This window comes from Polaromonas sp. OV174, from assembly GCF_900112285.1.
GTDB lineage: Bacteria > Pseudomonadota > Gammaproteobacteria > Burkholderiales > Burkholderiaceae_C > Polaromonas.
In genome coordinates, this window is the sequence record NZ_FOKZ01000006.1 from 108498 (window position 1) to 165428 (window position 56931).

Here is a 56931-nt window from a genome sequence, read left to right on the forward strand (position 1 = left end):
CAAGGCCAAGTCCATCGCGCAGGCCAACGGCTCGGTACGTACCGGCGCCATGGTCAAAAACATCGTCATCAAGCGCGAGCCTCAGGCGCCAAGCGGCACCACCCAGTACAACCTGGGCGTGCGTCATGGCCGGGATCTGACCAAAAAGCAAAAGACCGGCGGCAAGCACCTGGCCGTCACCGGCGGCGGCCGTATCTCGGTCCGCTACCACGACGATCCTTACTACTGGAAGTGGGTTGAGCAGGGGCACAAGATCGTGCCGCGCAAAGCGGGTGAAACGGGCGCAACAGGCCAGACGGTCATTACCTACACCCGCAAAGGCCGCAGCGGCAAGATGGTGACGTACACGCGCAAGCGCGGCACAGACTCTCTGCGCGCACGCCGCCAGGGCGTGACGGGCAGTGTGCCCGCCAAGCCCTTTATCGGTCCAGCAGCAGAGCAAGGCAGGGAGCAGGCTATCACCGCCATGGGCGAGCGCCTGCAAAAAGAACTCGACAAGGCAGCCCAAGCATGAGCACCGTACACGAAACCGTGACCGCCGCGCTCTCGGCCGTCTTCCCGAATGCCTGGGCTGTCGAGCTGCCGCCCATCCCGGTCTGGCCTGCTGCCGTGTTTGACATCGACAGTGCGCCGGAAGAGGCCTGGTGCAGCGGCGGCGGCTACACCCAGCACGACGTCAACCTGATCGTCTTGGCGCGCACCATTGAGGAGCTCGATGTGCTGCTGCCCATGTCCGCTGGCGGCACCCTTCGCCCGGCCCTGGAAGGCCTGGACTCTTACCAGTATGAGGATGCTTGCGGCGATGCGGACTATGAGCCCGATCCCGCCGTTTATGCCCGTTTCCTGACCGTGCGCCTGCGCACCCCCCGTTACTAACCACCTGGAGCCACTTGATGACCAAACGCACCGCAACACCAGCGGCGGCGGGCGCAGCCGCGTCCGCCCCTGCAGCCACCGTGCAGACGTCTGCACACCAGCCAACACCGCCGCACCCACGCGATGCGCACACCGGCGAGGGCGGACGCTACGTGCGCGATCCCGCCACCGGCATCCGCACCCGCGTGCCCGATGCGGTGGCGCCGGCAGCAGCTGTCGACCCCCTTGCCGCCGAAGCCGAAAGCGGCAGCACCACCCTCCCGTAACCCTGCAATCCCGATAACTTCGAAAGGTCCACCATGGCCAAATCCATGAAGAAAATGCTGCTGCTGGCGAAAATTGAAGCCATCAGCGGCACCGACAGCGCCCCCACGCCCGTCCTGAATGCCATCCTGTGTCGGGCCTTCATGCCCGAGCCCATCACGGCCGAGCAGGTCGGCCGCGAACTGATCCGGCCCTACAAGGGCAACAGCGGCAAGCTGACGGTCGGCGAGCACCGCAAGTTCACCTTTGAAGTCGAGCTGGCCGGCAGCGGCGCCGCCGGCACCGCACCGGCCTGGGGTCTGCTGCTTGAGGCCTGCGGCTTTGCCGAGACCGTGACGGCGGCCACCGACGTCACCTACGACCCGGTCAGTGAAGGCGAGCCCACGTTGACCCTGTATGGCTACCTGGACAAAACCAAATTCATGGTCACCGGCGCCAAGGGCAATGTCAGTTTCGAGACCAATGCCAAGGGCATCCCGGTCATGAAGTTCGAATTCATAGGCGCCTACAGCACCCCCACCGAAGAGGCAGTTATGCCCGTGGGTGTCGACTACAGCGCCTTCACCCAGCCCAAGACCGTGGGCAAGGCCAATACGCCCACCTTCACCTTCCATGGCTTGTCGGCCTGCACGTCGGCCTTCAGCGTGGCCTGGGGCAACAGCATGAGCTGGCGCGAGATGATCAACTGCGCCGGCGCTCACAGCCCGGACCGCCAGCCCACCGGCAATGTCACGATGGAACTCCCCAGCGTCACCACCAAGAACTGGGCCGAGGTCGTGCGCGAGGGCACCGTGGGCGCCTGCCAGCTGGTGCATGGCACCACGGCGGGCAACATCATCGAGCTCAACCTGCCCCAGATCCAGTGCGGTCCCTTCACCCTGCAAGACGACCAGGGCGTGGCCATGATGTCCATGCCCTTCGATCTGCTGCCCTTGCTGGGCGACGACGAGCTGCGCATCGTCGTTCGCTAGTTCCGATACCCCTTTTTGTCCTCCTGAGCCACCCCTGCGGTGGTTTTTTTATTGCCCATTACCTTTTTAAAACACCATGTTCAATCTCGCCCCCACCCAGACCTTCAAAGAAACCGTCACCGTTAGCGTCAAGCAGGAAAACGGCAGCTGGAAGGAAGAATCCTTCACCGCCGTCTTTGACCGTGCGTCCGAAGATGATCGCGAAGAGTTGCTGGCCCTCAAGCATGTGGAGCTGGTGCGCCGCAAGCTGGTCGGTTGGCAGATGAAAGACGCGCAAGGCCAGGACGTGCCTTTCACCCCTGAAAACCTCGAAGGGCTCCTGAAGCTCACCGGGGCCGTGCGCGAAACCGTCATGTCCTTCTGGCGCGCCAACACGGGTTCACGCGAAAAAAACTGATAGAGGCGGCGCGCTGGTGGGCTGGTGTGCGCGATGACGCGCCCGGCGCCTTCGATGTCGACGAAAGCGTCATCGAGGGTATGCAGGCCTGGGGCGCGCCGCCTGAAGAGCTGGCCAAGGCGCGCGAGCAGATGGCGAAAGCCGAGCCGGTGGCGGACGCCGAAACCTTTGGCGTCTATGCCGAAAACATCCCCGTGGTCAATGCCTTTTTCAGCCTGCGCACCCAGTGGCAATACGCCGGCATGGCCGGCCAGCGCATGGGCTTTAACTATGCCGGCGTGATCAGTTGGCTGGCTTTGAATTTTCGACCGCGCCGCCGCCGCGCGCTCATGGCCGACCTGCAGCTGATGGAGTCCGCCGTACTGGCGGCAGACCACGAGCAAAGAAAAAAAGAGGAATAACCCATGGCAGCACTCGGATCACTGGTCGTCAAGCTCGGGCTTGAGTACGCCCAATTCACCGGCGGCCTCGACAAGTCCGAGCAGGCCGCGCTCGCGGCAGGAAAGCGCATCCAGGACACCATGGATGGCCTGGGCCGCAAGATCGCCACCACGGTCGGCGCCATCGCCGGCGGATTGGCTGCGGGCTTCACCATTTCGGCCTTCAAGAGCCTGATCCACGACACGATCGAAAGCGCCGCCAAGCTCAACGACCTTGCCATCCAGACCGGCGTCACGGTCGAGGCCTTGTCGGGGTTGGCAAGCATTGGGAAATACAGCGAGCAAAGCGCAGATGCCATCTCCAGCGCTATGAGTAAGCTGGCCAAAAACATGGCGGGTGCCAGTGAGGAGAGTAAAGGCACCGGCAAAGCCCTGGAAACTCTAGGCATCGACTTCGATAAGTTCAAGAAGATGTCGCCGGATCAGCAGATGCAGACTGTGGCCAAGGCCATGGATGGTTTTGCCGATGGCTCCGGAAAAGCTGCCGTCGCTATGGCGCTCTATGGCAAAGAGGGGTTCAAGATGCTGCCCTTCTTTAAGGACTTGGCGACAGCAGGCGAATTGCAGGCCAAGGTTACGGCCGAGCAGTCAGCTATGGCTGATGATTTTTCTGACAACCTGATGCGGCTGGAGGTAAGCGGCAATGCCTGGAAGAAGAAATTGGCCCTGGACATGCTGCCTACCATGGCGGATTTTGTCGAGGTCCTGTTGGAGGCATCAAAAAAAGGCAGTGATCTTGATGGCGTGCAGAAGACCCTGGCTGGTGATCATGGCGTAGAGGATTGGGCCGACCATGCTGCAATGGGCCTGGCTCGGCTTATCGACGTCGCAAAAATTCTGCCGTCCTTGTTGTCTGCCTTGGCGGGTAGCTTTAAGGTTGTTTGGGCTGATGTCGAGACGGCTGACAAGGCGGCAACGCTTCTGAATCCAGTCGCCTTATCTGTCGCGGTGGCGAGTGGTAAGAATCCCTTCGCTGAATTCAAGGCGCAGCTAAAAGACCGGAACAAGACACTTGCAGACGCAAATGCCGGTTACGAAAAGCTGATGGCCATAGAGGGAAATGCTACTGAAAAGGCGATGGCTGCCCGCATTGCAGGACGCAAGGCGGAAAGAGACTTTGCGGTAAACGCTGACGCCAAAGACTTACGCGCGCGCGCTGAGGCTGCCAGTACGGGGAAGCCTAATCTCGATTTCACCAATATCCTCGACAAGGACAAAAAAAGCGCCGACGGCGCCGCCGACGCCATTGGTGCACTGATCGAGCGGTTGCGTGGCCTCGACAAGCTGCAGGCTGCGCAAACGAAAGAGTCCACCGCAGACCTGCAGTCCCGGCGCAAGCGCGGGCTGCTCGGCGAGATCGACGCCATCGAGCAGGTTGCCGCCGCTGAGATTGCGTCCCTGACCGTCAGCAAGGGCCTGTTGCAGGACGAGCTGGCGGTCTATGCGACCAAGAAAGCCGGCCTGAAGGATGTGGCCGCCACAAAAGCCAAGATTGCCGAGCAGGAAGAAAAGATAGGCGCGCGTGAAAAGCAGCTCAACCGCGACCTGTCCGAGCGTTATGCAGAAGTCAATGCCGAGGCCGACAAGCGCATCGACGCCCGTATCCGCGACACCACTGCGCTTGAGCAGCAGCTGCGCGACATGGAGTTCGAAGCCTCCACCATCGGCAAGACTGCTGAGCAGGTGCGCGTGCTCGACATGGCGCGCACCGAGGAGATGGCCACGGCCAAGGAGCGCCTGGCTGTCACCCTGCGTGCCCGTGACGGCAACAATGCCGAATCCGATCAGCTGGAGCGCCAGGCCGCACTGCTGCGCCAGATCGCAGGGCAAAAGGGCGCCAATGCCATCGCGCAGGAAGCCGCCGCCGGCTGGAAGCAATTCACCGACTCCCTCTATAACGGCCTGACCGACTCCCTGTATCGCGGGTTTGAGTCCGGCAAGGGCTTTTTCAAGTCATTTTTGGACGGCATCAAGAACACCCTCAAAACAACCACGCTCAAGCTGGGTGTGCAGCTGGTGGCGGGCGTCGCGACTGCCGCCTTGGGCTTGCCGGGGCTCGCCAACGCGTCCGGCGGTGCAAGCAGCATCGCCAATCTCAGCAACCTCTCCAGCCTGACCAGCGCATTCGGTGCCGGCATGACGGCGGGCGCATCCACCTCATCGCTGATGGCCGCCAATGCCGCTCAGTTCGCGGGCGGTGATGGCCTGGGGACGCTGATCGCCGCTAACGCGCAATGGGCGGGCGTGGCTACCGGGTCAGCCTCGGCGGCGCAGGCCGCGATTGCGGCCAACCTGGCGGCAGAGGCTGGCGCTGGCGTGGCGCTGGCTTCCGGCACCACGGCTGCCGCTGGTGCGGGTGCTGCCGGCATCCTGTCCACCATCGGCACGGCCATGCCCTATATCGGCGCCGCGCTGGTGGCGGCTCAGATGTTTGGTTTGTTTGACAGCGGCAAGCCCGCCTCCAAAAACACCGGCGAGAGCACGATCAACTATGACGCGGCTGGCAACCAGGTCGGCCGCAGCGGCCGCTTTGGTGAGTCCGCATCTGCCGATACCGCTGTGGCCGGCCTGCAGGCATCCTACGCCTCGCTTGCTGCATCCCTGGGCATTGGCCGCACGGCCGCAGCCTTCGGTGCAGGCGGCAACAGTGACGGCGAAACCGCCCACTTCGGATTTTCCAGCGCAGTGGGTGGCCGCACCTACAGCACCGCCGACAACACCGTTTACTCGAAAGAGGCCTACAGCCTGGAAGCTAGCCGCGCCGTGCTGTCCGCGCTGCAAGGCTCCGAGCTGCCCAAGCATCTCGCGGGCGTCTTCGACGGCATCACGGCATCAAGCGCCACGCAAGACCAGATCACCGCCGCGCTGAACGGTGCCCAGGCGCTCAAGGTCTTTCACGACCAGTTGCTGCAATTGCCCTTTGCCCAACTGGCCGATCTGAGTTTTACCGCCACGCAAGGCCTGATCGCGGCGGCCGGCGGACTGGACAAGCTGGGTGCCAATCTGACCAGCTATTACGACAACTTTTACAGCGAGGCCGAAAAAACCGCAAACACCTCGCGCCAGATCACCGAGGCCCTGGCCGCTGTCAATGTCGCCATGCCCAAGACCAGCGAAGCCTTCCGCGCGCAAATGGACGCGGCGATTGCGCTGGGTGACGCGGGTGCGCCCGTGGTGTCCGCGCTGCTGTCGGTCAATGGGGCCTTTGCCACCATGGCCAACAGTGCCGAGGCGGCACGCAAGGCCACTGAGGACGCCAGCAAAGCGGCTACGGAAGCCGCCCACAAGGCGGTGGTGGACGCGGCCAATGCCGCCGTCGACACCGCCTACAGCACCCTGGAGCGGGCCGTCAACGCCCAGAAAAAGATCATCGATGTCGGCCGTCAGGTCGCCCAGGAACAGGTCAGCAGCCTCAAATCCATCTTTGACAACCTCAAGAGCAACGTCAAAGACCTGTATGGCGCGGTGGATAGCACGCGCCTCCAGGCCGCCGACCAGGCCAACGCCTTCATCACGCAGGCTCTTTCGGCCGCGCAAAGCACTGGCCGCATGCCCGACGCCGCCGCACTGGCCGAGGCCATCAGCGGCGCGCGCGCCGGCCTGGACCCCAATCAGTACGCCTCGCAGTTTGAGTTTGAGCGCGACCAGCTGGTGCTGGCCGGCAAGCTGAGCCAGCTGCAGACCATAGGCGGCAAACAGCTGAGCAGCGCCGAGCTGGCGCTGAAGGCCGCCGAAGACCAGCTCAAGGCGCTGGACGGTGTGCTGGAAACCGCCAAGCTGCAGATCGACGCCCTGCACGGCATCGACACCAGCGTGCTCAGCGTCGCCGACGCGGTGCAGCGACTCGCCGACGCCATCCTGGGCGCCAAGACAGCGGCTGCCGGCGTGGGTCTGGGCGGCACGGGTGCGGGCAGCGGCTACACCGCCAGCATCAGCCAGGACCAGCTCAAGGGCTACAGCAGCGCGCAGCAAGACGGCAGCAACTACCAGTCCTTTATCGACAAGTACACGCTGACCGATGCGTATGCGGCCGGCGACTACGCCAAGGTGCAGGACCTGATCAACAAAGCCGGCCTGAGCGACATGGGCCTGAAAAACCTGGTCGGCCTGAGTGATGCCGATCTGGCAATGCTGCAGGGCCAGGGCATCCACGGTGTCGCAGCCGGTCAGGCTAACGCTGGCTGGGACTTCATGGTCGGCGCCAGCGGCCCCGTCACCGGCGGCAACCAGGCCGCGCTCGCTGCCGAGTTGGCGGCGCAAGGTCAGGCTGCGCTGGCCGCCGGCAACGAAGCGGGTATTTATGCCGAGGCCCTTGACCGTGGCCTGAGTTCTGCTGACCTTGACAAGCTGTTGGGCCTGGAGTCTGGCGCTTCTGCCGGCTGGGCGGCGGCCAACGGCCTGCCAGCGTTTGCCGGTGGTGGCGATCACATGGGCGGGCTGCGCATCGTCGGCGAAAACGGCCCCGAGCTGGAGTCCACCGGCCCGTCGCGCATCTTCAATGCCAGCCAGACGCGCTCCATCCTTTCTGGCTCTGGCAGTGGCGGCAACACCGCCCGCTTGGAGTCGCTGGTGGAGACCCTGACCGAACAAAACAAACAGCTGCAGGGCCGGCTCGAAGCCATCGAGCGCAATACGGCAGGCCTGCCGCAACTGGTGGAGCAATTCGACGACGTCAGCGAAGGCGGAAACGCCGTGCGCAGAGGGGTGCTGGTCGCATGAATATTCTTCTTCCAACGCTGGTCACGCCCGCCATGTTCGGCGCCGGCACCACCATTCCCGCCGTCGATGCAGCGGCCGGCGAGGTGGAGTGGGTATTGGGCGGCAGCTATGTCGTCGGCGCGCGGCGCGTGTGGGAAGGCTGGATTTACGAGTGCACCAAGGATGCGCCCGCCAGCACGCTGGTGCCCGGCACGGGCGCGGCTGCGGCGACCTGGTTGCGCGAACGGCCCAGCAACCGCATGGCCCCGTTTGATGAGTACCTCTACACCAAGGCCGAGGCCGTGGGTGAGTTGACCTACGTGCTGCAGCCGGGGTTTGTGACGGGCCTGGCGATCTACGCCGCCGAGGCCGACCGGCTGCAACTATGGGTAAAGGACGAGCCAGACGGCGTGGACCTGATCGACCCGATCGACCAGGATCTGTGGAGCCAAGCCTATGGCGAGTTTGAATACCTGTTTGGCGACCTGCAGCGCGCCACAAAGCACACGCTGCAAGGCCTGCCCATGCGCCCCAACGCGGAGATCACGATCAAGCTTTCGCGCAACAATCCCGCCGAAAAAGTGGCCGTCGGCTACATCCAGCCGGGCCAGTGGCGCACGCTGCTGTCGCCGCTCAGCAGCACGGAGGGCGGCACCGAGTATGGCGCCGACGTGGCGCCCAAAAGCTACAGCTACTACAAGCGCAACAACGATGGCACCTACGCCCGCATTGCCGGCAGGCGCGCCACCAACATCAGCGCGTCGGTGCAGATCGGCGCCGCGCAAGCGCCCGCCGCCAAAAGCCTGCTGGATCGCATCCTGGATATACCCGTGCCCATCGAGGCCAGCAGCCTGCCGCGCTACTCGCACATCTCCACCGTGGGCTTTGTCACCGGATCGGTGACGGCCGAAAACTGGGCCACGGCCCGTGTCAACCTGAAGATCGAAGGAAACGTATGACAGACATCGTCGCACCGCCAGAGGCGCCAGTGGTGCCGCCTTACCCAGCACTGGGCAGCCCTAATTTCAACGCCGAGGCCTACGCCTACGGCTCGTCCATGCCCGCCGTAACGCAGCGTCAGCAGGAGATCGGGCAGGCGGCCTATACCAACGCCGTAGCCTCCAAGGAGCAGGCCTTGGCTGGGCAGGCCACGCACGAGCAGGCCGTGTTCGATGTCACCAATATCAAAAACGCCGCAGTCGCTGAAACCACAGCGATCAAAAACGCCGCAGTCAACGAAACCACGGGCATCAAGGATCAGGCCAAGGGCTTCCGCGACGAGGCCGCCCTGAGCGCCCAGGCCGCGCAAAGCGCCGCCGATTTTGTGGGCCGCTGGGCCGATCTCGCCGGCCCCTTGGCCCCGCCCGCCACCGCCTGGCATGGCGGCAAATTCTGGGTGCTGCTCGATGCGCTGGCCGATGTGGCCGCCGCAGAGCCTGGCGTGTCTGCCGCCTGGAGCGTGGTCGGCAGCGAGGTGCCGCACATTGCCTACGATGACCGCGCCACGCTGCGGACTGCGCAGACTGCGGTTGGCGACCAGGCCATAGTGGCCGGCCTGGGCCTGTTTGTCCTGACGGCCGCCAGCGACGAGCCCGACGACGACGAAACCTGTTTTGCCCATGCCGCCGGCAAATGGCTGCTGGAATCCGCTCACCCCGACCTGCTGGCTGCGTGGGAGCTGCCCGACGACGACGCGCGCGACGAGCTGGGCAGCATCTTGCGCGCCACGGCAGCCTGCCCGCTCACCACCATTGCCGCGACATCCAGCGCGGCATTCATGGCCAGCGTTGCAGGCGCCACGGTGGGCTGCGCCGTGCTAGCCAGCCCATTGGCTGCGCTCGACGCCAGGCTGGCCGTCACAGCCCGCGTGACGACCCCGGGCGCCGTCACCATCACCCTCAACAACCCATCCGCCGCCGCAACCACTGCCGGCGGCGTTCCTGCCAACTGGCAGATCACTGTTTTCAAGGAGTTTTGACATGCCTCTCTTACGCGCTGTGCGCTTATTCAACGCCCTGGAGGCTGGAACGCTCACGGGCGCCCAGCTCCAGGCCTTGCTCGTGGCCGATCCGGCCCGCGTGTCGGAGTTGTCCGTCATGTTCGGCATGCGCGGCCAGGCGCGCCGCATGACGGCCTCGCCCACGTCATTTGGTGCCTTGCTGGGCGGCACCAGCGCCCTGAATGCGCTGGTGACAAACACCGTCTTTGTGCGCGAGGTGGAGGCCAATCCCCTGGCCAAAGGTCTGTTGCTGGCGAACCCGACGGCCACAGCAAAGCTGGCCGCCGCCCGCGCCGGGCTTGATCCGGCGGCCCATGCGACCACGGCATCCGTGTTGGCTGCCGTCTTTGCCGCACCATCGGCCGCCGCCGTGGCTGGGGCCATCTCTATTGAGTCTGTGTTTTTTGAATTGCTGCGCAGCGCGCCACAGATGGCCGCCGTGGACGCCAGCGCATCACTGCGCTCCTCGGTGTATGGCGCCCCGCTGGCGGGTGGGTATTTCGGCGTGATCAACACAGTGGGTGCAGACAAGTACGCGGTGGTGCAGGCGCCCAAAGAGGCGGGGGAGCATGCAGGCGTTTTGTGGAAAACCTCGCAAGACGACTCGGCCAACACCGCTAACAACGATGACGGCCTGGTCAATGCCAATGCCCAGAACAACGCGGCGCATCCGCTGTTCCAGTGGGCGCGTGGACTGGGAATCGGTGGCTACACGGACTGGGCGCCGCCGGCCTATAACGTCATCCAGGCCATCGCGGCAAAACTCCGCTCCGGGGTCGCCGATAGCACTCCATTCAAGGCTGGGGGCGCGCAGGCCTACGAGGCCGTCCCATACTGGTCGGCAACCCAGCACCCGAGCACCACGACCACCGCGTGGTATGTCGATTTCTCCGATGGCTCTGTCGCCAGCACCTACAAGAACGGCAGCTATCGGGCTCGGGCTGTCCGCAGGATCAAACTTTAATTTTTAATCTTTAACCCTGCCCGGCACAGCCGGGCAGGGCGACGGAATTTGCCATGTCCAACCACTTGCCCATCTACAAGAGCACCTATGAGCTGCTTCGCGTCACAGCGGAAATAACGCGGTCGATGCCAAAGGACTACAAATCTTCACTCGGCACCCAAATCAAGACCGAGTGCGTGGGACTTGTAACCTGGATCTACCGCGCCAATGCCGCACAAGACAAGCGGCAGCTCATAGGCGCTCTTTTGGAGCGGCTGCAAGTGGTGCAGTTACTGTTGCAACTGAGCGCAGACCTGCGCCTGATCAGCATCCCCCAACACGCGCGCACCATCGCTCTGACTGACGCCATCGGGCGCCAGGCGGGCGGGTGGCGCAAAGCACACCGCGCTCCCGTTGTGTGATGGTCAAGGCCACCACACCCATGAGTTTGATCTGGTCTCGCCCCTGGGCCACAAGCCCACGGCCATGCGTACCCACCGTAACCACTGCCCAGCCGGGCGGCAGGACGGGCGCAGTTTCCGCAGGGAGCAATCCGCGCGGCGACGTAGATAGCGAGAACCTCCCCAGCACCCGAGCAACACGACCAACGCGTGGTATGTCAATTTCTCCGATGGCTCTGTCACCAACAACAACAAGAACAACAGCTATCGGGCTCGGGCTGTCCGCAAATCAAACCGAATGCGATGTCACCGTGGAGGATTTGCTGCAGGCGTGGCATGACTGCCGTAAAAGAAAGAGCAACAGCGCCAGCGCCATAGCGTTTGGCGCGCACCTGGCGCGCAACATCATGCAGCTGCACGCTGAGCTGCATGACGGCACCTACGCGCCAGGCCGCAGCATCTGCTTTGTCGTCCTCAAGCCCAAGCCACGCGAGGTGTGGGCGGCAGACTTTCGCGATCGCGTTGTGCATCACCTGCTCTACAACCGCGTGGCCGAGCGCTTCGTGCGAGCTTTCAGCACCGATTCGTGCGCCTGCCTGCCTGGGCGCGGCACCCTTTACGGCGCCAGGCGGCTGGAGTCCAAGATCCGGCGCGTTACAGAAAATTGGACCGTGCCCGCGCACTACCTGAAATGCGACTTTGCCAATTTCTTCGTCAGCATCGACCGCAGCATCCTGCGCGCCCAGCTGGCCGCAAAAATCCACGAGCCCTGGTGGCTCTGGCTCGCCGATGTCGTGTTGTTCCACGATCCGCGTGCCGACGTCGAAGTGCGATCTTCGCCCGAGCTGATGGCCCGCGTGCCGCCGTACAAAAGTCTGTTCAATCAGCGCGCGGGCTTTGGGCTGCCCATTGGCAATCTGAGCAGTCAGTTCTTCGCCAACATTTATCTGGATGCGCTTGACCAGTTTGCGCAGCACGAGATCAGGTCCATGGGCTACGTGCGCTACGTGGACGACTTCATTTTGCTGGAGCGCGATCCGGCCCGGCTGGTGGCCGCACTGGCGCGCATCGAGGCCTTTGCACAAGAGCGCCTTGGGCTACGGCTCAACCCAACGAAAACCATCCTGCAGCCGGTGGATCGCGGTGTTGATTTTGTCGGGCACATCGTGCGCCCGCATCACACACGCACCCGCAAGCGCCTGTTGGGCAACGCGCTGCGCTCCCTGGAGCGTGAGCCTGACGCCGCGCAGCGCCGCAGCGTGGCCAACAGCTACCTGGGCTTGATGCGCCAGGGTAAGGATTTTCACCGCCGCGCGCAGCTGGTCAAGGCCTGCAGACTGCTCGGGCATTCCCATGAATCACACGCAGAAAGGGTATTTTTGAAATGAAACTGATCATCCAAGGCGGCCGCATTGCGGCCACGGCAACCGACGCTTACGCCGGACCAGGCGAATACATTGCAGCGCCTGACGATTTCGACGTCACACGACTGAGCGAGTATGTTTATGCCGAAGGCGTGTTGACGCTGGCTGTGGCGACCCGATTGACGCGGCTGGCGTTCCGTGGCCGCTTTACCCAGACGGAAAAGGTCGGGCTAGAAATGGCCGCCCTTGACGACCCGACGGCGCCGCTTCTCCAGCGCCAGCAAGCGGCAGCGCTGCGGGCGAGTCTGGCCGATATGGCTGCAGCCACTTACATTGACCTGAGTCGCGCTGATACCCGTGCAGGCGTCGAGCAGCTTGAGGCTGGCGGGCTGCTGGCTCCGGGCCGCGCGCTGGAGATTCTGGATGCGCCCGTGCAGCCCGAGGAGCGACCGCTGTGAAGGTCGCGTTTTACAAAGGGCGCAAGCGCCTGTTTAACCGGCTGACGGCCTGGTGGCTGCGTGGCGACTACTCGCATGTCGAAATCATCCTGGGCACCGATGCGGCAGGCCTGGCCATTTGCGCCAGCAGTTCGATGATGGACGGCGGCGTGCGCATCAAACACATGCGACTGGACCCGGCTCACTGGGATGTGATCGAGGTCGGCGGCGATGCAGCGGCTGCCTGGGCTTGGTTGGCTGAGCGTGAAGGCCAGGGTTACGACTACCTGGGCCTGTTGGGTTTTGTCGCCCGCGTGCTGGGCCACGACAAAGGCCGCTGGGTCTGCAGTGAGGCCGTGGCCGCGATGTTGGGCATGCCTGATGCCTGGCGTTTCGACCCCTGCTCGCTCTATGCGGCGCTGTCGCGGCCTTGCGGTCATGGCGAGGAGGTGGCGCATGCCTGAGCCCACGTCCACTACCGGCGCAGCTGGCGCGGCCCTGGTGGCCATCTCCTCATCCTTGGTTGGCGCCAAGTACGGCGCCATCGCCACTGTGGCTTTTGCGGCATTTGTCGGCACCTTGATTTCGCTGGGCGAGGTGGCCACCACCGGCCGCCTCGATGCGCTCAAGTATGTGGGTCGCTACGTCTTGATGGCGGTAGTGATCGCCGGCACGCTCAGCGCGCTGGTCGAGATTTACTGGAGCATTCCAGCGATGGAAGTCCTGGCGCTGGTGGCCTTCCTGATCGGCTGGATCGGCAGCCGCTGGCAGGGCGTGCTGGGGGCCGCCCTGAGTGGCTTGTCGGCACTGGCCGGGCGCAAGGGGGCCGGCCCATGATTGCCAAGCTGTTGCTTGTGCTGTTTCAGGTGCATGCACTGGCGCTGCTGATGTCGTGCTTTTGCCGGCTCGCCAAGACCTCCAAGGCCAATACGCTGCCCTCGGTGCGCTGGGTATTCACCGGGCTGTCCATCGTCTCGGCCTGGTGCGCGGCCGCGCCCTGGCTGTTCGCGTACCGGCCGGATCTGATTTCCACCGCCCTGGTGTGTGCCATCACCTACACCCAGATCGTCACCAGCCACCACTGGCGCCGAGGGGTGCCGCATCAATTTTTGAAGGAATCCAAGGAATGAAACTCACGCCCCATTTCACCCTGGCCGAACTGACGGCCAGCAGCAAGGCCAGTCAGCTGGGCCTGGACAACATGCCAGCCGAGGAGATCGTGCCACGCCTGGTGCGCACTGCCGAGATGCTGGAGCGCATCCGGTCCACCCTCAATGCCCCCATCGTCGTCACGAGCGGCTACCGTGGTCAGGCGCTCAATCGGGCCGTGGGCGGCGTCACCAGTTCAGACCACACCCAGGGACATGCCGCCGACATCGTGGCGCCAGGCTACGGCTCGCCCTACCAGATCGCCAAGCTGCTGGCGCCGCTGGTGGCCACGCTGGGTATCGGCCAGCTGATCTTGGAGGGCGTGAAGGGTAAGCAGTGGGTGCACGTCAGCACCCGCGTGCCTGACAAGACCGTCAACCGTGTCATCACCATTACCGACGCCGGCGCGCAGCTGGGCATTCAGGAGTTGGCATGAGCTGGCCCCTGCAGCTGGTGCTGGCCCTGGCCATCTTCGCCGCCGGCGGCGCGGCCGGCATCAAGTATCACGTCGGCGTGGATGCCCAGCGCGAGCTGGCTGCAAAGGACTTGCGCGAAAGCGATGCCAGGCAGCAGCGCCAATTCAATGACACGGCCGCCGGCAAGCACGCCACGGCCGTGGCCACCATCTCAAACCAACTCGGAAACGCCCGTGAAAAAATTGCCCAACTGTCTGGCCGCTCTTGCCTTGATGCTGGCACTGTCGGCATGCTCAACGCCATCGGTCGTGAGTCAATGCGAGCCGCTGCCCGCGAACCTGCGGGTACGGCCCAAGCAGCTGCCACTGATCGGGATGTCAGCACAGCCATTGCCACCTGTCGAGCTGGGTACGGGGAAATTGAAAGCCAACTGAATCAGATACTGGACATCGAGGACAGGCGGCATCCGCCGGCGCCATGACTCATGTGCAGGCGCCCGCCATGCTCTCGGCCGCAACCCACTCGCCCTTGGCGTTGATCCGCAGCACGCGCGCCGTTCCCCCCTTGGCGACCAGCATCATGTCCATCATGCCGGGTGGCGTCTCGCTGGGCCGCACACCCTTGTGGTAAATCACGATGCGCTCAAACGTGTCGGCGACCAGCTGGCGCGTCTGTAGTCGCGAATCGGTATCCTGCGCCTCGACACCCTCACTCAGCTTGCGCCAGATCTCGTCCGCACCCGTCAGGTGGGTGCGGGCGCTGGCGGCCAGGTCGCGCTCGGCCGCGACGATCTCGGCCTGTTGTATTTGCTGCTCAGCCTCCAGTTCGCGGGCGCGCTTGGCGAATGTTGCCGGCACGCTGCCCGCGCTGGCCAGCATGGCGTCGGTCAGCCGCTCCAGCTTTTCCGTCAGGTCGGCGACCCGCTCCCGTGCCGTCGCCAGGCGGGCACGGGGCGCGGCCGCACGGTCGGCGCCATAAAGTGCCTGCAGGTTGACGATGTCAGAGCAATAAGACATCAGCGCCCGCTCGATGGGCGCGACCGACGTGGAGCCAGCGACCGGGCAGCCGTCGCCGTAGGCTTTACTGGTGCAGTGCAGACGTCTGTGCCCATCCTGGATGCGGCCGCCGGGCAGGCGGTTGCGTGTGCCAATGTTTTGGCCGCAAAGCGCGCGGCCGCAGTAGCCGCACAGCGTAATTCGCATGCCGGTGATGATGTGTGGCACTGGCCCCTTGGCAGTCCGGCGGCCACGGCCGCCAGCCACCGCCTGCAGCTCGGACCACTCGGCCGGTGTGAGCAGGGCAGGGTAGTAGCCGGGGAGGTTGTATTGCTCGCCGGCCAGCAATAGCTCTTTTTCGCCTATCAGGGCGCGCTGGTGGATCAGGCGGTAGATCTGCAGCGCCTGGGGGCCGCGCCCGGTCAGCGACAGGCCACGAGTGTGCAACTCACGCACAATGCTGCTGGCACCATGGCCGCGCCGGTACAGATCCAGGCCGGCATGCACCGCTTCTACTCGGCTCGGCACAATTTGCCATTTGCCGTCCACCAGCTCCAGCCAGGCCGGGTCTTTGCCATTGCGGATCAGCCCGGTGTAGGTGCCCGCCATCCAGCCCTCGCACTGCCGGCGAATGCTGGCCAGCACCCGCTTGCTCTTGGTGTCGCTCTCTTCGTGGGCTCGAATCATCACCAGCAGCGAATAGACCAGGTCCATGGGATTGGCCTTAAGGTGCTCGCGGCTGTAGGTCTTTCCGTCGCTGGCCGTGACGACGGTGATGCCTGCATTTACAATCTGGGCTAGTTGCGCTTGGGCCTGGATGGGCTCGGCGCGGGAGAGTCGATCCAGTCCCTCGACGATCAAGACCGACCCAACTGGTACGCGGCCGGCATCAACCGCCGCCAAAAAGACTCCCAGGGCGCCCGATTTGATGTGCTGCTGATGATAGGCCGAGAGGCCCTCGTCCTTTAGGGAGAGCGAGTCGTCAAGCTGCAGGCCGTGCTCCTCTGCCCAGCGCGCCGCATACGCGCGCTGCCGCTCGCCGCTATGACCAGCTGCTTGGCGCGGATCAGAAAACCGCATATAGCTATAAACCAGACCACCCATAACGAACCCCTTATGACCACACAATTAGACCGCGCCCCACGTATAGGTATGGTATCGCTAGGTTGCCCCAAAGCGCTTACCGATTCCGAGTTGATCCTGACGCAACTCAACGCCGAGGGCTACCAGACCTCCAAAACCTTTGAGGGCGCGGATCTGGTGATCGTCAATACCTGCGGCTTTATCGATGATGCCGTCAAGGAAAGCCTGGACACGATTGGCGAGGCGCTGGCAGAAAATGGCCGGGTCATCGTGACCGGCTGTTTGGGCGCCAAGGCGGGTGAGGGCGGCGGCAACCTAGTGCGGCAGATGCACCCTAGCGTGCTGGCGGTGACTGGCCCGCATGCCACGCAGGAGGTGATGGATGCCGTTCATCTGAATTTGCCCAAGCCGCATGACCCCTTTGTGGATCTGGTGCCCAATTCCTTTGGCGTGGCCGGCATCAAGCTGACGCCCAGGCATTACGCCTATCTGAAAATCAGCGAAGGCTGCAACCATCGCTGTACCTTTTGCATCATCCCGTCGATGCGGGGTGATTTGGTGTCGCGTCCGATTGGCGATGTGCTCGGTGAGGCCAAGGCCTTGTTTGAGGGTGGCGTCAAAGAGTTGCTGGTGATCAGTCAGGACACGTCGGCCTATGGCGTCGATGTTAAATACCGCACCGGCTTCTGGGATGGCAAGCCGGTCAAGACGCGCATGTTGGAGCTGGTTCAGGCGCTGGGCGAGATTGCCGAGCCTTACGGCGCCTGGGTGCGTTTGCACTATGTCTATCCCTACCCAAGTGTGGACGAAATACTTCCTCTGATGGCCACGGGCAAGGTGCTGCCGTATCTGGATGTGCCTTTGCAGCACAGTCACCCGGATGTGCTCAAGCGCATGAAACGCCCGGCCAGTGGCGAGAAAAATCTGGAGCGCATTGCACGCTGGCGCGAGATTTGTCCCGAGATCGTGATCCGCAGTACCTTTATTGCCGGTTTCCCGGGCGAAACTGAGGCCGAATTCGAGCATTTGCTGGACTTCATGCGCGAAGCCAAAATTGACCGTGCTGGTTGTTTTGCCTATAGCGCCGTGGAAGGCGCCACGGCCAACGACATTCCCGGCATGCTGCCTCTGGAGTTGCGTGAAGAGCGACGTGCGCGGTTTATGGCGGTTGCCGAAGCCGTTTCAAGCCAGAAGCTGCAACAGCGCGTGGGCGCCACCATGCAGGTGTTGGTGGACTCGGCACCAGCCTTGGGGCGCAAGGGCGGCACCGGCCGTTCTTATGCCGATGCGCCCGAGATTGATGGCGTGGTCAAACTGCTGCCGCCTGAGAAGATCAGCAAAACGCTGAAGGTCGGCGAATTTACCCGGGCCCGCATTGTTGGTGTCCAGGGTCATGATTTGGTGGCGCTACCCATATAGAACTTGCTTGGTGCTGAAAAGGCTTCGGCAGCCCTGTACTGGTGACGGGGTAGTGCGAAGCTTTTTTGCGGCCATGTCAGCGTCGCCTTTCGCAAGTTTGGGCTGAAAACAAAAAAGGCCTCTGTTTTCACAGAGGCCTTTTATTTTCTGGTGCCCGGGAGAGAACTCGAATCTCCACATTTTGCAATACACGGACCTGAACCGTGCGCGTCTACCAATTCCGCCACCCGGGCATGCGCGTAGTTTACCACTGTGCGAGGGGGGTGATTCCGGTTCGGATGGATTTTTGCCTGACATCGGGCACAAAAAATTGTGCGTCCAATCTGGCGATGTGTTGATCCCGAGAATTTTTCGACAGCTCGGTTGCGATGATGATGCGTTGACGAATGGTTCTACATTCGTAGATCGGAAAATAAAAAAGGCCCCTGTTTTCACAGAGGCCTTTTATTTTTTTGGTGCCCGGGAGAGAACTCGAATCTCCACATCTTGCGATACACGGACCTGAACCGTGCGCGTCTACCAATTCCGCCACCCGGGCATGTATGCAGTTTACCATTAGCGGAGCGCCTTTTCAGGGAGGTCTGCTCTAATTTCCATATTTCTTGCAGAATTTCAATGCGACGTGATGGCATTCGCTGATTCTTCGGTGACTTCGCCTGGTGATTCCGGCCTGCATGAAGGATCGCGTCAAGGAGCGACACATGGTTTTCATGGATCGCGGCTAATATCTGTTCCAGTATGCTCCTGCAAAACTGCATCCCGGCGGGCCAATCCCCTATATTCAAGTCCGTGCATCAACAACGTGTTGTTGTTCCCGGCATCTGACGAAAAGAGACCTCTTATCAAAACAACTCATCAAACCTCAGGCACCTCGTCCGGACTACTCGCCGAATTCGAGGGCACCGTTTCAGGCCATCGCGATGGCCATGGTTTTGTGTTGCGCGACGACGGCGAGGCTGACATCTACCTGCCGCCCAACGAAATGCGTGCCGTGCTGCACAAGGACCGCGTCAAGGCGCGCATCGTGCGGCATGACCGCAAAAACCGACCCGAAGGCCGCGTCACCGAAATCATCGAGCGCTCATCCAACCCCATCATTGGCCGCTTGCTGCAGGAAAGTGGCGTCTGGCTGGTCGCCCCCGAAGACAAGCGCTACGGCCAGGATGTGCTGATTCCCAAGGGCGGTATTGGCGCGGCCAAGCCCGGGCAGATTGTGGTGGTTCAACTGACCGAGCCGCCGGCCCTGTTTGGCCAGCCCGTGGGCCGAGTCAAGGAAGTGCTGGGCGAGATGGATGACCCGGGCATGGAAATTGAAATCGCCGTGCGCAAATATGGCGTGCCGCATGAGTTCAGCGAAGCTGCCCTGGCCCTGGCCCGCACTTTGCCAGACGCAGTACGTCCGGCTGACAAAAAGCAACGCGTAGACCTGACCGATGTCCCCCTGGTCACGATTGACGGCGAAGACGCCCGCGATTTCGATGATGCCGTCTATTGCGAGCCCGCCAAGGTGGGGCGCGGCAAGGGCTGGCGCCTGCTGGTCGCCATTGCCGATGTCAGTCATTACGTGGAAACCGGTAGCGCCATCGATATTGATGCCTACGACCGGGCCACCAGCGTGTATTTTCCGCGCCGCGTGATCCCCATGCTGCCGGAAAAACTCTCCAACGGCCTGTGCTCGCTCAACCCCAATGTAGAGCGTCTGTGCATGGTCTGCGACATGCTGGTCAACGCCAAGGGTGAGGTTCATGCCTACCAGTTTTACCCGGCCGTGATGCTCAGCCAAGCCCGTTTTACCTATACCGAGGTGGCCGCCATTTTGGCCAACACACGTGGCCCGGAGGCCGCGCAGCGCAAGGCGCTGGTGCCGAATTTGCTGGACTTGCATGATGTTTACCAGGCCTTGCTCAAGGGCCGGGGCGTCCGCGGTGCCGTTGATTTCGAAACCACCGAAACCCAGATCGTCTGTGACGAAGTGGGACGCATTGAGAAAATCGTGCCGCGTACCCGCAACGTGGCGCACCGCCTGATCGAAGAAGCCATGCTGGCCGCCAATGTCTGTTCGGCCGACTTCATTGCGCAGAGCAAGCATGTGGGTCTGTTTCGCGTGCACGAGGGCCCGACGCCCGAAAAAAATGAGATGCTGCGCAATTACCTCAAGGCGATAGGCTTGGGGATGACCATTAGCGACGAGCCAACGCCGGGTGAGTTCCAGCAGATTGCCATGGCCACCAAGGACAGGCCGGATGCGCAGCAAATTCATTCGATGCTGCTGCGCTCCATGCAACAGGCGATTTACACGCCCATGAATAACGGCCATTTTGGCCTGGCCTACGAGGCCTACACCCACTTCACCAGTCCCATCCGCCGTTATCCCGACTTGCTGGTGCATCGCGTCATCAAGGCGATCCTGAACAAGAAAAAATATCAGTTGCCTGTCCTGCCCACGCCGGGCGAGGCCGAGGCCAAGCTGTCCAAGCGGCTGGCTGCCCGAGTAAAGAGTCCGGATGAGAAGCCCCAAAAGGCGACGCCAGATCAACTGGCCTGGCAGGCAGCCGGCCTGCACTGCAGCGCCAACGAGCGCCGGGCCGATGAAGCCAGTCGCGATGTGGAAGCCTGGCTCAAGTGCAAATACATGCACGAACATTTGGGCGAGGAGTTTGGCGGCGTGGTAACGGCTGCCACCGGCTTCGGCATCTTTGTGACGCTGGACGCCATGTATGTGGAGGGCCTGGTGCACATCACCGAGCTTGGGGGTGAATATTTCCGTTTTGACGAAGCGCGTCAGGAACTGCGCGGCGAGCGCAGCGGCCTTCGCTATGCCATTGGCACGCGGGTCCGGGTGCAGGTCAGCCGGGTTGACCTGGATGGCCGGAAAATTGACTTTCGTCTGGTGCACGAGGGCGAGGACAAGGCGGCCGGCGTGCTGAGCCGTGCCAAAAGGGACAAGGCCGGTGGCTCTGCCGTTGAATTGCCAGTCCACGAGGGCCGCGCCGCGCGTCGTGCCGAAGGCAAGGGGGCGGGCAAGCACGCCAAGTCGCATGCCGGCAGCCGTGCTGTCGGTGTTGACAATGCTGCTAAATCGCTGGCTCGGCCCGCTAAGGCCGCGGCCAAGAAATCAGCCGGCAAACCCGATCGCAAGCCAGGCAAAAAGCCGCGTCGCTAGGATGCTCATGACGCCTCTTTTTCAACTCTTGGCGGTGCGCCTGTTCGGAACGTTATGCTGATCCAGATTCTTGGCTTTTTGCTTGAGACGGTTTTCTTTTTGCTGATTGCATCAGCGCTGCTGCGAGCCTGGATGAACTGGGTGCGCATCAATATGGTGGCGCAGCCCGGCAGTTTTGTGATGGCCTTGACCGATTGGCTGGTCAAGCCGCTACGTCGGATTTTGCCCAAATCCCTGGCCCGGTCACGACTGGATTGGGCCAGCGTGCTGGCCGCCGCCTTGTTGGCGCTGGCCTATGCCTTGCTGTGGTGGCTGTTGTTCGGCCTGTTGCTGGGCGCTGCCAACTTCATGGGTTCTTCGCCCGTGGCTTGGCTGGGCGTGCTGGCTTTTGCCCTGAAGATGCTGGTTCGGGTGACGCTGCAAACCTTGTTCATCCTGGTGTTGGGCTATGCCCTGATGTCCTGGATTCAACCTGGCTCGCCGGCTTACGGCTTGCTGGGGCGCTTGACCGAGCCCTTGCTGACGCCGTTGCGGCGCGTGATTCCGACGGTGGGCGGCGTCGATCTGTCGGCACTGGTGCTGCTGCTGGTGCTGCAGATCGGCATGATGGTGCTGGCTTAGAGCCGCAAACAAAACCCTCCTGGCGTCGTTGTGCCGCCTTGCCGTGCTGCAGCACTGTCTGCGGCCACACGCCTAGCCAGGACCGCTGCGCTGGGTTTTGATGGCGGCTCTTAACGGCGCTGTGACTCGGCCAGCGCTGACGCCGTCAGCGCCTGGCCGGGGCGCTCGCTGGCCCATTCATCGGCGATGCGGCCATGGGCAAACACCGCAGCGCAGGCCGCCTCAAAATCACTCAGGCCGCTGGCCAGATAGGCTCCCAGCATGCCCGCCAGCACATCGCCGGTGCCTGCCGTGGCCAGCAGGGCATTGCCCGAGGCATTGATCATGTCGGGCTGGCCCGGGGCGGCGATGACACTGCCCGAACCCTTGAGTACCACCACGCACTGAAAGCGCTCGGCCAACTGCCGGGCGAACGTCAGGCGGTCGGCCTGCACCGCGGTGCTGGTCACGCCAGCCAGGCGCGCGGCTTCCAGCGGGTGGGGTGTCAGCACCGTGCTGTAGCCGCGGCCCTGGCGGGCTAGTAGTTGGGCTTGCAGCTGCGGGTCTGTGGCGATGGCATTGAGCGCGTCCGCGTCCAGCACGGCGCGCGGCGCCGTGGACAGCACTTTGGCGAGCACGCTGCGGATCGCGTCGCCGCCGCCACAGCCGCAGACCACGACTTGCTGCTGCAGGTCCAGCGCCGCCGGGCTGCGGAACATCAGCTCGGCTTGCGTCGTATCGACGGTGAGCCCGGCATCGCCCAGCAAGGCGACAAAGACCCGGCCCGCGCCCGCATGCAGTGCCGCGCGGGCGGCCAACAGCGCCGCCCCCGTCATGTGGCTGCTGCCGGCAGACTGGCCACCCAGCACGGCCACATCGCCAAACGTGCCTTTGTGGCTGGCGTGAGGGGCGCTGGTACGTGGTGGCTGGCCCGCGCGGTCTGCGCCCAGCAGCCAGGCGCTGGGGGCGACGCTGCTGACGGGCTGGACGTCCAGATCATCCAGCCAGACCTGGCCCGCGCAGTCCCGGCCGCTGGCCGTGAACAGGCCTGGCTTGAGGCTCAGCAGGCTTAAGGTAAAAGTGGCTGCAGCGCTTGATGGATGGGTGCTGGCAGCTATTGATTTGGTAGTATTTCCCAGGTTGAAGCAACCTGTGTCGGCATCCAGTCCGGTCGGCACATCCACCGCCAGCCGAGGAGCAGGGCTGGCCTGCATCAGCGCCAGCCATTGCAGCATCAGCGCCGTGCCGGAGCGTCTGGGGTCCAGCCTGCCGCCAATGCCCAGCAGCGCATCAATGCAAAAGTCAAACCCTTGCGGCGGATGCGCTGCCACGGCAACGCCGGCGGCCAGGGCTCTTTGGCGCGCCGCCTCGGCGTCCGGCGGCAAGCTGCTTGGGCCGGCGGACGAGCCGGTCCAGGTCACGACCACGGTTTTGCCTAGCCTATGCAGCTGCAGCGCCGCCTCGAAGCCATCGCCGCCGTTGTTGCCAGGCCCGCAGGCCACCCAGATGTGCTGGGCGTGGGGTGCCAGCGCCAGGGTCAGCCTGGCCACGGCCAGCCCGGCACGCTGCATCAGCGTATGCGGCGCCAGGCTGGCGGCAGCCTGCAGCTCAAGCTGGCGGGTGGCGGCCACGCTATACAGCGGCTGGCTGAAATTGCTGGAGATTCTTTGCATGGCCTGATTGTGGTTTGTTATGGCGCTTTCGGCTGATCTTGATCTGTATGAGGGGTTGGGCGCAGGCGTAAAAAAGCCCGGTGAACCGGGCTTTCAGTCAGGTGCCGCGCAGCGGTTTCAGGCCTCGGCCGGAATTCGCAGCAGCTGGCCCGGGTAAATCTTGTCCGGGTGCGTCAGCATGGGCTGGTTGGCTTCAAATATCAGCGTGTATTTGTTGGGCGTGCCGTAGAACTGCTTGCTGATCTTGGACAGGTTGTCACCGCTGATCACCGCGTACCATTGTGATTCAGGCGTGCTGTCGGCCACGGTCATCATGTCATTGACGGCCACCACATTGGCCACGTTGCCGCAGCACAGCAATACTTTTTCCTTGGTCGCCTGGTCGGGCGCCACGCCAGCGACGGTGACGGTCGCGCTGGACCCGTCGAAGCTGACGGCGAGTGCGTCGACGTTCAGCTTCATGCTGATGATGTAGTTGCTGATGGCATCCCCTGCGGCCTGGTTCAGGGCTGCCAGATTTTCTGGCGTGGGGCTGGCGGCGGCGGCTTCCTGGGCTGCCTTGGCTTCGCCTCGCCCGAACAGCTTTTCGCCGGCCTCTTTGATGAAACTGAACATACCCATGAGAACTCCAATCGGAAGTTAGAAGTTGAGTGCCTGGTACAAAATGCCCCGGGCGCTTTCACTATACCGGTTCGCCATGGCAGCTCAAGCCAGGCGGCCCAGACCCAGGCCTTCCATGTCGATGTCGGTAGGCCGGCCCGCCATCAGGTCGGCCAGTGCCCGTGCGCTGCCGCAGCTCAGGGCCCAGCCGCTGGCGCCGTGGCCAAGATTGAGCCACAGACCGGTGCGTCCGCTGCTGCCTATGAGGGGCGGGCCGTCGGGCAGCATGGGCCGCGCGCCTTTCCAGAGCTGCGCGTTGCCCTGGCGGCTGGAGCGCTGTGCCGCGCCTGGAAACCAATCCTGCAAGACCTTGTACAGCGTCTGGATGGCGCTGGCGCTGCGGCTTTCCAGCGAGCCACCGATTTCGGCGCCGCCAGCCACGCGCACGCGATGGCCCAGGCGGGAAATGCTCACCTTGTAGCGTTCGTCCATCAGGGCGCTGCAGGGGGCATTCAGGGGATCGCGAATCTGCGCGGTGAGCGAGTAGCCATACACGGCGACCAGGGGGAGCTTTAAACCCAGCGGCCTGAGGAGTTCGGCCGAAGCCTGGCCGGCGCACAAAACCACTTGATCGAAGTGTCGCGGCGAGGCTTCGCCTGCTATTAAAAAGCTAGCTGGTTGCGCCCTGTCCATTTGGGCTACGGCCTTGTTGAACTCGAAACTCACGCCCAGGCGCTGGGCTTCGTTCTTGAGCAGCAGTGCAAACTGCCGGCAGTTCGCCACGCCATCGTCGGGCAGGTGCACGGCGCCATGCAAGGCGGTGTCGGGGCTGAGCGCCGGCTCGATCTGGCGGGCTTCTTCGGCGCTGATCTGCCGAAAACTCACGCCGGCATCGCTCAGCACTTGCAGGCTGGGAGTGATCTGGCGGCTGTCTTTTTCGGAGCGCAGCAAGACCATGTAGCCGGGACTGCATTCGTAGTCCAGCTCCAGCTCGGTGCTCAGTTGCTGCAACCGGTTGCGGCTGTAATGCGCCAGGCGCTGCATCCGGGCGCGGTTGGCCAGATGGGTTTCAAGCTGGCAGGCGCGTCGCCATTGCCATAGCCAGGCCAGTTCGCGGCCTGACAGCGGCAGGCTCAGCGTGACCGGCACGTGGCGGCTGAACAGCTGGCCCAGCACCTTGCCCGGCATGCCGGGTGCGGCCCAGGGGGTGATGTAGCCGGGCGCAACCACGCCGGCATTGGCGAAACTGCCTTCTTCGGCGGCGGCGCTGCGGCGTTCAAAGACGGTGACTTCGTGGCCGTCTGCGGCCAGCTCGTAGGCGGTGGTGATGCCGATGATGCCGGCACCAATAACGGCAACCTTCATGCGCCAGTGCCCGGTAAAGCGGCGCGGCGCGGACATTGAAAAAACGGGTAAGGCATTATTTTTATAAGTAAAACAGGCGGCTAGCCCAATACCATAGGGCGCAATGCGCTACTCTTTTTGTAGTGACTGGGTGAGCGCCGCTTCGACCTGGAGCGCCAGGTCAAGCAGCGCATCGTCGTGCAGCGCGGCTTGCCAGAGCATCAGGCCTACCGGCAGCTGATCGGGGGTGTGGCAGGGCAGGGAGATCGCGCAGCCGTCCAGCATGTTAACCACCGCCGTGTTGCGCAGCAACAAGCCATTGATGCGAAAAAATTCATCATCATCTTTCAGTACGCTGGCAATCGAGGGCGCCACGATGGGCACGGTGGGCGAGAGTATGGCGTCAAAGCCGTTCAGGCGGGTTTCCATGCGGGCTATCCAGGCCTGGCGCGCCGCCAGCAGGTCGATGTAGTCGGCGGCGCTCATGCGGGCGCCGCGCAAAATGCGCTGCGCCACCCGCGGGTCGTACTGGGTCTGGTGCTCGGCGATCAGGGTGCGGTGCCAGGCATGGCTCTGGGCGGCCGACAAGCCGCCGCTGGCGTTGATGGCGGCCAACTCGCCGATTTCCTCCAGCGCAATTTCTTCAATGCGCGCGCCGGCCTGGCGCAGCACCCGCAGGCTGCGTTCGAAGGCCTTGCTCACGGTGCCGCTCAGCCCGTCCTGCATTTGCGTGCGCGCCACGGCCAGGCGGCAGGCGCTTAGCGGCTTGCCGGTGAGTTGTACGCTGCGCGCCGCCAGCACTTCGTGCACCGTGATGGCGTCGCGGACCGAGCGCGTCAGGGCGCAGACGGTGTCAAGGCTACTCGACAGCGGCACGGTGCCTGTGGTCGGCACCAGGCGCGCCGTGCTTTTAAAACCAACGATGCCGCACAGCGCGGCCGGGATGCGGATGGAGCCGCCGGTGTCCGAGCCCAGGCCGACCAGGGCCGCGCCGGTGGCCACCGACACCGCGGCGCCCGACGACGAGCCGCCAGGAATGCGGCCTTCGGAGCGACCCGCAGGAATGGCCGCGACGGGCTCGGCCGGGTTGACGGGCGTGCCGTAGTGCGGGTTGAGGCCGACGCCGGAAAAGGCGAACTCCACCATATTGGTGCGGCCGGCGAAGGCCGCCCCGGCCGCTCGCAGCCGTGCCACGGCGGGGCAATCTGCCTTGGCTGGCGCCGCGCCTGCCAGCACGGTGGAGCCGGCGGCCGTGGTTTGGCCGGCCACGTCAAACAAATCCTTGATGGAAACGGAAATCCCAGCCAAAGGCAAGGCCGGGTCGCCAAAGACGCTGGTGGGCGGCGCTTCGGGCTCCAGGGCGCCTAGCAACGGGCTTTCGGCTGAGCCGGGCATGAAGACGTGGCGACAGGCTTCGCTTTGAGCGATGCTGCTCGCTTGCTCAAAAATTTCCTGGAGGTGGGTTTGGCCGGCAAGAAGGGACTGGCGGGTCGCGTGAAGATCGCTTGGGGAGTGCTGCTGGCTCATGAGGAGGGGCGGGAGGGTGTTATACTCGATTGGCTTTGCGAATGACGATTTAGTTGTTGGCAAGGCAATTCGCAAATCAACCATTCAAGGTGTCGCCCGGGAATTCTTCCGGGGGATAAGCGTTGATTTTAGACACAACCTTTGGAGTTTTATATGTCGACAAATATGCGTGAAATGCTGGAAGCTGGCGTCCACTTTGGTCACCAGACCCGCTTCTGGAACCCCAAGATGGCTCCATACATCTTCGGCCACCGCAACCGTATTCACATCATCAACCTGGAAAAATCGCTGCCGATGTTCCAGGACGCGATGAAGTTCGCCAAGCAATTGACCGCCAATCGCGGCACCATCTTGATGGTGGGCACCAAGCGCACGGCTCGCGAGACCGTGGCCATGGAAGCCAAGCGCGCCGGCGTGCCTTACGTTGACCAGCGCTGGTTGGGCGGCATGCTGACCAACTTCAAGACGGTCAAGACCTCGATCAAGCGTCTGAAAGAGATGAAGGCCCAGCAAGAAGCCGGCCTGGATTCCATCAGCAAGAAAGAGCAGCTGACCTTCAAGCGCGAAATCGAAAAGCTGGAAAAAGACATCGGCGGCATTCAGGACATGAATGCATTGCCAGACGCCATTTTCGTGATCGATGTGGGCTTCCACAAAATCGCGATTCTGGAAGCCAAGAAGCTGGGTATCCCGCTGATCGGTGTGGTCGACTCCAATCATTCGCCTATCGGCATTGACTATGTCATCCCCGGTAACGATGACTCGTCCAAGGCTGTGGCCCTGTACGCTCGCGGTATCGCCGATGCGATCCTGGAAGGCCGTGCCAGCGCCATGAACGAAGTCGTCAAGGCTGTTTCGGCTGAAGGTTCCGACGAATTTGTGGAAGTGGATAACGCCGCTGCCTGATAGTTTCGGCGCTGCGCCAGACGCGAAAAAGGGGCTCGCGTAGCCCCTTTTTCACAAGTTAACGATATGAAAGATGCGTAACGCTAGCGCATCTTGAAGTCAACACGACAAACGGAGAATCAAAAATGGCAATTACTGCAAGCATGGTCGCTGAACTGCGCGCCAAGACCGACGCCCCCATGATGGAGTGCAAGAAGGCACTGACCGAGGCCGAAGGCAACTTTGAAAAAGCCGAAGAAATTTTGCGAGTGAAACTCGGTAGCAAGGCCGGCAAGGCTGCTTCCCGCGTGACCGCTGAAGGCGTTGTGACGCTGGCTCGCGAAGGCGATGTCGCCGCGCTGGTCGAAATCAACTGCGAAACCGACTTCGTGACGAAGAACGACAGCTTCCTGGCTTTTGCCAATGCAGTCGCTGAAAGCATCGTTAAGCACAATCCCGCCGATGTGGAGGCCGTTGGTGGCCTGCCGCTGGCCATGGAAGGTTTTGGCCCGACGCTGGAAGACGTGCGCAAGGGTCTGATCGGCAAGATCGGCGAGAACATGAGCATTCGTCGCTTCAAGCGTTTCGCTGGCGGCTCTGTGGCTTCTTACTTGCACGGCACGCGTATCGGCGTGGTCGTTGAGTTTGAGGGCGACGAAGCGGCAGCCAAAGATGTGGCCATGCATGTGGCAGCGATGAAGCCTGTGGCTCTGTCCAGCGCCGACGTGCCTGCTGAGCTGGTCGCCAAAGAGCGTTCGGTGGCAGCTGCAAAGGCGGCTGAAGATGCTGCCGTGGCGCAAGCTGCTGGCAAGCCGGTTCAGTCCGATGAAATCGTTGCCAAGCGCATCGAAGGCGGCGTTCAGAAGTACCTGAAGGAAGTCAGCCTGAACAACCAGACCTTTGTCAAGAACGACAAGCAAACGGTTGAGCAAATGCTTAAAGAAAAGGCCACCAAGGTCAAGTCCTTCACGCTGTTCGTGGTGGGCGAGGGCATTGAGAAAAAGGTCGACGACTTCGCTGCCGAAGTTGCCGCCCAGGTCGCCGCAGCCAAGTCTGCGTAAGCATTTCAGTCCAGCCGGAAGGCCGCTAAACTTCACAACCAACACAACCACGAAAGCTCTCACATGCCAGCCTACAAGCGGATCTTGTTAAAACTGTCAGGTGAGGCCTTGATGGGGGATGATGCCTTTGGCATCAACCGCGCCACCATTGTGCGCATGGTGGAAGAAATCGCCGAGGTCACCCGCATGGGTGTCGAGGTGGCGGTGGTGATTGGCGGCGGCAACATCTTTCGTGGTGTGGCCGGTGGTTCTGTCGGTATGGACCGGGCCACGGCCGATTACATGGGCATGCTGGCCACCGTGATGAATGCGCTGGCCCTGGGTGACACCATGGACAAGGCCGGGCTGATTGCCCGTGTCATGTCGGCCATCGCCATCGAGCGCGTGGTCGAGCCTTATGTCCGGCCCAAGGCCCTGCAGTATCTGGAAGAGGGCAAGGTCGTTATTTTTGCGGCTGGCACTGGCAATCCTTTCTTCACCACCGACACGGCTGCAGCCTTGCGCGGCGCTGAAATCGGTGCCGAAATCGTCCTCAAGGCGACCAAGGTAGATGGCGTGTACAGCGCAGATCCCAAGAAGGATCCGACGGCCACGCGCTATACCAGCATTACTTTTGATGAAGCCATGGGCCGCAATCTCGAGGTCATGGATGCGACAGCGTTTGCGTTGTGCCGTGACCAGAAGCTACCGCTCAAGGTCTTTAGCATTTTCAAGCATGGTGCGCTCAAGCGCGTGGTGCAGGGCGAGGACGAGGGAACCCTGGTTCACGTCTGAGTTGGCCACGAGGCCCCTGTCTTGGCACGGGGCCGCATCTTGTGCAAGGCAGGCATTTCTTTGCACCAAATCATCAGGAGATTCGACCATGAGTATTGTTGAGATCAAGCAGCAGGCGACGCAAAAAATGCAGCAGTCGATCGATTCGTTCAAGAACGGGTTGACAAAGATTCGCACGGGTCGCGCCAACCCCGGGTTGCTGGATACCGTGCAGGTGGACTATTACGGCTCCATGGTGCCCATCAGCCAGGTGGCCAATGTGGCACTGCTGGATGCGCGCACCATCAGCGTCTCGCCTTGGGAAAAAGGCATGGGCGCCAAAATCGAAAAGGCGATTCGCGACTCTGATCTGGGTCTGAATCCGGCCTCTCAGGGCGACCTGATCCGCGTCCCCATGCCGGCCATGACAGAGGAGCGCCGCAAGGAGCTCACCAAGGTGGTTCGCTCCGAGGGCGAGCATGCCAAGGTGGCGATTCGAAACCTGCGTCGTGATGCCAATGACGGCATCAAGAAGCTGGTCAAGGACAAGCTGGCGTCCGAAGATGACGAGCGCCGTTCGCAGGACGAGATCCAGAAGTTTACGGATCGTTTCATTGCTGAGGTGGACAAACTGGTCGCCAGCAAGGAACAAGACATCATGGCGGTTTGAGAAAACTGCCGCGCCGCTGGCCTGAATAGACCATGGCCACTACAACTCCCATCGTTCCTAAGCATGTTGCCATCGTCATGGATGGCAACGGCCGTTGGGCCACCAAGCGCTATTTGCCTCGTATTGCCGGTCATAAGCAAGGAGTCGATGCGCTCAATCGCTGCGTCCGGGCTTGCCTGGAGCGCGGCATTGCTGTCCTGACGGTGTTCGCGTTTTCCTCCGAAAACTGGAATCGACCCTCCGATGAGGTGTCTGGCTTGATGGATCTGCTGCTGCTATCCCTGTCGCGCGAAGTGTCCAGTCTGAGCGGCAATGGTGTTCGGCTTCATTTTGTCGGCGATCGCTTGCGGTTTTCCGAAAAAGTGCAGCGCGGCTTGATGCAGGCCGAACGTAGTACCGCCGCTAACCAGCGCTTGGTTTTAAATATCTGCTTCAACTACGGCGGACGCTGGGATATCGCCCAGGCGGCACAAAAGCTGGCCAGCCAGGGCGAGGCCATCACCGAGTTGTCGCTGGACCGGGCCATGGCCTTGGCGCATGTGCCTGACCCCGATTTGCTGATTCGTACCGGTGGTGAATTGCGCATCAGCAATTTCCTGCTTTGGCAGCTGGCCTATTCGGAGCTGTATTTCTCCGACAAGCTGTGGCCCGAATTTGACGATAGCGAACTGGATGCCGCAATTGCGGTGTTCCGCACCCGCGAGCGCCGCTTTGGTCAGACTTCGGCCCAGGTGGCGGGGCCTGACAACAACCCAAACTCCAAGGTTGCCTGATGCTTAAACAGCGCGTGATAACGGCCGTCGTATTGCTGGCGATTTTGTTGCCAGCCTTGTTTTACAAGACTCCCATGCCTTTCACCGCTCTGGCTTTGCTGCTGATGGCTGCGGGCGCCTGGGAATGGGGTCGCCTGAATAGCCTTGGGTCCATGGGCTCGGTCGGGCTTGCAGCGGTTTGCGTGCTGGCCTGCGGCCTGTCCTGGTACGCCGGCCTGCTTGAAAAGCCGCTACCTTTGCTCTGGGCCGTGGCCGGTGTGGTCTGGGTGCTGGCCGGTGGCTGGCTGCTGCGCAATGGCGTGGCTGGCTGGCCGCGCATCCCAAAAATCTTGCGCTTGCTGGGCGGCCTGCTGGTGTTGTGGCTGGCCTGGCTGGCCGTGGCGCAGGCCCGTGTGATCGGCGTGCAATTCTTGCTGTCGCTGCTGCTGCTGGTCTGGGTGGCCGATATTTTTGCCTATTTTGCCGGGCGCGCTTTCGGCGGTCGACTCAGCAAGGGCAAGCTGGCGCCCTCCATCAGCCCTGGCAAAAGCTGGGAAGGGGTATGGGGCGGGATGGCTGGTGTGCTGCTGCTGTCGCTGAGCTGGGTGGTTTTGGGCGGTGAAACGCTTTACAGCCGGCTGGCCCAGCACCATGGCATGGTCGTGATGCTGTTGGCGGTTGTCTTTCTGGCTGCCATGAGTGTAGTGGGCGATCTGGTCGAGTCGCTGATCAAGCGCAGTGCAGGGGTGAAGGACTCCAGCGGCCTGTTGCCCGGTCATGGCGGGGTGCTGGATCGGGTGGATGCTTTGCTGCCTACCTTGCCGCTGGCCATGATGCTGGCTTCTTTTTAGTTTTTTCTGGGGTTATTGCATGTCGATCAAGAAGCAGCGTGTGACGGTTTTGGGCTCTACCGGCTCCATAGGCGTCAACACGCTGGATGTGATGGCCCGTCATCCCGAGCGCTTTGAGGTATTTGCGCTCAGTGCTGCGACCCAGGTCGACCTGATGTTGGCGCAGTGCGCACAGTTCAAGCCGCAGTATGCGGTGATGGTGAAGGAGCCGCAGGCTCGCCTGCTGGCTGAAAAAATCAAGCAAAACGGGCTTGTTACGCAGGTGCTATGGGCGCAAGATGCTCTTGAAATGATAGCGTCTCACGAGCTCGTGGACACCGTGATGGCAGCTATCGTGGGGGCCGCTGGTTTGCCGCCCTGCATGGCGGCAGCCCGGGCGGGCAAGCGCCTGCTGCTGGCCAACAAAGAGGCGCTGGTGGTGGGCGGCGACGTGTTCATGCGGGCCGTGCATCAGGGCGGTGCGCAGCTGCTGCCGATTGACAGCGAGCATTCGGCTATTTTCCAGTCCCTGCCCGACGATCCTGCAACGTGGGATCAGCGCATTGAAAAAATCATCCTGACCGCCTCGGGCGGGCCGTTTCGTACGCGTGAGCCGGCCAGCCTGCGCCATGTCACGCCCGATGAGGCTTGCGCCCATCCGAATTGGGTCATGGGGCGCAAAATTTCCGTCGATTCGGCCACCATGATGAACAAGGCCCTGGAGGTCATAGAGGCCAAGTATCTCTTTGGCCTGAGGCCGCAACAAATCGAAGTGGTGATTCATCCGCAAAGCATCATCCACTCCATGGTGCAGTACCGCGACACGTCGGTGGTGGCGCAACTCGGAACCCCGGATATGCGGGTGCCCATCGCTTATGGCCTGGCTTGGCCGGAGCGGATCACTTCTGGCGCCAAGGCGCTGGATTTCACCTCACTGGCCAATATGACGTTTGAGGTTGCCGATAAGGTCCGCTTTCCTGGCCTGTCGCTGGCCTGGCAGGTACTGGATGGGCCTGCGGGCAGCACGGTGGTGCTGAACGCCGCCAATGAGGTGGCCGTGGCGGCTTTCTTGGACAAGCGCATCCGCTTTGACCATATTCATCATGTCAACCAGGCAAGCTTGGACGCCGTAGCGCTTTCCGAGGTGAACGATATCGAAGGTTTGCTTGCGCTGGATGCAAGGGTCCGCCTCGTGGCCGCTCAAATAGCCGACCGCCTGGAGATGTGACATGCTGACACTGCTTTCCTTCGTCGTGACCCTGGGCATACTGATCGCCGTGCATGAATACGGCCATTACCGGGTGGCGGTGGCTTGCGGTATCAAGGTGCTGAAGTTCTCCATAGGTTTTGGCAAACCGCTCTATAGCTGGCGGTTGAAGAATAAACCCACCGAATTCTCGATCGGCATGCTGCCGCTGGGCGGCTACGTCAAGATGCTGGACGAGCGCGAGGCGCCGGTGGATCCCAGTGAGCGTCATCTGGCCTTCAATACCCAGCCATTAAAGTATCGTGCGGCAGTTGTGGCCGCAGGCCCCCTGGCCAACTTGTTGCTGGCGGTACTGCTCTATGCCATCGTCAACTGGAGCGGCATGCAGGAGCCCAAGGCGATTCTGGCCAGCCCAGTCGCAGGCTCTGTCGCCGAGCAAGCCGGCCTGCGCGGGCAGGAAACCGTCCAGCAGGCGGCTTTCGAGGGTGAGGCACTGCAGCCCGTCCGTTCTTTTGAAGATCTGCGCTGGCGGCTGACACAGGCTGCGCTGGATGGCCGCAATCTGACGCTCATGGTGCAAGGTGACTCGGATCGCTCTGCGCGACCGGTTCTGCTGGAGCTTGGCAAATTGGGTAGCGCGGAAGCCGATGCCCAGTTATTCAGGAAGATCGGCATTCTTGGGCCCTGGACTCAGCCCGTGATGGGCGAGGTCATGGCGGGCAGTGCGGCAGAAAAAGCGGGTTTGCGTGCGGGCGATGTGGTCAGGCGCGTGGGTGATACCGCTATCGTCGATGGTCAGCAGTTGCGTGAAGTCATACGCGCTTCTGCGCATTCGCCAGGTGCAAGCGCCACTGCCATGGCCGCGCAAAGCTGGCAGGTCTTGCGCGCAGGCCAGCCCTTGGTTCTACAGGTCACTCCTGAGCTCAAGCAGGAAGGCGGGTTGGCCGTGGCGCGCATTGGCGCTTATGTGGGCGCGCTGCCAGAGTTCGTGACGGTGCGTTACGGCCTCTTTGAGGGCTTATGGCAGGGCGGTATCAAGACCTGGGAGGTCTCCGTTCTGACGCTCAAGATGATGGGAAAAATGCTCATCGGCGAAGCCTCGCTGAAGAATCTGAGCGGCCCTTTGACCATTGCCGATTACGCTGGTAAATCGGCCAGTCTGGGCTGGTCTTCATATCTGGTGTTTTTGGCTTTGATCAGCGTGAGTCTGGGTGTGCTGAATTTACTGCCGCTGCCAGTTCTGGACGGTGGGCACCTGATGTATTATCTTTGGGAGTGGATCACCGGCCGAGGCGTGTCTGACGTCTGGATGGACCGGTTGCAGCGCGCAGGCGTTGCGATCCTGCTGGGCATGATGTGTATTGCCCTCTTCAATGATGTCACCCGGCTTGTGGGCTAACTCCAACAATTCATGCAAAAGCAATTCAATCGATTCAAAATTCGTGCAGTCAGCGCTATCGCCGCCGGTTTGTTTTTAGTCAATTCAGCTTGGGCCGTTGATCCTTTCACGGTTCGTGACATACGGGTAGAGGGCTTGCAACGCGTCGAGCCCGGAACAATTTTTGCATCGCTGCCATTTCGTGTGGGTGAAACCTATAACGATGACAAGGGTTCGACGGCAATTCGTGCCTTGTTCGGCCTGGGTTTGTTCAAGGACGTACGGCTTGAAGTCAGTGGCGACGTGCTGGTGGTCATTGTCGAGGAGCGTCCTACCGTCGCCGATGTGGATTTTGTCGGTACCAAGGAATTCGACAAGGAGGCGCTGAAGAAGGCGCTTCGCGAGGTTGGCATCGCGGACGGCCAACCCTTTGACAAGGCGCTGGCCGACAAGGCAGAGCAAGAGCTCAAGCGCCAGTACATCAACAAGAGTCTTTATGGCGTTGAGGTGATCACCACCGTGACACCGATAGAGCGCAACCGGGTCAATCTGACTTTTAGCGTTGTAGAAGGCGATGTCGCCAAAATCAAGGAAATCCACATCACCGGCAACAAGGCATTCAGCGAGTCAACCTTGCTGAACCTGTTCGATCTGGATACCGGCGGCTGGCTCAGCTGGTACACCAAGTCTGACCGCTATTCCCGAGCCAAGCTCAATGCGGATATCGAAACGCTGCGCTCCTACTACCTGTCGCGTGGCTATCTTGAGTTCAAGATTGACTCGACCCAGGTGGCAATATCGCCTGACAAGCAGAGCATTGCGATCACGCTGAACGTCACCGAGGGTGAGCGCTTTATCGTATCGGGCGTCAAGCTTGAGGGAAATTACCTGGGTAAGGAAGAGGAGTTCAAGTCCTTGGTGACCATCAAGCCAGGTGAGGCTTATAACGCCGATGCGGTGGCCGAAACAACCAAGGCCTTCTCCGATTACTTTGGCACTTTTGGCTTTGCTTTCGCCAAGGTCGAAGTCACCCCGGAAATTGACCGGGCCAATAATCGGGTGGCTTTTGTGTTGCAGGCAGAGCCCTCGCGCCGGGCTTATGTGCGGCGTATCAACGTGGCCGGTAACAATCGCACGCGTGACGAGGTTGTGCGCCGGGAGTTCCGCCAGTTTGAGTCATCCTGGTATGACGGCGACAAGATTCGCCTTTCGCGCGACCGTGTTGACCGTCTCGGATTCTTTAATGAAGTCAGCATGGACACGCAAGAGGTCACTGGTACGGCGGACCAGGTTGACGTGACAGTCAATGTGGTTGAAAAACCTACCGGCAACTTGCAACTGGGCGCCGGTTACTCTAGCGCCGACAGCGTCTCCCTGATGTTTGGCATCAAGCAGGAAAATGTTTTCGGCTCGGGTAACTATCTGGGTATTGACGTCAACACCAGCAAATCCAATCGCCAGCTTGTCTTGAGCACGATTGATCCTTATTTCACGGCCGACGGTATTTCCCGCAGCATTGATGTTTACGACCGTACCTCCTCGCCATTGACGGGGCAGGGCGGTGACTACAAATTGAAAACGCGCGGCGCCAGTATTCGTTTTGGCGTACCTTTTACTGAAACTGACACGGTTTATTTCGGCAGCGGCTACGAACGTCTGACAATCGTGCCAGGTACGCTTTTGCCTGTCAGCTATTTAGATTATGCGAATCAGTTTGGTTACACCAGTAGCTCCATTCCCCTGACCGTAGGCTGGTCGCGCGATACCAGGGATAGTGCTTTGGTGCCTACCTCGGGGCGCTATCAGCGTGTTTATGGCGATTGGGGTGTGGCCGGTGACATTAAATTTGTGCGGGTTAATTACCAGATCCAGCAGTACATTCCGCTCAACAAGCAATTCACCATCGCCCTGAATGGCGAATTGGGCTGGGGTAAAGGCCTGAGCGGCCAGCCTTACCCGCTTTTTAAGAACTACTATTCGGGCGGCCTGGGCTCTGTGCGTGGTTTTGAGCAGAGTTCGCTAGGGCCTCGTGACACGTCGGATCTGGCAACTGGTGCGCCCAAGAAGCTGACGCTGAATGCCGAACTGGTTGCCCCGTTTCCGGGCGCGGGTAATGACCGGACACTGCGAATTTACGGTTTTGTCGATGCAGGTAACGTGTTCAAGGAAAGTTACAAGCTGAATGGCCCCGATGGCTTGCGTGTCTCGACTGGCCTTGGTATTAGCTGGATTTCCCCGGTGGGGCCTCTTCGTATCGCCTATGCGGTACCTATACGTAAACAGTCAACCGATAGAATAGAGCGGTTGCAATTCCAAATTGGTACATCATTCTAATGAAGCATTATTCAAGCAAAATCCTCGTCGGCCTCGCTATTGCATTGGCCGGGTTTACTGTCAGCGCGCAGGAGTTCAAGGTTGGAGTGGTGAATCTGGATCGGATTTTCCGCGAAGCCAACTCGGCCAAGACTGCACAGACCAAGCTGGAGCAGGAATTCAGCAAGCGCGAAAAAGAGCTTGCTGATCTTGCCAGTCAGTTGAAAGCTCAATCCGACAAGTTTGAGCGCGAAGCACCTACGCTGGCAGAAAGTCAGCGTATCGTGCGTCAGCGCCAACTGGTTGATCAGGATCGAATTTTCCAGACCAAGCGCCGCGAGTTTCAGGAGGACCTGAGCACCCGTAAAAACGAGGAGCTGCAGCAGGTCATCGAGCGCGCGAATAAAGTGGTGAAGACGCTCGCAGAAACCGAGAAATACGACCTGATTCTGCAGGAGTCGGTCTATGTCAACCCCAAGCATGACATCACCGACAAGGTGATCAAAGCGCTGAACGCTGCCCGTTAATTCAGGGTGTGCGCAGCAGCATCCCTCTAGACATGGCAGGCGCAGTGTGACACTTCGTCTGGTCGATATTGTCCAGTCCCTGGCGGGCAAGGCCCAGGCTGAGTTGCTGGGTGACCCCGAGCTGCTAATCCAGGGCCTGTCGACCCTGGAGGCCGCCGGCCCCCAGGATCTGAGTTTTCTTAGCCACCCCAAATACCTTGGCAAGCTTGCCCAATCGGGCGCAGCTTGCGTGGTGGTGGGGCCGGCTGCCCGCGAAGCTGCCCTGAGCCGTGGTCCCTGCATCGTGGTCGACGACCCCTATCACTACTTTGCACTGATCACTCAGCTCTGGAAAGCGCGACTTGTCCCGGCGCCCGCGCCGTCCCTCCATCCCGCTGCCTATATCGATCCCGGCGCCATCCTGGCCCCCGGTGTTTCCGTCGGTGCGTTTGCCTGCATTGCTGCGGGTGCCGTGATCGGTGAGGGAGCGCAGATCGCCGAGCATTGCGTCATTGGGCGGGATGTCGTCATTGGCGCGGGCAGCCGCCTCTCGGCGCGGGTCACCGTGGCCTATGGTTGCCGTGTCGGTGAGCGCTGCCTGATTCATCCGGGAGCGGTGATCGGTGCGGATGGTTTTGGCTTTGCGCCGCACGATGGTGAATGGGTAAAGATAGAGCAGCTTGGCGCGGTGCAAATTGGCAACGACGTGGAAATTGGCGCCAACACCTGTATTGATCGTGGCGCCTTGCAAGACACCGTGCTGGAGGATGGCGTCAAGCTTGATAACCTCGTGCAAATAGGTCATAACGTGCGTATAGGTCGGCACAGTGCCATGGCAGGTTGCGCCGGCGTGGCCGGTAGCGCCACGATTGGCGCACATTGCACGGTAGGTGGCGGCGCTATTGTGCTGGGCCATTTGAGCCTGGCAGATCATGTGCATGTTTCGGCGGCCTCCGTGGTGACGCGCTCCATTTCGAAGCCCGGGCACTATACCGGCCTGTTTCCCATCGACGACAATGCGGCCTGGGAAAAAAATGCTGCCACGCTCAAGCAACTGCACAGCTTGCGCGAAAGGCTCAAACAGACTGAAAAGACCCTGGCACGCGACCAGGGCACATTCAAAGAAAAATCATGATGGATATTCACCAAATTCTCAAGGCCTTGCCACACCGCTACCCCATTTTGCTGGTCGATCGCGTGCTGGAAATCGAAACTGGTAAGCGCATCAAGGCGCTTAAAAATGTCACGATCAACGAGCCGTTTTTCACCGGCCACTTTCCTCACCATCCCGTGATGCCTGGCGTGTTGATGCTGGAGGCCATGGCGCAGGCTGCGGCCTTGTTGGCCTTCAATACATTGGGCGTAACCCCTGACGACAAGACGGTGTACTACTTTGCCGGCATTGATGGCGCCCGTTTCAAGCGCCCGGTGGGACCTGGCGATCAGCTGATCATGGATGTGACGCTGGATCGCATGAAGGCCGGCATTTTCAAGTTCAAGGGCGTGACCCGTGTCGGCGAGCATGTGGTTTGCGAGGCTGAACTGATGTGCACCATGCGCACCATTGCCTGAGCTTGATGCCATGAGCTTGCAAGTCGCTGCGCCCGGCATTCATGCCACGGCGCTGATTGATCCTCTGGCCCAGCTTGACAGCACGGTCAGTGTTGGACCTTACACCGTCATTGGACCGCATGTGAAGGTGGGGGCGGGCACCACGATTGGCGCCCACTGCGTGATCGAGGGCCACACCACGATTGGCCGCGACAACCGCATTTTCCAGTTCAACTCGCTTGGTGCCATTCCGCAAGACAAAAAATATGCGGGCGAGCCCTGCGAGCTGGTGATTGGTGACCGCAATACCATTCGCGAGTTCTGCACCTTTAATATCGGCTCGCCGGGTGACAACGGCGTGACCCGAGTGGGTGATGACAACTGGATCATGGCCTACGTCCATCTGGCGCATGACTGCGTGGTGGGCAATCACACGATTTTTGCCAACAACACCCAATTGGCCGGTCACGTACAGGTGGGCGACTGGGTCATTCTGGGCGGGTTCACCGTTGTGCACCAGTTTGTCAGGCTGGGCGCGCACAGCATGACGGCGATGTGCGCCTTGCTGTTTGCCGATTTGCCGCCTTTCGTCATGTCGCAAGGCCAACCGGCCGCGGCGCGGAGCATGAACTTCGAAGGGCTGCGGCGCCGGGGCTTTTCGCCCGAGCGGATTTCCGCCGTCAAGGCCATGCACAAGGCTTTGTACCGCGAGGATCTGACGCTGGAACAGGCCCAGAAACGCATTGCCGGCTTGTCGGAAACCTATCCGGAATCCGCGCCGGATGTGCATATGATGCTCTCTTTTTTAGAGCGAACCTCGCCCCAGCGCGGTATCGTCCGCTAGGTGTCCATGTCTGTGCAGCCAAACTCTCTGCCCAGCCGTGGAGAGGCTGGTGCCGACAAGCCAGAACTTCAAGCAGCTCCCAGCGTGGCCATGGTCGCGGGTGAAACCTCGGGCGATTTGCTGGCGGGTTTGCTGCTCGATGGCCTGAAGGCGCGCTGGCCGGCCTTGGCCTCTGTCGGTATAGGCGGGCCGCAGATGATGCGCCGGGGTTTTCGGGCCTGGTGGCCCAGCGAGAAGCTGGCGGTGCACGGTTATGGTCTGGACGTGCTGCGCCGTTATCGTGAAATCGTCGGCATACGCGAACAGTTGAAAAAGCGTTTGCTTGACCAAGCCGGGATGCGGCCCGATGTTTTCATTGGTGTCGATGCACCCGATTTCAATCTTGATCTGGAGGCCGCGCTAAAGGCCCAAGGCATCAAGACCGTGCATTTTGTCTGCCCTTCTATCTGGGCCTGGCGCGCCGATAGGGTCGAAAAAATCAGGCGCAGCGTGGATCACGTGCTGTGTATTTTTCCCTTTGAGCCGGCCTTGCTGGCCTCGCACGGGATAGCGGCGACCTATGTCGGCCATCCGCTGGCCAGCGTTATTCCCATGGAGTCGGACCGGGCTGCGGCCAGGCGGCGGCTGGGCCTGCAGGACGAAGATACGGTGGTGGCCATCCTGCCGGGCAGCCGAAAATCCGAAATCCAGAATCTGGCAATGCGCTTCTTTAAGGCTGCAGCCCTTGTCAAGGGGGCGCAGCCTGCTATCAAGTTTGTAGTCCCTGCGGTTCCCGCGCTGAAGCTGTGGATAGAGCAGTTGGCCGATAAGGCTGGTGTGCGCGCTGACCTGCAGATCGTCGAAGGCCAGTCGCATACCGTGCTGGCCGCGTGCGACCTGACCCTGATTGCCAGTGGCACGGCCACGCTGGAAGCGGCCCTGTTCAAGCGCCCCATGGTGATTGCCTACAACATGACCTGGCTGTCGTGGCAGATCATGAGGCGCAAGCAGCTGCAGCCCTGGGTGGGCTTGCCGAATATTCTTTGTGGTGAGTTTGTCGTGCCCGAATTGCTGCAGGATGCGGCCACGCCCGCGGCGCTGGCAGATGCGCTGCTGCAATGGATAGAGGCCAAGTCCTCGGCGCCCGACAAAATAGCCGCGGTTCAACAACGATTCACCCAGCTGCATGCCGAGTTGCGGCGCGATACCTCTCAATTAGCAAGTGATGCGATCCAAAAAATTCTCCAAGCCTGAACAAACGGCTTTGTCCTGGGATGTGCCCGGACTGATAGCCGGTGTTGATGAGGCCGGACGTGGCCCCCTGGCCGGGCCGGTGGTGGCCGCCGCCGTCATTCTTGATGAGTTGAATCCCATCGCTGGGCTGGCCGACTCCAAAAAACTCACGGCCCTCAAGCGTGAAAAACTTTATGACGAAATCCGCGCTAAGGCGCTGTGCTGCTCTGTGGCCATGGCCAGCGTCGAGGAAATTGACCGGCTGAATATTTTGCAGGCCACCATGCTGGCCATGAAGCGGGCGGTAGAGGGCTTGCGACTCAAGCCCAATAAGGTACTGGTGGACGGCAACCGGCTGCCGTCGCTGGATATCCTGGCCGAAGCCATTGTTAAGGGCGATGCGCTGGTGCAGTCGATTTCGGCCGCTTCGATTCTGGCCAAGGTCTCGCGCGATCGCTGGTGCGCCGAGTTCCACCTGGAGTATCCGCAATATGGTTTTGCCGGCCACAAGGGTTATGGCACGGCCGCGCATCTGGCCGCCCTGCGTGAACACGGTGCCTGCCCCCAGCACCGTCGCTCGTTTTCTCCTGTTGCGGCGGTATTGCCATGAGCCATGAATTTTCAGTGCCCGTCACGCATATTTCTTCGCGCGACAACGCCTTCATCAAGGACTTGCGCAAGCTGTCGCAAGACAGCACGGCTTATCGCAAGCAGGGCCGGGTCTGGCTGGAGGGTGATCATCTTTGCCGCGCGGCACTGGCTCGTGGCTTGAAGCCTGCTGTGGCCATTTTTTCAGAGTCTTTTTGGCCTCTGGCGCCCACAGAATGGACGCAGGTAGCTACTAAAAACATAGTCATTTCCGATGCGCTGCTGCCGGAAATCAGCGGCCTGGAGTCGCCCGCACGCATGGGTTTTGTGCTGGAGCTGCCGGGCGCGCCGGCCTTGTTGCCCGATGCGGCCTCGGTGATTCTGGACCGGGTGCAGGACGCGGGCAACGTGGGTTCCATTTTGCGCAGCGCGGCGGCCTTCGGTTTTAGCCAGATCATTGCGCTCAAGGGCACGGCCGCGCTCTGGTCGCCCAAGGTGCTGCGTGCCGGCATGGGCGCGCACTTTGCCTTGCGCCTGGTCGAGGGTGTGGCACCCGAGGTGCTGGCCGACTTGACGATTCCCATCGTTGTCACCAGTTCGCACCATGGCAACTTTCTGCACCAGCAGCCGATTCCCATGCCCTGCGCCTGGGCCATGGGCCACGAAGGGCAGGGCGTTGGCGACCACCTGATGGAGCGCGCTAGCCTGAAGGTGCGCATAGACCAGCCCGGTGGCGAGGAGTCGCTCAATGTCGCGGCTGCTGCTGCCATCTGCCTGTATGCCAGCACACTGGTTCGCGCATAACTGGCTTGAGTGCAAGCTAAAACTGGCGCCCGCACGCTATAATCAGTGGCTTTTCAAAACACAGCTTCGCCCAAGCGCACATAAAGCAAACACCCTTACAAAAGCAATCTACAAGAGTCTTGCCAAAGACGTTTCTTGTGCGCGCTTGGGCGAACCGTAACCAACCCGGAGAACCCAGTGCTTTTGTCTCTACAGGGAACACGCGAAACAAGCCCTCACGCCATTTTGGCGCTCGCAGACGGCACGGTCTTTATCGGTCATTCGATTGGAGCTGCGGGCTCCACGATCGGCGAGGTGGTGTTCAACACCGCCATGACCGGCTATCAGGAAATCCTCACGGATCCCAGCTATTGCCAGCAGCTCGTCACGCTGACTTATCCCCATATCGGTAATTACGGCATCAATGCCGAAGACGTTGAAGCCGAAAAAATCCATGCAGCCGGCCTGATCATCAAGGACTTGCCTTTGCTGGCCTCGAATTTCCGCCTGACCATGACGCTGTCGGAGTATCTGGTCAAGGAAAAGACGGTGGCCATTGCGGGTATCGATACCCGTCAGCTGACCCGTCACCTGCGCACCAAGGGCGCGCAAAACGGCTGTATTTTGGCGCTCGCCCAAGGCGAAGCGGTCAGTCAGGCCGCGATTGACAAGGCCCTGGCGGCGGCCAGGGGCGCACCCAACATGGCCGGGCTTGATCTGGCCAAGGTCGTGTCGGTGAGGCAGACCTACGAGTGGGCGCAGACCGAGTGGAAGCTCGGCTCGGGCTACGGTGTGCAGATCACTCCGCGTTTTCACGTCGTGGCCTTTGACTTTGGCGTGAAGAAGAACATTCTGCGCATGCTGGCCGAACGCGGCGCGCGCATCACGGTGGTGCCGGCGCAAACCCCGGCCGCCGACGTGCTCAAGCTCAAGCCCGATGGCATCTTTTTGTCCAACGGCCCTGGCGACCCGCAGCCCTGCGACTACGCGATTGCCGCCACGCGCGAGTTGATCGAAACCGGCATCCCGACCTTCGGCATTTGCCTGGGCCACCAGATCATGGCCTTGGCCAGCGGTGCGACCACTTTCAAGATGCAGTCCAGCCATCACGGCGCCAACCACCCGGTCAAAGACCTGGACAACGGCCGCGTCAGCATCACCAGCCAGAACCACGGTTTTGCGGTCAACGCCGACAACCTGCCAGCCAACCTGCGCGCCACCCACGTCAGCCTGTTTGACGGCACGCTGCAGGGCCTGGCCCGCACCGACAAGCCGGCTTTCTGCTTCCAGGGCCACCCGGAAGCCTCACCCGGCCCGCACGATATTTCGTATCTATTTGACCGCTTCACGGCACTGATGGAGCAACACAAACATGCCTAAGCGTACAGACATCAAATCGGTTCTCATCATTGGCGCCGGCCCCATCATCATCGGCCAGGCCTGCGAGTTTGACTACTCGGGCGTGCAAGCCTGCAAGGCGCTGCGCGAAGAGGGCTACAAGGTCATCCTGATCAATAGCAATCCGGCGACGATCATGACCGACCCGGCCACGGCCGACGTCACCTACATCGAACCCATCACCTGGCAGACAGTCGAGAAAATCATCGCCAAAGAGCGGCCAGATGCCATCTTGCCGACCATGGGTGGCCAGACCGCGCTCAATTGCGCGCTGGACCTCTGGCGCCATGGCGTGCTGGAAAAATACCAGGTCGAGCTGATTGGTGCCAAGCCCGAGGCCATAGATAAGGCCGAGGACCGCTTGAAGTTCAAGGATGCGATGACCAAGATCGGTCTCGGTTCGGCGCGCTCGGGCATTGCCCACACCATGGACGAGGCCTGGGCCGTGCAGAAGACGCTGGGTTTTCCCACCGTCATCCGCCCCAGCTTCACCCTGGGCGGCACCGGTGGTGGCATTGCCTACAACCCGGAAGAGTTCGAGGAAATCTGCAAGCGCGGCATCGAAGCCTCGCCCACCAACGAGTTGCTGATTGAAGAGTCGCTGCTCGGTTGGAAAGAGTACGAGATGGAAGTGGTGCGCGATACCGCCGACAACTGCATCATCGTCTGCTCGATTGAAAACCTGGACCCCATGGGCGTGCACACCGGCGACTCGATCACTGTCGCGCCGGCGCAAACCCTGACCGACAAGGAATACCAGATTCTGCGCAATGCCTCGTTGGCGGTGCTGCGCGAAATCGGTGTCGATACCGGCGGCTCCAACGTGCAGTTCTCCATCAACCCGAAAGACGGCCGCATGGTCGTCATCGAGATGAATCCGCGCGTCTCCCGCTCCTCGGCGCTGGCCTCCAAGGCCACGGGTTTTCCGATCGCCAAGATCGCCGCCAAGCTGGCCGTGGGTTTCACGCTGGACGAGCTGCGCAACGAAATCACCGGCGGCGCCACGCCCGCCAGCTTCGAGCCCAGCATCGACTACGTGGTCACCAAGATTCCGCGTTTTGCCTTTGAAAAATTCCCGACGGCAGACTCGCGCCTGACGACGCAGATGAAGTCGGTCGGCGAGGTCATGGCCATGGGCCGCACCTTCCAGGAGTCCTTCCAGAAAGCCTTGCGCGGCCTGGAGGTCGGCGTCGATGGCATGAACGAAAAAACCCAGGATCGCGAAGTGCTGGAGAAGGAGCTGGGCGCGCCCGGCCCTGACCGCATCTGGTATGTCGGCGACGCCTTCGCCATGGGCCTGTCCGTCGATGAAGTGTTCGAACTGACCAAGATTGACCGCTGGTTCCTGGTGCAGATCGAGCAGATCGTCAAGATCGAGCTGGAATTGGAAACTACCTCGCTGGACAAGATTGACGCGGCCACCTTGCGCGCCTTGAAGCAAAAAGGCTTTTCCGATCGCCGCCTGGCGCGCCAGCTCAAAACCACAGATACCGCCATCCGTGAACGGCGCAAAGCCCTGGGTGTGCGTCCGGTCTACAAGCGGGTGGACACCTGCGCCGCCGAGTTCGAAACCAATACGGCCTACCTGTACTCGACCTACGAGGCTGCGCATCCTTTCAATACCAGCAGCGAGTGCGAGGCCGCGCCCACCGACAAGAAAAAAATCATGGTGCTGGGCGGCGGACCCAACCGCATCGGTCAGGGCATCGAGTTTGACTATTGCTGCGTCCATGCCGCCATGGCCATGCGCGACGATGGTTATGAAACCATCATGGTCAACTGCAACCCGGAAACGGTTTCCACCGACTACGACACCAGCGACCGTCTTTACTTCGAGCCGCTGACGCTGGAAGACGTGCTGGAAATCGTCGACAAGGAAAAGCCTTTCGGCGTGATCGTCCAGTACGGCGGCCAGACCCCCTTGAAGCTGGCGCTGGATCTGGAAGCCAACGGCGTGCCCATCATTGGCACCTCGCCCGACATGATTGACGCCGCCGAAGACCGCGAGCGTTTCCAGAAACTGCTGCATGAGCTGGCCCTGCGCCAGCCGCCCAATGCCACGGCCCGCACCGAGCCGGAAGCGCTGGAAAAAGCCGCCGCGCTGGGTTATCCGCTGGTGGTGCGCCCCAGCTATGTGCTGGGCGGCCGGGCCATGGAAATCGTGCACGAGCAGCGCGATCTGGAGCGCTACATGCGCGAGGCGGTCAAGGTCAGCCACGACTCGCCGGTGTTGCTGGACCGCTTCCTCAACGACGCCATCGAATGCGATGTCGACTGTATCCGCGACGCCGAAGGCAAGACCTTCATAGGCGGCGTGATGGAACACATCGAGCAGGCGGGCGTGCACAGCGGCGACTCGGCTTGTTCGCTGCCGCCTTATTCGCTGAGCGAGCAGACGGTGACCGAGATCAAGCGCCAGACCGCTGCCATGGCTCAGGCCCTGAACGTGGTTGGCCTGATGAACGTGCAGTTCGCGATCCAGAACATTGATGGCCTAGACGTGATTTACGTGCTGGAAGTCAATCCGCGCGCTTCCCGCACCGTGCCTTTCGTCAGCAAGGCCACTGGCATCCAGCTGGCCAAGGTGGCGGCGCGTTGCATGGTTGGCCAGTCGCTGGCTTCGCAAGGCGTTGTCAACGAAGTCACGCCGCCTTATTTCAGCGTCAAGGAAGCCGTCTTCCCCTTCGTCAAGTTCCCTGGTGTGGACACCATTCTCGGCCCCGAGATGAAGTCCACCGGCGAGGTGATGGGCGTGGGCAAGACCTTTGGCGAGGCTTTTGTGAAGTCGCAAATTGGCGCCGGCACCAAGCTGCCGACCTCCGGCAAGGTCTTTTTGACGGTGAAGAACAACGACAAGGCGCGTGCGGTCGACGTGGCGCGCGCCCTGGCAGCGCTCAAGTTCGAACTGGTCGCGACCAAGGGCACGGCGGCGGCCATCACGGCCGCCGGCATTGCCTGCGGCGTGGTCAACAAGGTCACCGAGGGCCGGCCGCACGTGGTGGACATGATCAAGAACGATGAAATCGCACTGGTCATCAACACCGTGGAAGAGCGCCGCAATGCGATTGCCGACTCGCGGCAGATCCGCACTTCGGCACTGCTGGCCCGCGTCACCACCTTCACCACCATTGCCGGTGCCGAGGCGGCAGTGGAGGGCATGAAGTACCTGGATAACCTGAGCGTGTATTCGATTCAGGAATTGCACGCCCAATTGACAGCCCAGGCGACCTGACAATCGGTGTCTTCATCCGGCCGATCAGGCCGGATTTGAATTAAACTTCAAGTGGATTCAACATGCCGCTGCCAGGTGACTGGCGGCGGTTTCGCATTTTGCAGGACGAAATAACATGGCAACCTTACCCATCACCAAGCGCGGCGCGGAAAAGCTCAAGGCCGAATTGCATCAGCTCAAAACCGTTGACCGCCCCTGGGTCATCAATGCAATTTCCGAGGCCAGAGCCCAGGGTGACCTGAGCGAAAACGCTGAGTATGAAGTTGCCAAGGATCGCCAGGGCTTTATTGAAGGCCGGATCCAGGAAATCGAAGGCAAGCTGTCGGCGGCGCTGGTGATCGATCCTTCGTCGCTGGAGCCCGGCACCCGGGTCGTGTTTGGCTCTACGGTGAAGCTGGAAGATGAAGCCACTGGCGACAGCGTGACCTATCAGATCGTCGGTGAAGACGAGGCCGATATCAAGCTGGGCCTGGTCAACATCGGCTCACCGATTGCTCGCGCCCTGATCGGCAAGGACGAGGGTGACAGCGCCGAAGTGGTGGCGCCCGGCGGTATCAAGCGTTACGAAATCGTCGCCGTTCACTACCTCTGATGGCTCAGTCGCCGCGTCAGCCAGTTCGCCCGCGCATTGGCTTGCTGGCCGCTGCGCTCTGGTGGGGCAGCTTGAGCGGGCTGGGTTTTGTGGTGGTGCCCTTGCTGTTCATGCAGCTGGGCAACCCCGCCATGGCGGGTGCCATGGCCGCCAAACTTTTTAGCGCCCAAACCTGGCTGAGCATAGGCTGCGCCATGCTGATGCTGCTGGTTTTTAATCAAAAAGACGATCCAGGCCTTATGCTGTATGCGCGAGCAGCTATGAAATTTGTAGTGGCTGGCTTGTTGCTGGCCTTGCTGGTCGAGTTTGGCGTGGCGCCGCGCATCGTCAGCGCGCGGGCCGAAGGTGGCAATCTCAAGCTCTGGCATGGCCTGGGCAGCGCCATGTATTTTGGCCAATGGCTGTGCGCCGGCCTGAGTCTTTGGCGCTTGAGCAGCGTAAGACCCGGCAACCCGGATTGAGCGGCCTGCGGGCCGCCCGTCCTTAGCGGCTTCGCTTAGCTGCGTTCGGCTGCTTCCAGGGTGTTCACCAGCAGCATGGTGATGGTCATGGGGCCGACGCCACCGGGTACCGGCGTGATGTAGCCGGCCACCTCTTTCACACCCGCAAAATCCACGTCGCCGCAGAGCTTGCCTTGGGCATTGCGGTTCATGCCCACATCTATCACCACCGCGCCGGGTTTCACCATATCGGCGGTCAGCACGTTTTGCTTGCCGACGGCGGCCACGATCACGTCGGCCTGCAGCGTCATGGCCTTGAGGTCAGGCGTGGCACTGTGGCAAATCGTCACGGTGGCATTTTTCTGCAAGAGCATCAGCGCCATAGGTTTGCCGACGATGTTGCTGCGGCCTATGACCACGGCATGCTTGCCGCGCAGCTCGTAGCCTATCGATTCCAGCATCTTCATGCAGCCATAGGGCGTGCAGGGCCAGAAGCCGGCTGAACCGGTCATCAGGGCGCCGGCGCTGGCAACGTGAAAGCCGTCGACATCCTTGGCTGGGGAAATTGCTTCGATCACCTTTTGTGCATCGATGTGGGCGGGCAGGGGCAGTTGCACCAGGATGCCGTGAATCGTCGGGTCGTTGTTAAGGGCCTCGACGCGTGCCAGCAGCGCGGCTTCGCTGAGATCGGCCGGATGCTTTTCCAGCACCGAGTGCAGGCCGTTGTCTTCGCAGGCCTTGACCTTGTTGCGCACATAGACCTGGCTGGCCTGATTTTCACCGACCAGCACCACGGCCAGACCCGGCATGATGCCGCGAGCGCGCAGCGCTGCGGCGCGCTGGGCAACCTCGGCGCGCAGTTGTTTGGAAAGGGCGTTGCCGTCTATGAGTTGGGCTGTCATGTTTCAGTTTCTTCAATTAAAAACGCCCGCTAGTCCAGGAACCACGGGCGCAATGAGCTATCAAAAAGATAGCTTTTGAGGGGCGGGCTCAGGCTTTGGGAGCGTTGGAGCCCAAAGCGATTTTGAGCAAGTCCGCCACGGTGTTGGCATTGAGCTTTTCCATGATGTTGGCGCGGTGCGCCTCCACCGTCTTGATGCTGATGCCCAAGTCGTCGGCGATCTGCTTGTTCAGGCGACCGGCGACGATGCGCTCCAGCACCTGGGCTTCGCGCGAGGTCAGCTTGGCGAGCAGGGCGTCACGGCTGGCCGATTGCTGGTGATCGCTAAAGGCATCCTTGGCTTGCTCCAGCATGCGCTCGACCAGGCCGACAAGAGCCTCTTCCTGGAAAGGCTTCTGGATGAAGTCCATCGCACCTTTTTTCATCGTGTTCACCGCCATGGGCACGTCGCCGTGGCCGGTGATGAAAACGATGGGCAAGGGTGATTTGCGCTCGACCAGGCGATCTTGCAGCTCCAGGCCGGTCATGCCGCCCATACGGATATCAACGATGAGGCAGGCCACTTCGCGGGTGTCATAACGGCTCAGAAATGTTTCGGCCGAATCGTAACAACGCACCCGGTAGTCCTTGCCTTCGAGCAACCATTGCAGGGAGTCGCGCACGCCCTCGTCATCATCAACGACGTAGACCGTACCTTTTTTCGGAATCAAGCTCATGCCTTACTTTCTTCGTAAACGTTTTTCAGGGAACAGTTTTTGAATCGTTCAATGAGCGCCAGCGTCCTTGAGCGCTGCATTATCGCTAGCAGAAGGCGATGGTAAAAGCAGGGGTGTCACAGGAATCCAGAAAGTAAACCGGCAACCCACCACCTCGTCGCCATTGTAGAGGTTCTCGGCCTCCATCCGGCCCTGGTGAGACTCGACAATGCTGCGGCACAGTTTGAGGCCAATGCCCATGCCTTCGGCCTTGGTGGAGTAAAAGGCTTCGTACAGGCGACCCATGACTTCAGGGGACAGGCCGCGCCCGGTGTCGAGTATGGAAAACTCCACCCCGCTTTGCTCGTCGATGTGCTTGGGCACCACGCGCAATTCAACGCTGCGCCTGGCCGTGGGCCGGTGGGCCTGGGCAATCGATTCGGCGGCGTTTTTCATCAGGTTGATCAGCACCTGCTCGATCAGAATGGGGTCGACCATGATGGTGGGAAGCCGCGCCGCGATGTAGTGGCTCAGCCGCACATGGTGACGCCTGAGTTCGATCTCGGCCAGCTCCATCGCGTTGCTGACGATGGTGGCCACCTCGGAGGAGGTGCGGTTGGGCTCGCTGCGTTTCACAAAGGCGCGAATGCGCTGAATGATCTGTCCGGCCCGATAGGCCTGCTTGGCGGTCTTTTCCAGTGCCTGCAACAGGTCTTCGTTGCTGATTTTCTGATCCTTGATGCGCGACACCATGCCGTTGCAATAGTTGTTGATGGCCGTCAGCGGCTGGTTCAGCTCGTGTGCCACGCTGGAGGCCATTTCACCCATGGTGATAAGCCGGCTGGCGGTCTGGGCGCGTTCGTTTTGCTGGGCCGCCTGTTCTTCGGCATGGCGGCGTGGCGTAATGTCGGTGGCAATCACCATCTGCGCCAGCCGGCCATCGACCCAGGTCAGGTAGCGCGAGCGCACTTCCAGCCATTTGCCCAGCTCGGGCACAAAAATTTCGGCATTGGCCGCCTGGGCCGCGGTCAGTGCGTCGGTGGGCAGGCCGGCCAGGCCATCGACCGCGTCAAAGGTGTCTTCGGTCGGTACGACGACCGGTTCACCGGCCTGGGCGATCAGGTTCACATGGCCAGAGACCTCGGCGCCAAACCAGGCGCGGTAGAGCTTGTTGGCAAACAGCAGTTCCTCGCTGCCCAGGGGCGCCACGGAGACGGCCGCATCCAGCCCCTCAAGCACCGTGGTGAAGCGTTCGTAAGACGCCGAGAGCTCCTCACGGATTCGCTTGGGCTCGGTGATGTCGGTCATGGAGGTCATCCAGCCGGTTTGCTGGCCGCGCGGATCAATCAGTGGCGAGACATACATGCGGGCGTCAAAGATCTCGCCGTTTTTGCGCTTGACCCTGACCTCGAAACCGCCGGGCGGCGTGCGGCCATTCAATTCGTCGTCCAGCCTGGCCATCAGGGTGTCGAGTTCGGCCTCAGGCCAATGCGGGAAGGGCGGTGTACGGCCCACCAGCTCGCTTTCGCTCAGGCCGGTCATTTGACAAAAGGCCGGGTTGACATAGGTGATGCGGCCCTGCAGATCCAGGGCGCGCATGCCGGTGAGCATGGAGTTTTCCATGGCACGGCGAAAATTGGTCTCGGAGATCAGCGCCTGCTGGGCCTGCACCCGGCGGCGGGTGTGGCGCCAGGTGCCCAGGAGCATCCAGACGGTGAGCGCGCTCAGGGCGCTGACCAGCCAGAAAAAACCGCTGCCCACCACGCCCAGCGAGGCGCGGTAGCCTTCGGCCCGTATCAAGAGCCCATTGCCCACCGGGGACACCGGAATTTCGTACTTGGCCGCGCCCTCGGTCCAGGGCAGCAGGCGCGCAGCACGGTTGCGTGGCGGCGGCAGGTTGCCGGCCAGCACCACGTTGTGATCGTCAACCAGCGCCACCGCGTATTTGGCCGTGACCTCGGTCGGCACGCCAAAGCGCAGCAACCCGTCGATCGAATATTCACCCATGATGACACCGGCAAACTTGCCCTGATCGTCCAGTGGCACCTGCAGTTGCAGCGAAGGTGAGCTGTGGCCATTGGCCTCCTTGAGCAGCAAGGGGCGGGAGTAGACCGGTTGCCGCAGATCGCGCGCCAGCTCATAAGTGCCGTCGGTTTCGTCGACCTTGAGCTGCTCGCCGGTAATGCGCAACTGGCTGGTATTGGCGCTGGGCGATACATAGCCGACCTTGATTCGGCGCTTGCTGTCTATCCAGCTGACCGCCATCAGTTCCGGGTACTGGTTGACCAGCGCCTCGGCCTGGACGGTGAACTCTTCGGTGTCGATCTCTTTGTTGGAGACGTCCCGGCCAAGGCGCATGAGCTGCTCTTGCCGCTCCAACAGGCGCAAGCGCAGCCTTTGCTGGGCGTACTCGACATCGCGGGTGACGGCTTGTTGCTCGCGATCTATTTCCTCCAGGCGCAGGTAACCGAAGGCCGCAATGACGGCGGCCAGGAACAGCATCACGGCCAGCAGCGGGCCCAGTGTGATGAAGCGGTCTTGTCGTGACGGTGATTGTTTGCGCCACCAGCGGCGCCACAAAGCAAGAGGGGCAGGGCTGGTGGCTGCGTCGGTGGGAGAGGAGGCGTGTTTGGGCATGGGCGAGGCATGCAGTTTAAGGGAGAAGCCGGGGGCCAGCAGGGCTGGGCGTGATCTATCAAGGTGAATCCATGAATGCTGCGTTTGAGTGGGCTGACATGGTTGAAGAACGGCAGATAGCATGGATTCTTGCAATAAATTCATAATATGAAATCACTAAGCGCCATTTGAAATGCGATAAATATTATGAGAAACTAGGGTCTTGAATCTAATTTGCGTTTAAAACACGCCTTAGACCCAGGTTGGATATGGGCTTTGTGCGCAGCTCCCAAAAGAGCGTGCGTTGCAGGGTTAACAAGCGTTACTCAGGAGACAACAATGGCTGCGAATCCAAATCAAGCCGGTGCAGACAATTTGCGCGCCGCACTGGACAACGACACACAGGAAACCCGCGAGTGGATGGATGCGCTGTCCGCAGTGATTGAAAGTGAAGGCCCCGAGCGCGCCCACTTTCTGCTGGAGCAACTGCTTGAGCATGCCCGCCAGAAAAGCATAGACATGCCTTTCTCGGCCAACACCGCTTATGTCAACAGTATTGAGGCCGACCAGGAAGAGAGCTCGCCCGGTAATCTTGAAATCGAAGGGCGCCTGCGCGCCTACATGCGCTGGAATGCCATGGCCATGGTCGTCAAGGCCAATCGCCTGCATCCTGCCGACGGCGGTGACCTGGGCGGCCACATCGGCTCCTTTGCCTCGCTGGCCAGCATGTTCGGCGCCGGCTTCAACCACTTCTGGCATGCCGAGAGCGAGAACCACGGCGGTGACTGCCTCTACATCCAGGGCCATGTGTCACCCGGCGTTTACGCCCGTGCCTACCTGGAAGGCCGTCTGACCGAAGAGCAACTGCTCAACTTCCGCCAGGAAGTCGATGGCAAGGGCCTGTCCAGCTACCCGCATCCCAAGCTGATGCCCAACTTCTGGCAGTTCCCCACGGTGTCCATGGGCCTTGGCCCCTTGATGGCGATTTACCAGGCGCGTTTCCTGAAGTACCTGCACGCCCGCGGCATTGCCAACACCGAAAACCGCAAGGTCTGGGTGTTCTGTGGCGATGGCGAGATGGACGAAGTTGAATCGCTGGGCGCCATTGGTTTGGCGGCCCGCGAGAAGCTCGACAACCTGGTGTTTGTGATCAACTGCAATTTGCAGCGCCTGGACGGCCCGGTACGCGGCAACGGCAAGATTATTCAGGAGCTCGAAGGCGAGTTCCGTGGCGCCGGCTGGAACGTGCTCAAACTCATCTGGGGCAGCAGCTGGGATGCGCTGCTGGCACGCGACAAGGACGGTGCGCTGCGCAAAATCATGATGGAGTGCAACGACGGCGACTATCAGGCCTTCAAGGCCAATGACGGCGCTTATGTGCGCAAGCATTTCTTCGGCCGCGATCCGCGCACGCTGGAAATGGTCTCCAAGATGAGCGACGACGACATCTGGAACCTGCGCCGCGGCGGCCATGACTCGAAAAAAGTCTATGCGGCCTTCCACTCGGCCGTCAATCACAAGGGCCAGCCGACGGTCTTGCTGATCAAGACCGTCAAGGGTTTTGGCATGGGCAAGATTGGCGAAGGCAAGAACAACGTTCACCAGACCAAGAAGCTCGCCGACGAGGATATCAAGGCCTTCCGCGACCGCTTCAACATCCCGATTCCGGACAGCCAGCTGCCCGACATCCCGTTCTACAAGCCGGCCGACGACACGCCGGAGATGAAATACCTGCACGAGCGCCGCAAGGCCCTGGGCGGCTATTTGCCACATCGCCGCACCAAGGCCGACGAGAGCTTCACCGTGCCGGCGCTGGAAATCTTCAAGTCGGTGATGGAGCCCACGGCCGAAGGCCGTGAGATCTCGACCACGCAAGCTTATGTGCGTTTCCTCACGCAACTGCTGCGCGACCAGGCCCTGGGCCCGCGCGTCGTGCCCATCCTGGTCGATGAGGCCCGCACCTTCGGTATGGAAGGCCTGTTCCGCCAGATCGGTATCTACAACCCAGCGGGCCAGCAGTACACCCCGGTCGATAAAGACCAGGTGATGTATTACAAGGAAGACACCAAGGGCCAGATCCTGCAGGAAGGCATCAACGAAGCCGGCGGCATGTCCAGCTGGATCGCTGCGGCCACGTCTTACAGCACCAACAACCGCATCATGGTGCCGTTCTACGTGTACTACTCGATGTTCGGCTTCCAGCGCATCGGCGATCTGGCCTGGGCGGCCGGCGACATGCAGGCACGCGGTTTCCTGTTGGGCGGTACTTCGGGCCGCACCACGCTGAACGGCGAAGGCCTGCAGCACGAAGACGGCCACAGCCACATCCTGGCCGGCACGATTCCCAACTGCATCAGCTACGACCCGACCTTTGCGCACGAAGTTGGCGTCATCCTGCACCACGGCCTCAAGCGCATGGTGGAAAAACAGGACAACGTGTATTTCTACATCACGCTGCTGAATGAAAACTACGCCATGCCTGGCCTCACGCCCGGCACCGAAGAGCAGATCATCAAGGGCATGTACCTTTGCAAAGAGGGACCGGCCTCCACCGCGCCGCGTGTGCAGTTGCTGGGCTCGGGCACCATCCTGCGCGAATCTATCGCCGCACAAGAGCTGCTGGAAAAAGACTGGGGCGTTGCCGCCAATGTCTGGAGCTGCCCCAGCTTTAACGAACTGGCGCGCGACGGCCAGGACGCCGAGCGCCACAACCTGCTGCACCCGCTGGAGGCGCCGCGCGTGTCTTTCGTCGGCCAGCAGCTGGAAAAGCACAGCGGCCCGGTGGTGGCATCGACCGATTACATGAAGGCCTATGCCGAGCAGATCCGTCCCTTCGTCCCCAAGGGCCGCACCTACAAAGTGCTGGGCACCGACGGCTATGGCCGCAGCGACTTCCGCAGCAAACTGCGCGAGCACTTTGAAATCAACCGCCACTACATCGTCGTGGCTGCGCTGAAGGCGCTGAGCGAAGAAGTCACGGTGCCGGCTGCCAAGGTGGCCGAAGCCATTCAGAAGTACGGCATCAACGCCGACAAGATCAACCCTCTTTATGCTTGATGCAAACCCTGCTCTAGCAGCCAGCAGCAACCGGAGACAAACAACATGGCGTTGATAGATATTCAAGTTCCCGATATTGGGGACTTCGACGAGGTGACGGTGATCGAACTGCTGGTCAAGCCCGGCGATACGGTCAAGGCCGAGCAATCCCTGATCACCGTGGAGTCCGACAAGGCCTCCATGGAAATCCCTTCCAGCCACGCCGGCGTGGTCAAGGAACTCAAGGTCAAGCTGGACGACAAGGTCAAGCGCGGCTCCATCGTGCTGACGCTGGAGGTGGCGGGTGCTGAAGCCGCTCCCGCCCCAGCACCGGCCCCGGCCGCCGCCCCGGCTGCGGCAGCGCAGCCAGCAGCAGCCGTTGCGGCGGCTCCGGCGCCAGTGGCCGCTGCCAGCGGCCCGGTGGAAGTGCGCGTGCCCGACATCGGCGACTTCAAGGATGTCGTGGTCATCGAGGTGCTGGTCAAGGTTGGCGATGCCATCAAGGCCGAGCAATCGCTGGTCACGGTGGAGTCCGACAAGGCCTCCATGGAAATCCCCTCGGCGGCAGCCGGTGTGCTCAAGGAGCTCACAGTCAAGCTGGGCGACAAGCTCAATATCGGTGACTTGCTGGCCGTGCTGGAAGGTACGGCCGCACCGGCGGCGGCTGCTGCTGCGCCGGTTCAAGCGCCCGTGGCAGCAGCCGCGGCGGCTGCTGCGCCTGTTGCCACCACGACGGCTGCGGCTGTCGCACCGGCTGCGGCTATGCCGGCGCATGAGCCCAGCGTGGCACCGCAAGGCAATTTGCCGCACGCCTCGCCCTCGGTGCGTAAATTCGCCCGCGAGCTCGGCGTGCCACTGGCCGAGGTCAAGGGCTCAGGCCCCAAGGGCCGCATCACCGAAAACGATGTGCAGAGCTTCACCAAGGCCGTGATGGCCGGCGATACGCGCACCCAGGCGCAGGCGGCCAAGGCGCCGGCATCGTCCGGCGGCGCTGGTTTGGACCTGCTGCCCTGGCCCAAGGTTGACTTCACCAAGTTCGGCCCGGTCGAGCGTCAGGACCTGTCGCGCATCAAGAAGATCAGCGGCGCCAATCTGCACCGCAACTGGGTGATGATTCCGCATGTCGTCAATCACGACGACGCCGACATCACCGAGCTGGAAGCCTTCCGCGTGCTGATGAACAAGGAAAACGAAAAAGCCGGCATCAAGATCACCATGCTGGCCTTCCTCATCAAGGCCTCGGTGGCGGCGCTGAAGAAGTTTCCCCAGTTCAACGCCTCGCTCGATGGCGATCAACTGGTGCTCAAGCAGTATTACAACGTGGCCTTCGCCGCCGATACGCCCAACGGTCTGGTGGTGCCCGTGATCAAGGATGCCGATAAAAAAGGCATTGTGCAGATCTCGCAAGAGATGGGCGAGCTGGCCAAGAAGGCCCGCGACGGCAAGCTGAGCCCGGCCGACATGTCGGGCGCCTGCTTCACCATTTCCTCGCTGGGCGGCATTGGCGGGCGTTACTTCACGCCCATCATCAATGCGCCCGAGGTGGCCATTCTGGGCGTTTGCAAGAGCCGCATGGAGCCGGTTTGGGATGGCAAGGCCTTCCAGCCGCGCCTGATGCAGCCGATGTCGCTGAGCTGGGATCACCGCGTGATCGACGGCGCCGCTGCGGCCCGTTTCAACGCCTATCTCGGTCAAATCCTGGCGGATTTCCGTCGAGTGCTGCTGTGACCACCCTGGTGGTCGTCAAGAAGGCCGGCCAGGTGGCGATTGCCGCCGACACCCTGGTCACCTTTGGCGATACCCGCCTGGGCCACCGCTTCGAGGCCAACAGCAAGATCTTCAAGGTCGACACCATGGCGGGCCTGAGCTATGTCGGCATGGCCGGCACGGTGGCGCACTTTCCGGTGCTGCGCAAGGCCATGGCGGCGC

General features: G+C 61.5%; 52 protein-coding genes and 2 tRNA genes (2 of these 54 running past the window's edge). 44 read left to right on the forward strand and 10 right to left on the reverse strand.

The features are described 5' to 3' along the window. The 18 genes from BM160_RS07610 to BM160_RS07695 form a co-directional block, all read left to right on the forward strand. Positions 1-514, forward strand: the 3' portion of a protein-coding gene (locus BM160_RS07610; RefSeq protein WP_092002982.1) for an HK97-gp10 family putative phage morphogenesis protein. It extends 122 nt beyond the left edge of the window; only the last 514 of its 636 coding nucleotides appear in the window; the start codon falls outside the window, past its left edge; it ends in the stop codon at positions 512-514. After that, entirely contained in the window at positions 511-876 is a 366-nt protein-coding gene (locus tag BM160_RS07615) for a hypothetical protein (RefSeq protein WP_092002985.1), read from the forward strand. The genes BM160_RS07610 and BM160_RS07615 overlap by 4 nt, the downstream gene beginning before the upstream one ends. An 80-nt stretch (positions 877-956) precedes the next feature. Then, the gene (locus BM160_RS07620) at positions 957-1142 is read left to right on the forward strand and encodes a hypothetical protein (protein WP_143093202.1); all 186 of its coding nucleotides are present in this window, start codon (positions 957-959) and stop codon (positions 1140-1142) included. A 33-nt stretch (positions 1143-1175) separates the two neighbouring features. Then, positions 1176-2111, forward strand: coding sequence for a phage tail tube protein (locus tag BM160_RS07625; RefSeq protein WP_092002991.1), 936 nt, complete (start codon positions 1176-1178; stop codon positions 2109-2111). Positions 2112-2187: 76 nt separating this feature from the next. Beyond that, positions 2188-2508 carry a hypothetical protein gene (locus BM160_RS07630; RefSeq protein WP_092002994.1) on the forward strand — a complete coding sequence of 107 codons (321 nt, stop codon included), beginning with the start codon at positions 2188-2190 and terminating at the stop codon, positions 2506-2508. A gap of 26 nt (positions 2509-2534) precedes the next feature. Further along, the gene (locus tag BM160_RS07635; RefSeq protein ID WP_092002997.1) at positions 2535-2909 is read left to right on the forward strand and encodes a DUF1799 domain-containing protein; all 375 of its coding nucleotides are present in this window, start codon (positions 2535-2537) and stop codon (positions 2907-2909) included. A 3-nt stretch (positions 2910-2912) separates the two neighbouring features. Further along, complete coding sequence (locus BM160_RS07640) at positions 2913-7667, forward strand: coiled-coil domain-containing protein (RefSeq protein ID WP_092003000.1); 4755 nt, start codon at positions 2913-2915, stop codon at positions 7665-7667. Continuing rightward, positions 7664-8605 carry a hypothetical protein gene (locus tag BM160_RS07645; protein WP_092003003.1) on the forward strand — a complete coding sequence of 314 codons (942 nt, stop codon included), beginning with the start codon at positions 7664-7666 and terminating at the stop codon, positions 8603-8605. Before BM160_RS07640 ends, BM160_RS07645 begins: the two co-directional genes overlap by 4 nt. Beyond that, on the forward strand, positions 8602-9624 hold the full coding sequence (locus BM160_RS07650; RefSeq protein ID WP_092003007.1) for a hypothetical protein: 1023 nt from the start codon (positions 8602-8604) through the stop codon (positions 9622-9624). The genes BM160_RS07645 and BM160_RS07650 overlap by 4 nt, the downstream gene beginning before the upstream one ends. Before the next feature lies 1 nt (position 9625). Then, positions 9626-10609, forward strand: a complete 984-nt coding sequence (locus tag BM160_RS07655) for an Lcl domain-containing protein (RefSeq protein ID WP_092003010.1) — start codon at positions 9626-9628, stop codon at positions 10607-10609. A 53-nt stretch (positions 10610-10662) separates the two neighbouring features. Next, positions 10663-11010, forward strand: a complete 348-nt coding sequence (locus BM160_RS07660) for a four helix bundle protein (protein WP_092003013.1) — start codon at positions 10663-10665, stop codon at positions 11008-11010. 290 nt (positions 11011-11300) lie between these two features. Then, on the forward strand, positions 11301-12377 hold the full coding sequence (locus BM160_RS07665) for an RNA-directed DNA polymerase (RefSeq protein ID WP_255368723.1): 1077 nt from the start codon (positions 11301-11303) through the stop codon (positions 12375-12377). Then, the gene (locus BM160_RS07670; protein WP_092003019.1) at positions 12374-12811 is read left to right on the forward strand and encodes a hypothetical protein; all 438 of its coding nucleotides are present in this window, start codon (positions 12374-12376) and stop codon (positions 12809-12811) included. Before BM160_RS07665 ends, BM160_RS07670 begins: the two co-directional genes overlap by 4 nt. Next, positions 12808-13254, forward strand: coding sequence for a hypothetical protein (locus tag BM160_RS07675; protein ID WP_092003022.1), 447 nt, complete (start codon positions 12808-12810; stop codon positions 13252-13254). Before BM160_RS07670 ends, BM160_RS07675 begins: the two co-directional genes overlap by 4 nt. Next, positions 13247-13627, forward strand: a complete 381-nt coding sequence (locus tag BM160_RS07680) for a hypothetical protein (protein WP_092003025.1) — start codon at positions 13247-13249, stop codon at positions 13625-13627. The genes BM160_RS07675 and BM160_RS07680 overlap by 8 nt, the downstream gene beginning before the upstream one ends. Further along, positions 13624-13920 carry a hypothetical protein gene (locus BM160_RS07685; protein ID WP_092003028.1) on the forward strand — a complete coding sequence of 99 codons (297 nt, stop codon included), beginning with the start codon at positions 13624-13626 and terminating at the stop codon, positions 13918-13920. The genes BM160_RS07680 and BM160_RS07685 overlap by 4 nt, the downstream gene beginning before the upstream one ends. Next, a complete protein-coding gene (locus BM160_RS07690; protein WP_092003031.1) occupies positions 13917-14375 on the forward strand; it encodes a D-Ala-D-Ala carboxypeptidase family metallohydrolase in 459 nt (152 codons plus the stop codon). Before BM160_RS07685 ends, BM160_RS07690 begins: the two co-directional genes overlap by 4 nt. Next, positions 14372-14836: a hypothetical protein gene (locus tag BM160_RS07695; RefSeq protein ID WP_092003034.1), complete on the forward strand. Its 465-nt coding sequence runs from the start codon at positions 14372-14374 to the stop codon at positions 14834-14836. Before BM160_RS07690 ends, BM160_RS07695 begins: the two co-directional genes overlap by 4 nt. A gap of 1 nt (position 14837) precedes the next feature. Here the strand turns inward: BM160_RS07695 and BM160_RS07700 are convergent, their stop codons facing one another. Further along, positions 14838-16454 carry a recombinase family protein gene (locus BM160_RS07700; protein ID WP_255368724.1) on the reverse strand — a complete coding sequence of 539 codons (1617 nt, stop codon included), beginning with the start codon at positions 16452-16454 and terminating at the stop codon, positions 14838-14840. Positions 16455-16466: 12 nt separating this feature from the next. Between BM160_RS07700 and rimO the strand changes: the two genes are divergently transcribed. Next, a complete protein-coding gene (gene rimO / locus BM160_RS07705) occupies positions 16467-17852 on the forward strand; it encodes a 30S ribosomal protein S12 methylthiotransferase RimO (protein ID WP_092003037.1) in 1386 nt (461 codons plus the stop codon). A gap of 148 nt (positions 17853-18000) precedes the next feature. Here the strand turns inward: rimO and BM160_RS07710 are convergent. Together BM160_RS07710 and BM160_RS07715 are read right to left on the reverse strand one after the other, a co-directional pair. Then, positions 18001-18085: transfer RNA gene (locus BM160_RS07710), tRNA-Leu, on the reverse strand. Positions 18086-18305: 220 nt separating this feature from the next. Further along, positions 18306-18390, reverse strand: a tRNA-Leu gene (locus BM160_RS07715). Positions 18391-18693: 303 nt separating this feature from the next. Here BM160_RS07715 and rnr point away from each other — a divergent pair. Continuing rightward, positions 18694-21015, forward strand: a complete 2322-nt coding sequence (rnr, locus tag BM160_RS07720; RefSeq protein ID WP_092003206.1) for a ribonuclease R — start codon at positions 18694-18696, stop codon at positions 21013-21015. Positions 21016-21069: 54 nt separating this feature from the next. Then, positions 21070-21636, forward strand: a complete 567-nt coding sequence (locus BM160_RS07725) for a YggT family protein (RefSeq protein WP_092003040.1) — start codon at positions 21070-21072, stop codon at positions 21634-21636. Between the two features lie 110 nt (positions 21637-21746). Here BM160_RS07725 and BM160_RS07730 read toward each other — a convergent pair whose 3' ends face one another. The 4 genes from BM160_RS07730 to BM160_RS07745 all read right to left on the reverse strand — a co-directional run bounded on the left by BM160_RS07730 (position 21747) and on the right by BM160_RS07745 (position 26759). Beyond that, positions 21747-23288, reverse strand: a complete 1542-nt coding sequence (locus BM160_RS07730) for an NAD(P)H-hydrate dehydratase (RefSeq protein ID WP_092003042.1) — start codon at positions 23286-23288, stop codon at positions 21747-21749. 117 nt (positions 23289-23405) lie between these two features. Next, positions 23406-23909 carry a peptidoglycan-binding protein LysM gene (gene lysM, locus BM160_RS07735; RefSeq protein WP_092003045.1) on the reverse strand — a complete coding sequence of 168 codons (504 nt, stop codon included), beginning with the start codon at positions 23907-23909 and terminating at the stop codon, positions 23406-23408. A gap of 84 nt (positions 23910-23993) precedes the next feature. Beyond that, positions 23994-25253, reverse strand: a complete 1260-nt coding sequence (locus tag BM160_RS07740; RefSeq protein WP_092003209.1) for a D-amino acid dehydrogenase — start codon at positions 25251-25253, stop codon at positions 23994-23996. 108 nt (positions 25254-25361) lie between these two features. Continuing rightward, a complete protein-coding gene (locus tag BM160_RS07745; RefSeq protein ID WP_092003048.1) occupies positions 25362-26759 on the reverse strand; it encodes an amidase in 1398 nt (465 codons plus the stop codon). 153 nt (positions 26760-26912) lie between these two features. Here BM160_RS07745 and rpsB point away from each other — a divergent pair, with 153 nt between their 5' ends. From rpsB to BM160_RS07845, 20 genes are all read left to right on the forward strand, one after another. Beyond that, positions 26913-27665 carry a 30S ribosomal protein S2 gene (rpsB, locus tag BM160_RS07750; RefSeq protein WP_092003051.1) on the forward strand — a complete coding sequence of 251 codons (753 nt, stop codon included), beginning with the start codon at positions 26913-26915 and terminating at the stop codon, positions 27663-27665. A gap of 125 nt (positions 27666-27790) precedes the next feature. Further along, the gene (gene tsf, locus BM160_RS07755) at positions 27791-28705 is read left to right on the forward strand and encodes a translation elongation factor Ts (RefSeq protein ID WP_092003053.1); all 915 of its coding nucleotides are present in this window, start codon (positions 27791-27793) and stop codon (positions 28703-28705) included. Positions 28706-28768: 63 nt separating this feature from the next. After that, positions 28769-29479: a UMP kinase gene (gene pyrH / locus BM160_RS07760; RefSeq protein WP_092003056.1), complete on the forward strand. Its 711-nt coding sequence runs from the start codon at positions 28769-28771 to the stop codon at positions 29477-29479. 88 nt (positions 29480-29567) lie between these two features. Next, positions 29568-30128: a ribosome recycling factor gene (gene frr / locus BM160_RS07765; RefSeq protein WP_092003059.1), complete on the forward strand. Its 561-nt coding sequence runs from the start codon at positions 29568-29570 to the stop codon at positions 30126-30128. A 32-nt stretch (positions 30129-30160) separates the two neighbouring features. After that, positions 30161-30901: a polyprenyl diphosphate synthase gene (gene uppS, locus BM160_RS07770; protein ID WP_092003062.1), complete on the forward strand. Its 741-nt coding sequence runs from the start codon at positions 30161-30163 to the stop codon at positions 30899-30901. Next, complete coding sequence (locus tag BM160_RS07775) at positions 30901-31731, forward strand: phosphatidate cytidylyltransferase (protein WP_092003065.1); 831 nt, start codon at positions 30901-30903, stop codon at positions 31729-31731. The genes uppS and BM160_RS07775 overlap by 1 nt, the downstream gene beginning before the upstream one ends. A 19-nt stretch (positions 31732-31750) precedes the next feature. Continuing rightward, positions 31751-32938 carry a 1-deoxy-D-xylulose-5-phosphate reductoisomerase gene (ispC, locus tag BM160_RS07780; protein ID WP_092003068.1) on the forward strand — a complete coding sequence of 396 codons (1188 nt, stop codon included), beginning with the start codon at positions 31751-31753 and terminating at the stop codon, positions 32936-32938. Position 32939: 1 nt separating this feature from the next. Then, complete coding sequence (gene rseP, locus BM160_RS07785; protein ID WP_092003071.1) at positions 32940-34316, forward strand: RIP metalloprotease RseP; 1377 nt, start codon at positions 32940-32942, stop codon at positions 34314-34316. Between the two features lie 12 nt (positions 34317-34328). Then, positions 34329-36629: an outer membrane protein assembly factor BamA gene (gene bamA, locus BM160_RS07790; RefSeq protein WP_092003074.1), complete on the forward strand. Its 2301-nt coding sequence runs from the start codon at positions 34329-34331 to the stop codon at positions 36627-36629. Then, complete coding sequence (locus tag BM160_RS07795) at positions 36629-37135, forward strand: OmpH/Skp family outer membrane protein (RefSeq protein WP_092003076.1); 507 nt, start codon at positions 36629-36631, stop codon at positions 37133-37135. Before bamA ends, BM160_RS07795 begins: the two co-directional genes overlap by 1 nt. Before the next feature lie 46 nt (positions 37136-37181). Then, positions 37182-38249 carry a UDP-3-O-(3-hydroxymyristoyl)glucosamine N-acyltransferase gene (gene lpxD / locus BM160_RS07800; protein ID WP_092003079.1) on the forward strand — a complete coding sequence of 356 codons (1068 nt, stop codon included), beginning with the start codon at positions 37182-37184 and terminating at the stop codon, positions 38247-38249. Beyond that, positions 38246-38686: a 3-hydroxyacyl-ACP dehydratase FabZ gene (gene fabZ / locus BM160_RS07805; protein WP_092003082.1), complete on the forward strand. Its 441-nt coding sequence runs from the start codon at positions 38246-38248 to the stop codon at positions 38684-38686. Before lpxD ends, fabZ begins: the two co-directional genes overlap by 4 nt. A gap of 10 nt (positions 38687-38696) precedes the next feature. Next, entirely contained in the window at positions 38697-39509 is an 813-nt protein-coding gene (gene lpxA, locus BM160_RS07810; protein WP_092003212.1) for an acyl-ACP--UDP-N-acetylglucosamine O-acyltransferase, read from the forward strand. 90 nt (positions 39510-39599) lie between these two features. After that, positions 39600-40742 carry a lipid-A-disaccharide synthase gene (gene lpxB, locus BM160_RS07815; protein WP_092003085.1) on the forward strand — a complete coding sequence of 381 codons (1143 nt, stop codon included), beginning with the start codon at positions 39600-39602 and terminating at the stop codon, positions 40740-40742. After that, positions 40714-41331, forward strand: a complete 618-nt coding sequence (rnhB, locus tag BM160_RS07820) for a ribonuclease HII (protein ID WP_092003086.1) — start codon at positions 40714-40716, stop codon at positions 41329-41331. Before lpxB ends, rnhB begins: the two co-directional genes overlap by 29 nt. Continuing rightward, complete coding sequence (locus BM160_RS07825; RefSeq protein ID WP_092003089.1) at positions 41328-42113, forward strand: TrmH family RNA methyltransferase; 786 nt, start codon at positions 41328-41330, stop codon at positions 42111-42113. Before rnhB ends, BM160_RS07825 begins: the two co-directional genes overlap by 4 nt. Positions 42114-42290: 177 nt before the next feature. Beyond that, positions 42291-43472, forward strand: coding sequence for a glutamine-hydrolyzing carbamoyl-phosphate synthase small subunit (gene carA, locus BM160_RS07830; RefSeq protein ID WP_092003093.1), 1182 nt, complete (start codon positions 42291-42293; stop codon positions 43470-43472). Next, positions 43465-46722: a carbamoyl-phosphate synthase large subunit gene (carB, locus tag BM160_RS07835; RefSeq protein WP_092003095.1), complete on the forward strand. Its 3258-nt coding sequence runs from the start codon at positions 43465-43467 to the stop codon at positions 46720-46722. The genes carA and carB overlap by 8 nt, the downstream gene beginning before the upstream one ends. Before the next feature lie 115 nt (positions 46723-46837). Beyond that, positions 46838-47314 (forward strand): transcription elongation factor GreA, encoded by a 477-nt coding sequence (gene greA, locus BM160_RS07840; protein WP_092003098.1) that lies wholly within the window; start codon positions 46838-46840, stop codon positions 47312-47314. After that, the gene (locus BM160_RS07845) at positions 47314-47775 is read left to right on the forward strand and encodes a DUF4149 domain-containing protein (protein ID WP_092003101.1); all 462 of its coding nucleotides are present in this window, start codon (positions 47314-47316) and stop codon (positions 47773-47775) included. Before greA ends, BM160_RS07845 begins: the two co-directional genes overlap by 1 nt. 35 nt (positions 47776-47810) lie before the next feature. Here the strand turns inward: BM160_RS07845 and folD are convergent, their stop codons facing one another. The 3 genes from folD to BM160_RS07860 all read right to left on the reverse strand — a co-directional run bounded on the left by folD (position 47811) and on the right by BM160_RS07860 (position 51987). After that, the gene (folD, locus tag BM160_RS07850; protein ID WP_092003104.1) at positions 47811-48656 is read right to left on the reverse strand and encodes a bifunctional methylenetetrahydrofolate dehydrogenase/methenyltetrahydrofolate cyclohydrolase FolD; all 846 of its coding nucleotides are present in this window, start codon (positions 48654-48656) and stop codon (positions 47811-47813) included. 88 nt (positions 48657-48744) lie between these two features. Beyond that, positions 48745-49371, reverse strand: coding sequence for a response regulator transcription factor (locus tag BM160_RS07855; protein ID WP_092003107.1), 627 nt, complete (start codon positions 49369-49371; stop codon positions 48745-48747). Positions 49372-49419: 48 nt separating this feature from the next. Continuing rightward, positions 49420-51987: a PAS domain-containing sensor histidine kinase gene (locus BM160_RS07860; RefSeq protein WP_092003110.1), complete on the reverse strand. Its 2568-nt coding sequence runs from the start codon at positions 51985-51987 to the stop codon at positions 49420-49422. Between the two features lie 318 nt (positions 51988-52305). Here BM160_RS07860 and aceE point away from each other — a divergent pair, with 318 nt between their 5' ends. The 3 genes in view from aceE to BM160_RS07875 are tightly spaced (at most 45 nt apart) and all read left to right on the forward strand, a layout consistent with a single transcriptional unit that may run on beyond the window. Continuing rightward, positions 52306-55023: a pyruvate dehydrogenase (acetyl-transferring), homodimeric type gene (gene aceE / locus BM160_RS07865; protein ID WP_092003113.1), complete on the forward strand. Its 2718-nt coding sequence runs from the start codon at positions 52306-52308 to the stop codon at positions 55021-55023. 45 nt (positions 55024-55068) lie between these two features. Next, a complete protein-coding gene (aceF, locus tag BM160_RS07870; RefSeq protein ID WP_092003116.1) occupies positions 55069-56730 on the forward strand; it encodes a dihydrolipoyllysine-residue acetyltransferase in 1662 nt (553 codons plus the stop codon). Continuing rightward, positions 56727-56931 carry the 5' end (the start) of an Ntn hydrolase family protein gene (locus BM160_RS07875; protein WP_092003119.1) on the forward strand. It continues 386 nt past the right edge of the window, so only the first 205 of its 591 coding nucleotides appear in the window; it begins with the start codon at positions 56727-56729; the stop codon falls past the right edge of the window. Before aceF ends, BM160_RS07875 begins: the two co-directional genes overlap by 4 nt.

What these genes read in the sequence shown, in the direction of transcription:
- BM160_RS07615 (WP_092002985.1), top strand. Translation starts at nt 511, where the DNA reads ATGAGCACCGTACACGAAACCGTGACCGCCGCGCTCTCGGCCGTCTTC.
- BM160_RS07625 (WP_092002991.1), top strand. Translation starts at nt 1,176, where the DNA reads ATGGCCAAATCCATGAAGAAAATGCTGCTGCTGGCGAAAATTGAAGCC.
- BM160_RS07630 (WP_092002994.1), top strand. Translation starts at nt 2,188, where the DNA reads ATGTTCAATCTCGCCCCCACCCAGACCTTCAAAGAAACCGTCACCGTT.
- BM160_RS07640 (WP_092003000.1), top strand. Translation starts at nt 2,913, where the DNA reads ATGGCAGCACTCGGATCACTGGTCGTCAAGCTCGGGCTTGAGTACGCC.
- BM160_RS07645 (WP_092003003.1), top strand. Translation starts at nt 7,664, where the DNA reads ATGAATATTCTTCTTCCAACGCTGGTCACGCCCGCCATGTTCGGCGCC.
- BM160_RS07650 (WP_092003007.1), top strand. Translation starts at nt 8,602, where the DNA reads ATGACAGACATCGTCGCACCGCCAGAGGCGCCAGTGGTGCCGCCTTAC.
- BM160_RS07655 (WP_092003010.1), top strand. Translation starts at nt 9,626, where the DNA reads ATGCCTCTCTTACGCGCTGTGCGCTTATTCAACGCCCTGGAGGCTGGA.
- BM160_RS07660 (WP_092003013.1), top strand. Translation starts at nt 10,663, where the DNA reads ATGTCCAACCACTTGCCCATCTACAAGAGCACCTATGAGCTGCTTCGC.
- BM160_RS07670 (WP_092003019.1), top strand. Translation starts at nt 12,374, where the DNA reads ATGAAACTGATCATCCAAGGCGGCCGCATTGCGGCCACGGCAACCGAC.
- BM160_RS07680 (WP_092003025.1), top strand. Translation starts at nt 13,247, where the DNA reads ATGCCTGAGCCCACGTCCACTACCGGCGCAGCTGGCGCGGCCCTGGTG.
- BM160_RS07685 (WP_092003028.1), top strand. Translation starts at nt 13,624, where the DNA reads ATGATTGCCAAGCTGTTGCTTGTGCTGTTTCAGGTGCATGCACTGGCG.
- BM160_RS07690 (WP_092003031.1), top strand. Translation starts at nt 13,917, where the DNA reads ATGAAACTCACGCCCCATTTCACCCTGGCCGAACTGACGGCCAGCAGC.
- BM160_RS07695 (WP_092003034.1), top strand. Translation starts at nt 14,372, where the DNA reads ATGAGCTGGCCCCTGCAGCTGGTGCTGGCCCTGGCCATCTTCGCCGCC.
- BM160_RS07700 (WP_255368724.1), bottom strand. Translation starts at nt 16,454, where the DNA reads ATGGGTGGTCTGGTTTATAGCTATATGCGGTTTTCTGATCCGCGCCAA.
- rimO (WP_092003037.1), top strand. Translation starts at nt 16,467, where the DNA reads ATGACCACACAATTAGACCGCGCCCCACGTATAGGTATGGTATCGCTA.
- BM160_RS07725 (WP_092003040.1), top strand. Translation starts at nt 21,070, where the DNA reads ATGCTGATCCAGATTCTTGGCTTTTTGCTTGAGACGGTTTTCTTTTTG.
- BM160_RS07730 (WP_092003042.1), bottom strand. Translation starts at nt 23,288, where the DNA reads ATGCAAAGAATCTCCAGCAATTTCAGCCAGCCGCTGTATAGCGTGGCC.
- lysM (WP_092003045.1), bottom strand. Translation starts at nt 23,909, where the DNA reads ATGGGTATGTTCAGTTTCATCAAAGAGGCCGGCGAAAAGCTGTTCGGG.
- BM160_RS07740 (WP_092003209.1), bottom strand. Translation starts at nt 25,253, where the DNA reads ATGAAGGTTGCCGTTATTGGTGCCGGCATCATCGGCATCACCACCGCC.
- BM160_RS07745 (WP_092003048.1), bottom strand. Translation starts at nt 26,759, where the DNA reads ATGAGCCAGCAGCACTCCCCAAGCGATCTTCACGCGACCCGCCAGTCC.
- rpsB (WP_092003051.1), top strand. Translation starts at nt 26,913, where the DNA reads ATGTCGACAAATATGCGTGAAATGCTGGAAGCTGGCGTCCACTTTGGT.
- tsf (WP_092003053.1), top strand. Translation starts at nt 27,791, where the DNA reads ATGGCAATTACTGCAAGCATGGTCGCTGAACTGCGCGCCAAGACCGAC.
- pyrH (WP_092003056.1), top strand. Translation starts at nt 28,769, where the DNA reads ATGCCAGCCTACAAGCGGATCTTGTTAAAACTGTCAGGTGAGGCCTTG.
- frr (WP_092003059.1), top strand. Translation starts at nt 29,568, where the DNA reads ATGAGTATTGTTGAGATCAAGCAGCAGGCGACGCAAAAAATGCAGCAG.
- uppS (WP_092003062.1), top strand. Translation starts at nt 30,161, where the DNA reads ATGGCCACTACAACTCCCATCGTTCCTAAGCATGTTGCCATCGTCATG.
- BM160_RS07775 (WP_092003065.1), top strand. Translation starts at nt 30,901, where the DNA reads ATGCTTAAACAGCGCGTGATAACGGCCGTCGTATTGCTGGCGATTTTG.
- ispC (WP_092003068.1), top strand. Translation starts at nt 31,751, where the DNA reads ATGTCGATCAAGAAGCAGCGTGTGACGGTTTTGGGCTCTACCGGCTCC.
- rseP (WP_092003071.1), top strand. Translation starts at nt 32,940, where the DNA reads ATGCTGACACTGCTTTCCTTCGTCGTGACCCTGGGCATACTGATCGCC.
- bamA (WP_092003074.1), top strand. Translation starts at nt 34,329, where the DNA reads ATGCAAAAGCAATTCAATCGATTCAAAATTCGTGCAGTCAGCGCTATC.
- BM160_RS07795 (WP_092003076.1), top strand. Translation starts at nt 36,629, where the DNA reads ATGAAGCATTATTCAAGCAAAATCCTCGTCGGCCTCGCTATTGCATTG.
- fabZ (WP_092003082.1), top strand. Translation starts at nt 38,246, where the DNA reads ATGATGGATATTCACCAAATTCTCAAGGCCTTGCCACACCGCTACCCC.
- lpxA (WP_092003212.1), top strand. Translation starts at nt 38,697, where the DNA reads ATGAGCTTGCAAGTCGCTGCGCCCGGCATTCATGCCACGGCGCTGATT.
- lpxB (WP_092003085.1), top strand. Translation starts at nt 39,600, where the DNA reads ATGGTCGCGGGTGAAACCTCGGGCGATTTGCTGGCGGGTTTGCTGCTC.
- rnhB (WP_092003086.1), top strand. Translation starts at nt 40,714, where the DNA reads ATGCGATCCAAAAAATTCTCCAAGCCTGAACAAACGGCTTTGTCCTGG.
- BM160_RS07825 (WP_092003089.1), top strand. Translation starts at nt 41,328, where the DNA reads ATGAGCCATGAATTTTCAGTGCCCGTCACGCATATTTCTTCGCGCGAC.
- carB (WP_092003095.1), top strand. Translation starts at nt 43,465, where the DNA reads ATGCCTAAGCGTACAGACATCAAATCGGTTCTCATCATTGGCGCCGGC.
- greA (WP_092003098.1), top strand. Translation starts at nt 46,838, where the DNA reads ATGGCAACCTTACCCATCACCAAGCGCGGCGCGGAAAAGCTCAAGGCC.
- BM160_RS07845 (WP_092003101.1), top strand. Translation starts at nt 47,314, where the DNA reads ATGGCTCAGTCGCCGCGTCAGCCAGTTCGCCCGCGCATTGGCTTGCTG.
- folD (WP_092003104.1), bottom strand. Translation starts at nt 48,656, where the DNA reads ATGACAGCCCAACTCATAGACGGCAACGCCCTTTCCAAACAACTGCGC.
- BM160_RS07855 (WP_092003107.1), bottom strand. Translation starts at nt 49,371, where the DNA reads ATGAGCTTGATTCCGAAAAAAGGTACGGTCTACGTCGTTGATGATGAC.
- BM160_RS07860 (WP_092003110.1), bottom strand. Translation starts at nt 51,987, where the DNA reads ATGCCCAAACACGCCTCCTCTCCCACCGACGCAGCCACCAGCCCTGCC.
- aceE (WP_092003113.1), top strand. Translation starts at nt 52,306, where the DNA reads ATGGCTGCGAATCCAAATCAAGCCGGTGCAGACAATTTGCGCGCCGCA.
- aceF (WP_092003116.1), top strand. Translation starts at nt 55,069, where the DNA reads ATGGCGTTGATAGATATTCAAGTTCCCGATATTGGGGACTTCGACGAG.